The organism is Chloracidobacterium sp., from assembly GCA_016720705.1.
Classification (GTDB): domain Bacteria; phylum Acidobacteriota; class Blastocatellia; order Pyrinomonadales; family Pyrinomonadaceae; genus OLB17.
Map to the genome: position 1 here is coordinate 979,913 of JADKKB010000007.1, position 57,671 is coordinate 1,037,583.

The 57,671-nt window shown below is 52.0% G+C and carries 54 protein-coding genes (2 of these 54 running past the window's edge); 34 read left to right on the forward strand and 20 right to left on the reverse strand.

The features are described 5' to 3' along the window. Positions 1 to 766: the final stretch of a VCBS repeat-containing protein gene (locus tag IPQ00_11640; GenBank protein MBL0241208.1), read on the forward strand. Its footprint begins 1,223 nt before the window's first position; only the last 766 of its 1,989 coding nucleotides appear in the window; its start codon lies beyond the left edge, outside the window; its stop codon occupies positions 764 to 766. Positions 767 to 934: 168 nt separating this feature from the next. On the opposite strand, the gene IPQ00_11645 is transcribed toward IPQ00_11640, so the two are convergent. From IPQ00_11645 to IPQ00_11660, 4 genes are all read right to left on the reverse strand, one after another. Further along, complete coding sequence (locus tag IPQ00_11645) at positions 935 to 2,320, reverse strand: amidophosphoribosyltransferase (protein ID MBL0241209.1); 1,386 nt, start codon at positions 2,318 to 2,320, stop codon at positions 935 to 937. 144 nt (positions 2,321 to 2,464) lie between these two features. Beyond that, positions 2,465 to 3,793 (reverse strand): fumarylacetoacetase, encoded by a 1,329-nt coding sequence (gene fahA, locus IPQ00_11650; GenBank protein MBL0241210.1) that lies wholly within the window; start codon positions 3,791 to 3,793, stop codon positions 2,465 to 2,467. Between the two features lie 224 nt (positions 3,794 to 4,017). Beyond that, positions 4,018 to 4,935 carry a hypothetical protein gene (locus tag IPQ00_11655; GenBank protein MBL0241211.1) on the reverse strand — a complete coding sequence of 306 codons (918 nt, stop codon included), beginning with the start codon at positions 4,933 to 4,935 and terminating at the stop codon, positions 4,018 to 4,020. A gap of 75 nt (positions 4,936 to 5,010) precedes the next feature. Continuing rightward, on the reverse strand, positions 5,011 to 5,910 hold the full coding sequence (locus tag IPQ00_11660) for a hypothetical protein (GenBank protein ID MBL0241212.1): 900 nt from the start codon (positions 5,908 to 5,910) through the stop codon (positions 5,011 to 5,013). A 283-nt stretch (positions 5,911 to 6,193) separates the two neighbouring features. On the opposite strand from IPQ00_11660, the gene ruvC reads away from it, so the two are divergent. Together ruvC and IPQ00_11670 are read left to right on the forward strand one after the other, a co-directional pair. Next, positions 6,194 to 6,703, forward strand: a complete 510-nt coding sequence (gene ruvC / locus IPQ00_11665; GenBank protein ID MBL0241213.1) for a crossover junction endodeoxyribonuclease RuvC — start codon at positions 6,194 to 6,196, stop codon at positions 6,701 to 6,703. A gap of 28 nt (positions 6,704 to 6,731) precedes the next feature. Then, entirely contained in the window at positions 6,732 to 7,499 is a 768-nt protein-coding gene (locus tag IPQ00_11670) for a hypothetical protein (GenBank protein MBL0241214.1), read from the forward strand. Here IPQ00_11670 and IPQ00_11675 read toward each other — a convergent pair whose 3' ends face one another. From IPQ00_11675 to IPQ00_11695, 5 genes are all read right to left on the reverse strand, one after another. Beyond that, the gene (locus tag IPQ00_11675; GenBank protein MBL0241215.1) at positions 7,500 to 8,399 is read right to left on the reverse strand and encodes a pseudouridine-5'-phosphate glycosidase; all 900 of its coding nucleotides are present in this window, start codon (positions 8,397 to 8,399) and stop codon (positions 7,500 to 7,502) included. It abuts the gene before it with no gap. Positions 8,400 to 8,450: 51 nt separating this feature from the next. After that, entirely contained in the window at positions 8,451 to 9,287 is an 837-nt protein-coding gene (gene lepB / locus IPQ00_11680) for a signal peptidase I (GenBank protein MBL0241216.1), read from the reverse strand. A 28-nt stretch (positions 9,288 to 9,315) separates the two neighbouring features. Next, positions 9,316 to 10,032, reverse strand: a complete 717-nt coding sequence (rnc, locus tag IPQ00_11685) for a ribonuclease III (protein ID MBL0241217.1) — start codon at positions 10,030 to 10,032, stop codon at positions 9,316 to 9,318. Positions 10,033 to 10,122: 90 nt separating this feature from the next. Beyond that, positions 10,123 to 11,385, reverse strand: coding sequence for a hypothetical protein (locus tag IPQ00_11690; GenBank protein ID MBL0241218.1), 1,263 nt, complete (start codon positions 11,383 to 11,385; stop codon positions 10,123 to 10,125). A 302-nt stretch (positions 11,386 to 11,687) separates the two neighbouring features. Further along, on the reverse strand, positions 11,688 to 13,313 hold the full coding sequence (locus IPQ00_11695) for a hypothetical protein (protein MBL0241219.1): 1,626 nt from the start codon (positions 13,311 to 13,313) through the stop codon (positions 11,688 to 11,690). A gap of 185 nt (positions 13,314 to 13,498) precedes the next feature. Between IPQ00_11695 and IPQ00_11700 the strand changes: the two genes are divergently transcribed. The 16 genes from IPQ00_11700 (at position 13,499) to IPQ00_11775 (ending at position 28,211) form a co-directional block, all read left to right on the forward strand. After that, the gene (locus IPQ00_11700) at positions 13,499 to 14,998 is read left to right on the forward strand and encodes a HAMP domain-containing protein (protein MBL0241220.1); all 1,500 of its coding nucleotides are present in this window, start codon (positions 13,499 to 13,501) and stop codon (positions 14,996 to 14,998) included. Positions 14,999 to 15,018: 20 nt separating this feature from the next. Further along, the gene (locus tag IPQ00_11705) at positions 15,019 to 16,386 is read left to right on the forward strand and encodes a sigma-54-dependent Fis family transcriptional regulator (protein ID MBL0241221.1); all 1,368 of its coding nucleotides are present in this window, start codon (positions 15,019 to 15,021) and stop codon (positions 16,384 to 16,386) included. Between the two features lie 24 nt (positions 16,387 to 16,410). Next, the gene (locus IPQ00_11710) at positions 16,411 to 17,028 is read left to right on the forward strand and encodes a DUF4126 domain-containing protein (GenBank protein ID MBL0241222.1); all 618 of its coding nucleotides are present in this window, start codon (positions 16,411 to 16,413) and stop codon (positions 17,026 to 17,028) included. Positions 17,029 to 17,041: 13 nt separating this feature from the next. Beyond that, a complete protein-coding gene (locus IPQ00_11715) occupies positions 17,042 to 17,245 on the forward strand; it encodes a hypothetical protein (protein ID MBL0241223.1) in 204 nt (67 codons plus the stop codon). Positions 17,246 to 17,307: 62 nt separating this feature from the next. Continuing rightward, entirely contained in the window at positions 17,308 to 17,976 is a 669-nt protein-coding gene (gene can, locus IPQ00_11720) for a carbonate dehydratase (GenBank protein ID MBL0241224.1), read from the forward strand. A 17-nt stretch (positions 17,977 to 17,993) separates the two neighbouring features. Beyond that, positions 17,994 to 19,952, forward strand: coding sequence for a PEP/pyruvate-binding domain-containing protein (locus IPQ00_11725; protein ID MBL0241225.1), 1,959 nt, complete (start codon positions 17,994 to 17,996; stop codon positions 19,950 to 19,952). Continuing rightward, the gene (locus IPQ00_11730) at positions 19,949 to 20,446 is read left to right on the forward strand and encodes a hypothetical protein (GenBank protein ID MBL0241226.1); all 498 of its coding nucleotides are present in this window, start codon (positions 19,949 to 19,951) and stop codon (positions 20,444 to 20,446) included. The genes IPQ00_11725 and IPQ00_11730 overlap by 4 nt, the downstream gene beginning before the upstream one ends. Positions 20,447 to 20,449: 3 nt before the next feature. Continuing rightward, positions 20,450 to 20,860 (forward strand): hypothetical protein, encoded by a 411-nt coding sequence (locus tag IPQ00_11735; GenBank protein ID MBL0241227.1) that lies wholly within the window; start codon positions 20,450 to 20,452, stop codon positions 20,858 to 20,860. Positions 20,861 to 20,945: 85 nt separating this feature from the next. Then, positions 20,946 to 21,509 (forward strand): elongation factor P, encoded by a 564-nt coding sequence (efp, locus tag IPQ00_11740; protein ID MBL0241228.1) that lies wholly within the window; start codon positions 20,946 to 20,948, stop codon positions 21,507 to 21,509. A 79-nt stretch (positions 21,510 to 21,588) separates the two neighbouring features. Next, positions 21,589 to 22,905, forward strand: a complete 1,317-nt coding sequence (locus IPQ00_11745) for a 3-deoxy-D-manno-octulosonic acid transferase (protein ID MBL0241229.1) — start codon at positions 21,589 to 21,591, stop codon at positions 22,903 to 22,905. Then, complete coding sequence (locus tag IPQ00_11750) at positions 22,902 to 24,095, forward strand: glycosyltransferase (protein MBL0241230.1); 1,194 nt, start codon at positions 22,902 to 22,904, stop codon at positions 24,093 to 24,095. Before IPQ00_11745 ends, IPQ00_11750 begins: the two co-directional genes overlap by 4 nt. A gap of 3 nt (positions 24,096 to 24,098) precedes the next feature. Then, positions 24,099 to 24,581, forward strand: coding sequence for an AtpZ/AtpI family protein (locus IPQ00_11755; protein MBL0241231.1), 483 nt, complete (start codon positions 24,099 to 24,101; stop codon positions 24,579 to 24,581). 72 nt (positions 24,582 to 24,653) lie between these two features. Continuing rightward, positions 24,654 to 25,067, forward strand: coding sequence for an ATP synthase subunit I (locus IPQ00_11760; GenBank protein MBL0241232.1), 414 nt, complete (start codon positions 24,654 to 24,656; stop codon positions 25,065 to 25,067). A gap of 14 nt (positions 25,068 to 25,081) precedes the next feature. Next, entirely contained in the window at positions 25,082 to 25,987 is a 906-nt protein-coding gene (atpB, locus tag IPQ00_11765; GenBank protein MBL0241233.1) for a F0F1 ATP synthase subunit A, read from the forward strand. 226 nt (positions 25,988 to 26,213) lie between these two features. Then, complete coding sequence (locus IPQ00_11770) at positions 26,214 to 26,528, forward strand: ATP synthase F0 subunit C (GenBank protein MBL0241234.1); 315 nt, start codon at positions 26,214 to 26,216, stop codon at positions 26,526 to 26,528. A 147-nt stretch (positions 26,529 to 26,675) separates the two neighbouring features. Next, on the forward strand, positions 26,676 to 28,211 hold the full coding sequence (locus tag IPQ00_11775) for a serine/threonine protein kinase (protein ID MBL0241235.1): 1,536 nt from the start codon (positions 26,676 to 26,678) through the stop codon (positions 28,209 to 28,211). Positions 28,212 to 28,218: 7 nt separating this feature from the next. Here the strand turns inward: IPQ00_11775 and IPQ00_11780 are convergent, their stop codons facing one another. The 7 genes from IPQ00_11780 to IPQ00_11810 form a co-directional block, all read right to left on the reverse strand. Continuing rightward, positions 28,219 to 29,172, reverse strand: coding sequence for a MoxR family ATPase (locus tag IPQ00_11780; protein ID MBL0241236.1), 954 nt, complete (start codon positions 29,170 to 29,172; stop codon positions 28,219 to 28,221). 8 nt (positions 29,173 to 29,180) lie between these two features. Continuing rightward, the gene (locus IPQ00_11785) at positions 29,181 to 29,933 is read right to left on the reverse strand and encodes a sulfite exporter TauE/SafE family protein (protein MBL0241237.1); all 753 of its coding nucleotides are present in this window, start codon (positions 29,931 to 29,933) and stop codon (positions 29,181 to 29,183) included. Continuing rightward, complete coding sequence (locus IPQ00_11790; GenBank protein ID MBL0241238.1) at positions 29,933 to 31,312, reverse strand: DUF4350 domain-containing protein; 1,380 nt, start codon at positions 31,310 to 31,312, stop codon at positions 29,933 to 29,935. The genes IPQ00_11785 and IPQ00_11790 overlap by 1 nt, the downstream gene beginning before the upstream one ends. 9 nt (positions 31,313 to 31,321) lie before the next feature. Then, positions 31,322 to 32,389: a DUF4129 domain-containing protein gene (locus IPQ00_11795; protein ID MBL0241239.1), complete on the reverse strand. Its 1,068-nt coding sequence runs from the start codon at positions 32,387 to 32,389 to the stop codon at positions 31,322 to 31,324. A 1-nt stretch (position 32,390) separates the two neighbouring features. Continuing rightward, on the reverse strand, positions 32,391 to 33,497 hold the full coding sequence (locus IPQ00_11800; protein ID MBL0241240.1) for a hypothetical protein: 1,107 nt from the start codon (positions 33,495 to 33,497) through the stop codon (positions 32,391 to 32,393). Between the two features lie 112 nt (positions 33,498 to 33,609). Further along, complete coding sequence (locus IPQ00_11805) at positions 33,610 to 37,407, reverse strand: carboxypeptidase regulatory-like domain-containing protein (protein ID MBL0241241.1); 3,798 nt, start codon at positions 37,405 to 37,407, stop codon at positions 33,610 to 33,612. 311 nt (positions 37,408 to 37,718) lie between these two features. Then, positions 37,719 to 39,128 carry a sigma-54-dependent Fis family transcriptional regulator gene (locus tag IPQ00_11810; protein ID MBL0241242.1) on the reverse strand — a complete coding sequence of 470 codons (1,410 nt, stop codon included), beginning with the start codon at positions 39,126 to 39,128 and terminating at the stop codon, positions 37,719 to 37,721. A gap of 84 nt (positions 39,129 to 39,212) precedes the next feature. Here IPQ00_11810 and IPQ00_11815 point away from each other — a divergent pair, with 84 nt between their 5' ends. Further along, entirely contained in the window at positions 39,213 to 39,803 is a 591-nt protein-coding gene (locus IPQ00_11815; protein MBL0241243.1) for a methyltransferase domain-containing protein, read from the forward strand. A 95-nt stretch (positions 39,804 to 39,898) separates the two neighbouring features. Continuing rightward, positions 39,899 to 41,692 carry a signal peptide peptidase SppA gene (sppA, locus tag IPQ00_11820; protein MBL0241244.1) on the forward strand — a complete coding sequence of 598 codons (1,794 nt, stop codon included), beginning with the start codon at positions 39,899 to 39,901 and terminating at the stop codon, positions 41,690 to 41,692. Between the two features lie 31 nt (positions 41,693 to 41,723). On the opposite strand, the gene larB is transcribed toward sppA, so the two are convergent. Further along, a complete protein-coding gene (gene larB, locus IPQ00_11825) occupies positions 41,724 to 42,473 on the reverse strand; it encodes a nickel pincer cofactor biosynthesis protein LarB (GenBank protein ID MBL0241245.1) in 750 nt (249 codons plus the stop codon). Positions 42,474 to 42,576: 103 nt separating this feature from the next. On the opposite strand from larB, the gene IPQ00_11830 reads away from it, so the two are divergent. The 8 genes from IPQ00_11830 to IPQ00_11865 all read left to right on the forward strand — a co-directional run bounded on the left by IPQ00_11830 (position 42,577) and on the right by IPQ00_11865 (position 51,616). Next, on the forward strand, positions 42,577 to 43,191 hold the full coding sequence (locus IPQ00_11830; protein ID MBL0241246.1) for a UbiX family flavin prenyltransferase: 615 nt from the start codon (positions 42,577 to 42,579) through the stop codon (positions 43,189 to 43,191). 54 nt (positions 43,192 to 43,245) lie between these two features. Next, a complete protein-coding gene (locus IPQ00_11835) occupies positions 43,246 to 43,995 on the forward strand; it encodes a class I SAM-dependent methyltransferase (protein MBL0241247.1) in 750 nt (249 codons plus the stop codon). A gap of 9 nt (positions 43,996 to 44,004) precedes the next feature. Next, on the forward strand, positions 44,005 to 44,865 hold the full coding sequence (locus IPQ00_11840; protein MBL0241248.1) for an ABC transporter substrate-binding protein: 861 nt from the start codon (positions 44,005 to 44,007) through the stop codon (positions 44,863 to 44,865). 212 nt (positions 44,866 to 45,077) lie between these two features. Further along, the gene (locus IPQ00_11845) at positions 45,078 to 45,776 is read left to right on the forward strand and encodes a peptidoglycan-binding protein (GenBank protein MBL0241249.1); all 699 of its coding nucleotides are present in this window, start codon (positions 45,078 to 45,080) and stop codon (positions 45,774 to 45,776) included. Positions 45,777 to 45,869: 93 nt separating this feature from the next. Then, positions 45,870 to 47,099, forward strand: a complete 1,230-nt coding sequence (locus IPQ00_11850; protein MBL0241250.1) for a sterol desaturase family protein — start codon at positions 45,870 to 45,872, stop codon at positions 47,097 to 47,099. 141 nt (positions 47,100 to 47,240) lie between these two features. Next, complete coding sequence (locus IPQ00_11855; protein ID MBL0241251.1) at positions 47,241 to 47,675, forward strand: DUF4440 domain-containing protein; 435 nt, start codon at positions 47,241 to 47,243, stop codon at positions 47,673 to 47,675. Between the two features lie 21 nt (positions 47,676 to 47,696). Next, positions 47,697 to 49,694 (forward strand): S9 family peptidase, encoded by a 1,998-nt coding sequence (locus IPQ00_11860; GenBank protein ID MBL0241252.1) that lies wholly within the window; start codon positions 47,697 to 47,699, stop codon positions 49,692 to 49,694. 146 nt (positions 49,695 to 49,840) lie between these two features. Then, positions 49,841 to 51,616 carry a hypothetical protein gene (locus IPQ00_11865; protein MBL0241253.1) on the forward strand — a complete coding sequence of 592 codons (1,776 nt, stop codon included), beginning with the start codon at positions 49,841 to 49,843 and terminating at the stop codon, positions 51,614 to 51,616. Between the two features lie 3 nt (positions 51,617 to 51,619). Here the strand turns inward: IPQ00_11865 and IPQ00_11870 are convergent, their stop codons facing one another. Continuing rightward, on the reverse strand, positions 51,620 to 52,447 hold the full coding sequence (locus IPQ00_11870) for a zinc metallopeptidase (protein ID MBL0241254.1): 828 nt from the start codon (positions 52,445 to 52,447) through the stop codon (positions 51,620 to 51,622). 246 nt (positions 52,448 to 52,693) lie between these two features. Between IPQ00_11870 and IPQ00_11875 the strand changes: the two genes are divergently transcribed. After that, positions 52,694 to 52,969, forward strand: a complete 276-nt coding sequence (locus tag IPQ00_11875; protein MBL0241255.1) for an integration host factor subunit beta — start codon at positions 52,694 to 52,696, stop codon at positions 52,967 to 52,969. Between the two features lie 81 nt (positions 52,970 to 53,050). Next, positions 53,051 to 54,079: a site-2 protease family protein gene (locus IPQ00_11880; GenBank protein ID MBL0241256.1), complete on the forward strand. Its 1,029-nt coding sequence runs from the start codon at positions 53,051 to 53,053 to the stop codon at positions 54,077 to 54,079. Here IPQ00_11880 and IPQ00_11885 read toward each other — a convergent pair. Next, complete coding sequence (locus IPQ00_11885; GenBank protein ID MBL0241257.1) at positions 54,072 to 55,049, reverse strand: hypothetical protein; 978 nt, start codon at positions 55,047 to 55,049, stop codon at positions 54,072 to 54,074. The two genes, IPQ00_11880 and IPQ00_11885, sit on opposite strands and share 8 nt — an antisense overlap. Positions 55,050 to 55,231: 182 nt before the next feature. Between IPQ00_11885 and IPQ00_11890 the strand changes: the two genes are divergently transcribed. Genes IPQ00_11890 through IPQ00_11900 form a run of 3 tightly spaced genes read left to right on the forward strand, consistent with a single transcriptional unit; the run spans position 55,232 to position 56,963 of the window. After that, positions 55,232 to 55,438, forward strand: coding sequence for a DNA gyrase inhibitor YacG (locus IPQ00_11890; protein MBL0241258.1), 207 nt, complete (start codon positions 55,232 to 55,234; stop codon positions 55,436 to 55,438). Beyond that, positions 55,435 to 55,698 carry a hypothetical protein gene (locus tag IPQ00_11895; GenBank protein MBL0241259.1) on the forward strand — a complete coding sequence of 88 codons (264 nt, stop codon included), beginning with the start codon at positions 55,435 to 55,437 and terminating at the stop codon, positions 55,696 to 55,698. The genes IPQ00_11890 and IPQ00_11895 overlap by 4 nt, the downstream gene beginning before the upstream one ends. Before the next feature lie 17 nt (positions 55,699 to 55,715). Next, positions 55,716 to 56,963, forward strand: a complete 1,248-nt coding sequence (locus IPQ00_11900) for an MFS transporter (GenBank protein ID MBL0241260.1) — start codon at positions 55,716 to 55,718, stop codon at positions 56,961 to 56,963. A gap of 34 nt (positions 56,964 to 56,997) precedes the next feature. Here IPQ00_11900 and IPQ00_11905 read toward each other — a convergent pair whose 3' ends face one another. Then, on the reverse strand, positions 56,998 to 57,671 hold the 3' end of the coding sequence (locus tag IPQ00_11905; GenBank protein ID MBL0241261.1) for a M48 family metalloprotease. The gene runs 721 nt beyond the window's last position; only the last 674 of its 1,395 coding nucleotides appear in the window; the start codon falls outside the window, past its right edge — the gene reads right to left on this strand; the stop codon is at positions 56,998 to 57,000.

Here is a 57,671-nt window from a genome sequence, read left to right on the forward strand (position 1 = left end):
AGGGGAGTGGTGGTATTCGAAAAGCAGCGACGGGCAGAGTTTTGTAGCTCAGTTTGGGACGGCGACTGACACGATCGTGCCGGGAGATTTTACCGGTGACGGTAAGAGCGACTTTGCGTTTTACCGGCCTTCGACAGGACTGTGGTTTATTTTGCGGAGCGAAGACTTCTCTTTCTATGCGTTCCCACTGGGAAATTCGTCAGACGTTCCCGCTCCGGCCGACTATGATGGTGACGGCAAGACCGATGCTGCCGTCTATCGGCCATCGACCAACACATGGTATATCAACAACTCGACCGGCGGGACTACGATCACAACGTTTGGCAATGTTGGCGACATTCCGGTAGTAGCGGATTATGACGGAGATGGAAAGGCGGATATCGCCATCTTTCGGCCTTCGTCAGGCGAATGGTGGATCCAGCAGAGCGGGGGCACAACGGTCGCGGTCAATTTCGGCATCAGCTCAGACAAATGCGTTCCCGGCGACTACACAGGCGATGGAAAGGCGGATGTTGCTTTCTGGCGTCCCTCGACCGGCGAATGGTTCGTTCTTCGCAGTGAGGACAATAGCTATTTCGCGTTTCCTTTCGGGGTATCGACGGACATCCCAACCCCTGCCGATTACGACGGTGACGGCAAAATGGACGCGGCCGTTTTCCGACCTTCGACCTCTACATGGTATGTCGACCGTTCGACTTCGGGATTATTCATTCAGGAATTCGGCTCTGCAGGTGACATCCCATTGCCGAGTGCATTTATTAGATAGAAAAATTGACTTAGCGGCCGGTCTTGGTTTTCCGCCGTCACACGATCGGCGATTCGGACTCGATTGCGACGAACACTTAACCCTTTAGGCGTCAAATCGGCAGTCTTCGTTATTCGAAAAACCAGTCAACCCAATTACAAAGCAGCTTAATGCGGCGTTACCTCTACATCAAGCGGCCGCACCGTTAGCGATCAAAGTTGGATATTTGCCTGTCCAGCAGGCGGCGCAGGTTGATCCGGGTTCGAGTCCGATGGCCTCAAGCATTCCTTCCAGAGAGAGATACCCGAGGCTATCGGCACCGATATATTCGCGGACCTCATCGACAATCATTTTGGCGGCGATCAGGTCCTGGCGATGAGGCGTGTCGACGCCGTAATAGCATGAATGGGCGGTCGGCGGGCACGAGATCCGCATGTGCACCTCGGCTGCACCGGCCTCACGGACCATTTCGACGATCTTTTTGGATGTCGTACCGCGGACGATCGAATCATCTACCAGGATAACCCGTCGTCCATTGATCAGGTCCTTTATCGGGTTAAGCTTGAGCCGAACTCCGAATGAGCGGATCGACTGCGATGGCTCGATAAACGTCCGCCCGACATAGTGATTGCGAATGATGGCCTGACGAAAATTGATTCCGGATTCAGCCGCAAATCCGATCGCCGCAGCTACGCCGGAGTCGGGCACCGGCACGACGAGGTCGGCGTCGCAGGGCTGTTCGATAGCGAGTTGCTTGCCCATTTTGTGACGTGACTCGTTCACAGACTTGCCGAAGATCGTCGAGTCCGGACGCGAAAAATAGACGTGTTCAAACGTGCAGACGGCGTGGGCCTTAGGCTCGAATGGCTTCGATGAATGTACTCCGTCGGCATCAATGATGAGCATTTCCCCCGGTTCGACCTCTCGGATATATTCGGCATCCATCAGGTCGAACGCACAGGTTTCGGATGCTACACACCAGGCTCCCTGAAATTTGCCCAGCACAAGCGGCCTAAATCCTCGCGGATCGCGAACCGCGATCAATGCACTTGGGGTTAGAAACAATAGGCAATATGCACCCTCGGTATCGCACAGCACGTTTTCGATAGCTTCGATAGCGGTCTTCGCGGGCGTACGGGCGATGCCGTGCAGGATCGTTTCAGTATCTGACGTCGATGAAAAGATCGCTCCGGCGCTCTCTAGTTCGCTTCGCTTCTGATCGGCGAACGGCAGATTTCCGTTATGACAGACTGCTATCTTGCCGTGCTGACAGGTAACGGAGAAAGGTTGCACTTCCTTGATAGTATTTTTGCCGGTCGTCGAGTATCGCGTGTGGCCGATAGCACTCGAGCCCGTGAGCCTTTTGAGTACCTCCGGATTGAGAACATCCGCCACGAGTCCGATCGCCCGGTGCTGGTGCAGGTCTTCGCCCTCCGCCGAGACTATGCCGCACGCCTCTTGACCACGATGCTGCAATGCAAACAAACCGAGTTGCGTTAGTGTCGAAGCCTCTTTATGGCCAAATATGCCAAAAATGCCGCATTCTTCGTGTAATTTATCGAGCACCAGATCCATCTAAATAAATCTTAAAGCATTTTCATTACAGAGGCACAGAGCGAAAGAATTTTTGCCGCAGATAAACCCAGATGACGCGGATAAAGAAACGCCATTAAAAAAATTCTGATCTGCGTTATCTGCGAAAATCTGCGGCTAAACTTCTTAGTCAGCGGGCAGAATCCGTCCGCGGCATTCGCCGAAGCCGATTCTTCTGAAGCCTTCGCGTTCGCAGTAGCCTTTCATTATCACTTCGTCGCCGTCTTCGAGAAAGCGGCGGGTCTCGCCGTTGGGCAGTTCGATCGGTTCGGTTCCTCGCCAGGAGAGTTCGAGCATCGAGCCGCGTTCCGACTTTTCTTTGCCGCTCACGGTTCCCGAAGCGATCAGGTCGCCGGTCTGCAGGTTGCAGCCGTTCGAGGCGTGGTGCGTGAGCATTTGGCCGACGGTCCAGTAGAGATCTTTTGTGTTGGAACGCGAGAGCAGGTGCGGCTCGATGTTTTCGGCACGCATCTTTTCGGTTTGGATATAGACCTCGAGATTGATGTCGAGGCCGCCGTACTTTTGGTTCGCGGCGTCGTTTAGATAATCGAGCGGCTGCGGATCGCCTTCTTCGCGTTCGAAGGCCGGCGTGCGGAATGGAGCGAGTGCCTCCATCGTGACGACGAACGGCGAGATGGTCGTCGCGAAATTCTTCGCCAAAAACGGCCCGAGCGGCTGATATTCCCAAGCCTGTATGTCGCGGGCGGACCAGTCGTTTACCAAGCACATTCCGAAGATATGCTGCTCCGCTTCGCCGATCGCGACCGGCGAGCCCTGCTCATTTCCCTGTCCGACAAAGAATCCTAATTCCATCTCGTAATCGAGATTCTTACACGGCATAAAGACCGGCGGAGCCTCGGCATCGCTACGATTCTGCCCTTGTGGCCGCTTCACATCCGTCCCCGACACCACAATGCTCGACGCCCGCCCGTGATATCCGATCGGCACATATCTATAATTCGGCAGCAAAGGAGCGTCCGGCCGAAACATCGACCCGACATTCGTCGCATGATAGATCGAGCAGTAAAAGTCGGTGTAGTCGCCGATCTCAAACGCGAGTTCGGGCCCCACCCTCCCGATCGGCACAAGGAAGTCCCTTGCGTCCTCGATCGTCTGATCGTCGGCGTCGTCACGCAACACGGCGAAGGCCGAGCTCCTCAGGTCCGCGAGGATCGCGGTTCCATAAACCTCGGCAAGGAATGATAAGTCGCATAAATCGATCTCATCTGCGAGCGAGTCAAATTCATCACCAAGGATGCCCGAGACAATTGCTTGGTAGAGGTCAAAGATCTGATCTCCAATAGCTACGCCCAAATGCGGTGCCTCACTTTCGGCGGAACGCCAGAACATACAAAACGGCAGATTCTGTATCGGAAAGTCCGTATTCGGGTCGTTGGCGGATTCGACCCAGCTTTTTAGGTTCGGGTCGTGGGTTTCGTTTATCTCGTAAGTCATAAGCTGTTAGTTTGCGGTATCTCTTTATTACGGCATTACGGCGTAAATTTGACATATTGCGGCCTAAGTAGGTCAATTTTCCTCCTAAGTTGGGCAATTTTCCTTCTAAGTCGGGCAATTTTCCTTCTAAGTTGGGTAACATTCCTTCTAAGTTGGACAACTTATGGGGTAGTGTTGGTACATTTCCGTTAAATCGCCGTATCGCATGATAAATAGACGCTATTTCAAAGAATTCCTAGGATCTGGAGCTCAGCGATCGGTTCGTCGAATGAGCAGGAGCCGAACGACCGAATGCCGGATCGGCGGAGGCGTTCGATCTGATGAAGATTCAATGTGAACTCGTTTCGCCATTTAATTTCGGTCGGCTCAAATTCAAAGACCTCGTCAAATTCCTCTTCCATTACGGAATCGAGAAAACTGCGGCGGTATGATTCCATCGCAAATCCGGTCATCAGAAAAAGATTTAGAAAGCCGTGCATCGTGCCCTTTACTGAGTTTGCTTCGTAAGTCAGCGGCCGAAAACAACGTATCGGATGATGCAGCCCGGCGGTCGCCTTAAAGGGCACGTTAGCCGCAACACACGCCTCGACAAACCTCACGATCGCGTCCGATCGTGGAAACGCATCGGCCGTGATTCCTCCCGTACGTATCTTGGCACATTGTCCGGCGTCTGAGGCGGCGGCAATTATATCCTCAAAACCAGCTTTCGGAGCGATCTCGTAGAATGCTTTGACACCGGATGGAAGTGCAGCTGAGACGTTTTCGATCTCATAGGCGGTCATCGCCTTGATCTCGAGCGTGTCACAAACCACGCCCGGGCCATTCGCGGCGTTAAAATCTTCGACTTGTCGGATCGCCTCGTACGGATTGTCGCCCGTTACAATACTTAACCGCCACGCGGTCGCGGCGTCGCGGGAGATAAAGTCGCGTGCACTCTCATAAAACTCATCGAGGCGGCCAATGCCTAAGACAAACCGGCCCAGCATCCATCTGTAATTGCTGTTGCGGTAGGTTGCGTAATTAAGCACCGCCTCGCTCATCGAAACCGACGACGGTGGAAATAACCCCGCATAATCGACGGCTCCGGCCATCAAAAGACGGATCGACTCCAAAACTACTTTATCTGGGAAACTGGTCTCCATTTGTTGTTCGACCTTCGAAATCAAATCGTTAGTCGCAGTTTATCGCAGTTCTGAGAACGTCGGCTATCCGCGAACTCATTTTTGATCCGCCGACATTAGCGAGTCCGATTTCCAGATCACCTCACCGCTCAAATGATCGATCTTGGCAACCTTGACATATTTTTCGCGTTCCCAAAAGAGCAGGAGCAACCCGTTGTTACAACAATCGATGATACTGATGACTTTGGCTGAGAGGTCATGCTTGTTGATCTGTTTAACGACTTTACCGCCATTGGCACTTCCCTCGTAAATATCAACCGAACCGTCGGGACGCAGTTGCTCAGGTTCGTACGCGTCATATTTATCGTTTACAGCCCACTTTCGCTGCATTTCCTCGACCGTCTCACTAAGTGCTCGCGTACTTCCGCTGGTGAGATCCGTCGCATACAGTTTCTTATTGACCTGTATGACGACTCTATCTTTTTCAAAATAATATTGAAAGTATTTATCCTTCGCTTCCGCTCCTACGACAGAGTCGGGAATTGTTATCGTCCGCGTCGTGCTTTCACCAACCCTATCAACCAGCAAGGTTGGGAGAGTATTGAAACTCTTAATCGTGCTTGTAGTCTGACGACTACCGGTATTTTTCATCTCTTTTTGGTAATACTGCCGAACCTCTCGAATGATCGTGTTCTTGTCCGTCATTCCAACAAAGCTCGTTTCTCGAGCGTCACTTTGTTGTGAAAAGACGATCTCTTTGTCGGAATCTATCCACTTTGCTCCCGAATACGATATTGACACGATCGAGTTATCTTCTGCACAAGCGAGCGGAAAGCCGGAGGCTGTATCTTTCCAAGTAACCTTTCCGTTCTTCCCGTCTAGTATCAACCGATAACCGTCGCCAGTCGGCCGTGCGGATGCTCGGGACATATCCTCAATTCCATTTAATGCGATCTTAGAACCATCGGGCGTGACGCAGCCGCTGCGAACTATCATCGAACTTCCTGAAGACGGCAGTTTACAGCCTAAGACCGCTAAAGTAAGAACGCCCAGGACTAGTAGGGCCGCGAAAAGATTTGAATCGCACGATTTCATCATCATAGTATCTTACAGAGGACCGTTGCCCGCCCGATTTGAATTATAAATTGGTCGTAAAGATATTAACCTACGGAATTGTAGGCTCAAAATTTGAAACGATCTGTTTGCTCTAGCCGAAGCTTGCTTTTTGCTAAACTTTTGGAGTATCTTGTCTAAATCAACTAGACGATAATTTGAATTAATGCGAGTTTTGGGTATCGATCCGGGCAGCGAAACGCTCGGCTGGGGCGTAGTTGACGGTGTCGGCTCGAAGTATTCGCTTGTCGGATTTGGCACCGTTAAATCGAATACAAAGCAGGCATTTTCCAAAAGGCTGCTGAATATATACGATGCTGTGGCCGATCTGATGGCCGTGCATTCGCCCGATGTGCTCTCAGTCGAGGACACATTTTACGCGGTGAACGTCGGTGTCGCCCTAAAGCTCGGTCAGGTCCGTGGCCTGATGTTGCTGCTAGCCGAGCAACGCGGGCTTGAGATCGCCGAGTATGCTCCGCGACTCGTCAAGCAGACGGTAGTCGGCCACGGCAACGCCGAAAAGCACCAGGTCGGCGAGATGGTCAAACTGCTGCTAAGAATGAAGGCAGTACCGACACCGCACGATGCCGCGGACGCTCTGGCCATAGCGATCACACATTTTCACCACGCCGGTATGCAGAACCGCATCCGGAAGGCTCAGACCGGAAAGAAGTAGCATCCGGCAATTATTTAGGGATAGTGCGATGAAATTCCCATTTCTCAAATTTGCGATTGTTTTGCTCGTCGTTTCTACGATCTCCTCGTCGGCCCAGCGACGGCCTACTACAGCCGCATCCATCAAACGAGCAGCGGCGATCAAACCGGTCGAGGTCGGACAAACGGCAGTCGTCGTCGACGTGACGTTATCGGTCTTGCGCGACCGGCCAAGCCTCTACGGGCAGACTGTTATGCGGGTTGGCCGCGGTCGTAAGGTGCAAATACTCGGTTCGGCCGAGGCCGACGGTGTAAAATTCTACCGGGTTGCGGCGCCGAGCAATTTTGGATGGATCCAGGCCGATGCGGTGTTTGGAAAATTCAGGCCGGGCGACGAAGAGCGCCTTGCCAGAATGGTACAGGCGGCGGACGGCTTTGATCAGTTAGAGATCGCGGTCGAGTTTTTTATGCTTTACCCGACCTCAAAATTTCGGCCGTCGACATTGTTACTCTATGGCGACCTTATCGAGGTCGCTGCCGCCAAACTCTCGAAAGATGCTTCAAGCCGTCTAAAGCGTCCGGAAATGGCAGCTTCGGCAGCACCGATACATAGCTATTATTTGAATTTCAATATGCTTGATCGGTATCGCAAACTGGGTATAGTGTTCGTATTTAATACGGCAACAAGGCAGTACCACTACGACGGCGCAAGTTGGGCCGAGATACTCAACAAATTCCCGACATCCGCCGAGGCCGCCGAAGCAAAAAAACGAATTGACTCACTGAAACAAAAAATGGAAAGAACTCCCGCCAAGTGATCAGATAGCGGCGAGTTCGTTGGCGATCGCTGTAGCGATCTTGGCATTATTCTCAAGCAACGCGATATTGGCAGTAAGCGTCCGTCCGCCGCTTCGCTCCGACATCTGGGAGAGCAGGAAAGGCGTGATCTCTTTCCCAAGGACGCCGCGATCCTCAGCCAACTCAAGTGCGTCCGCAAGTATAGCTTCGAGTTCATCGCGGCCGATCTCAAACTCCGCGGGAATCGGAACTGTCACTAATATCGCGTTTTTCAGGCCTAATTCATCACGGGCAGACGCAACTGCCGCCGCCGCCGCCGCACTGTTTACACGAAGATCCACATCAAGTCCGCTCGAATGTGAATAGAATGCCGGCATTTCGTCGCATCGCCATCCGAGTACCGGTATCCCGTGCGTTTCGAGCCATTCGCGCGTCCGGGGCAAGTCGAGCACTATCTTTGCTCCCGAGCAAACGACCGTGATCGGCGTTTGAGCAAGTTCCGGCAGATCTGCCGACACGTCGGCCTCAAATCCTCTATGCACGCCGCCGATCCCGCCGGTTGCAAACACCTTGATCCCGGCCCGATCAGCGATGAACGCAGTTGTTGCGACCGTCGTCGCACAATCGAGCCTTTCGGCCACAGCGATGGGCAGATCGCGCCGCGAGATCTTTCGAATATCTTTTCGTGTCGCCAGTTGATCGATCTGCGCTCGGTGGAGCCCGACACAAAACTCACCGCCAAACACAGCGATCGTCGCCGGGACCGCTCCGCCATCGCGAACTGCCTCCTCGATCGCGAGGGCGGTATCGAGATTCTGTGGGTATGGCAGTCCGTGTGCTATGACAGTCGATTCGAGGGCAACTACCGGTAAATTCGACTCCAGTGCATTTGATACTTCGGGGCTAAATCTGATTTGCATAATTAGAAATGGCGTCCCGCAGACCGCCGATGTTGTCGATCTGCGATCGAACTACTTTACAAGCTTTCCGATACGGTTAAGTCGAGGATGCGTAATGCAGCCGAGCATATCGCCATTTGACGCGCCGCGGTCACACGACCAGTAAACAAACATTGCTCGACCGACGATCAATCCCCGGGGCACAAAGCCCCAAAATCGACTGTCTTCACTATTATCGCGGCTGTCGCCCATCACGAAAAAGCTGTCAGGCGGAACCTGCATCGGTTTGCCCGGAACGGCAAACTCATACTGCCTAACCGGAAGATGGGCACCGGATTTGACCTCCAGCATCTCATCCTCGGAATAGAAAACGCTGTACTTTGCCTCTGCCGGTGCGTCTTCGAAATCCTTTGTTACCAAGGCGGACTGATTATCTCCCGGCGTAGGCGGATCACCGATCACGCGGCGTTCGGGCAGAGGTTCGCCGTTAATGAAGACCTGATTGTCCTTGAATTCTACTGTCTCACCCGGTAGTCCGATCACTCGTTTGACATAGTTGATCTGATACGGAATGATCCCGCGCGACTTATCGTTCTGCGGCTTGACCTTATTGCCCGGATATTTGAATACGATTATGTCCCCACGTTCGATCTCCCGCTGCGGTAAAAACGGCAGCGAGTTACCGCCGGGTGTAAAGATAAATTTATTGACTAGCAGATAATCGCCGATCAGGATCGTGTTCTGCATTGACCCCGTCGGCACGGTGACCGCTTGCAGAATAAACGTCATCCCAAAGAGAGCCATCACCAGCGTGACGACAAACGACTCAAAATACTCGCGGGCGGTCGATTTAGGCGGGCCGGTCGGTTTTACGACCGTAGCCTTGATATCGGTTTCTTCAGTACTCATAAAAGTGATCTAAAAAGGCGCGAAGCCGCTATTTCTCAGTTTCGGCTTTAAGTATAGCAAGAGCGGCTTCCGCCGCCATCATTTCAGCGGCCTTGATCGAAATTCCTTCACCTTGTGCTTTTCCGCCGGCCCAAACCGCCTCGACAAAAAATCTACGGTCGTGAGGCGGGCCTTCGGCATTGATCAACTCATACGTTGGAGCCTGATGTCGCCTGGCCTGCAACGTTTCCTGCAGCATCGACTTAAAATCCAACGAACCCTTGGGCGATGCCATTCGAAATTGATCAGCAAAGACGCGTTTGATAAAAAATCTGGCAGCGATATATCCGCTGTCAAAAAAAACCGCCCCGATCACGGCTTCGAGTGTGTTCGCGAGAAGGGCTGCTTTTTTTCGGCCGCCGGTCTTTTCTTCGCCGCGTCCAAACCGTACATACTCGCCAAGTTTCAGCCCGTCAGCGATCGACGCTAGCGTGGCGGTGCTGACGAGGCGATGTTTCATCAACGTCAGATCACCTTCGCTCAGTGTCGGATGACTCAAAAACAATTCTTCGGCAACCACTAGCCCAAGCACCGAATCACCGACAAACTCGAGCGATTCGTTGACTATCGCGCGAACCGCCGCCTCATCCTGATGTTGCAGGTTTTCAAACGCCCACGACCGATGAGTCACCGAACGCTCGAGCAGTGTTAGATCCTGAAACTTGTGGCCGATTAAATTTTCAAGTTTCGCGATGCTGGCAGACATTGAGCCTAATTCTAAGAATATTAGAGCCAAAAAGAAAGTCGGACACCCATTTACAGGTGTCCGACTCGATTATTTCGATCACTTTGTTGATTAACGTGTGCCTTTTTTCTTAACTACGGGCTTTACTGCGGAGGTGGCGTTCGTGCCCTTGGCGCCGCTTTCGTTTGCAGCCATCGAGGGCTTGGCACTAACTGCCGGTTTAGCGACCGGCTTAGCATCTGTGTTTGTAACCGTCGTCGACGTCGTGGCTGTGGGCGTCGGTTCGGCATCGACGACCGGCGTCACGGCGGTTGACGGATTGGGGATCGGCTTTGCGATCGCTGCATCGACCCAAGCTTTTACGCCATCCTTCTTGTCAAAGCGTGCCTCATACAATGCCTCGATGGTCTTCATCTTGATATCTTTGTAGGCCTTAGCCGCCGGTGTGTTCGGAGCGGTATTCCAAGCCCGTGCGTATGCATCCATCGCACGCTCAAGAGTACCGTTTAGGATGCCGATCTTATTGTTCATTGCATCCACCTTCGTCTTGATCACATCGGGTGCGTCCGAGTCCTTGATATCCGCACGCATAGCTTTGATCTCAGCCTCAAGCTTGGCGGCTTCGTCAAAGTAGAACGAACCCATCGCATCATACGTGTTTGCATTCGTCTTGGTATCCGATGCGGCCTGTGTCGCTTTGTAAAGGTACGGAGCGGCCTCCTTCTTGACCTTCTTATCAAATGTCAGGATGTAGCCGATCGAAAGGTTCATCCAGGCAACGGCATTTTCCTTATTGCCATAGTCAAAAGGAACTATTCCGAATGAACTGAATGTTTTGCCCGATTCAATGTCGGCGATCGCCATCTTCGCAAAGCGGATCGTTTCGTCATTCCATTTGGTCACCGCTGTCGCCTTGGCTGTTTCGTCATAACCGATCGATCCAAGCACAAGTACTACCGGGCGATATTTGTCAGCATCTTCTGCGAGCAGCTCTTTGCCGCTCTTGTACACTTCGTCCCAATTACTGGCCTTGATCGCGGCGTTGAACCGATTGGCGATCTCAGCCTCGCGGGCCGCCTTCTCAACTTTTGCCAAATTGGCTTCCATCTTAGGCAATGTGGTTTTCAGGTACTCCGAGAGTTCCTTCGCCGATTCGCAAGCTCCGTATTTTTCGAGAAACTGTTTACCGGTCGAGATCGCGTCCTTGCGTCCTGGTATGTCTTTCTTCGGGTAAAGTTCACGGAAACTATCGCCAAGCTTTGTTTGGCCTTCGGCGTCGCCGCACGCGTCCTGCGCGAAGTTCGCTACAGCTCCAAGGGCGATGATGGCTACCAAAAACAATGCCACACTGGTTGATCTAATAATCGTTTTCATTTAAGTACTTCCTCCGCCGGATATCGCTCCGGATGCTCTCAAATTCGATCTGCCGTCACCGAGTTATCGCCCTCGGTTTGGCGTGAAATCAGATGATGTGTCCGAAAAATTAGTTGCTAAATTTTCGCAATAAAAATTCGGCCCCATCACTCTTGACCGCTTTATACTTTGTGGAATAGAAAAACTAAATAATCCTTTAAGCGCCGCGTATGTGTCAAGCCAAAAGCAAACGCCGCCGACAAAAAAACGTCAAGGCGGCGAGTGCTATCCCTTTAGTCAATGCGTATAAATAGAACCACCAACTATTGCGGCAGTTGGACGATCCTTTCGCGCTTTTTCTTTGTCGGGTCAGTTTCGGGCGTTATCACGACCGTTGGAAATATCGGCCGAGAATCGACGGTCTTTTGAACCCGCCCTTTCTGAACCGGTACCGACGTCTGTCGCGGTGCGCTCGGAACGAGAATGATGTCCCGGCCGTTCATATTGGTCGTTTCCATTCCCGTCGAACCGGCAACCGAGTCGTCTTCATCCTCTTCTGAAACGTCAACCCGAGCAGTTGCTGTATTTACAGGCGTTCGCGGTGCAATATTGAACTCCGTCTGAGCCAGATTGCGGTCGGTGCGGATGATGTTTCGGCTGAGTGCCTGGTATACCTTTCCGGCAACCGATGCAGCATACTTGCCGCGTTCGGCGGGACCGCGGGTGATCACGGCAACTGCATATTTAGGTGACTCGATCGGTGCGACGGATGCGAAAAGTCCGACCCACGAGCCCTTGTCGATACACGAACCCGTCTTGCCGGCAACGCCGAGACCGGCGTCAACGCCGCGGTGTGCCGTACCATATTCTGCCGCTCCCATCATCCCCGGTATCACGCGGCGGACGTTTTGCTGTGGAAGATCGACATTTCCCTTAAAGAAAGTTTGGAATTTTGTCTGTTCAATTGCGTTTCGCGGGACTCGCGGCAAAACTCGGTGGCCGCCGTTCGTAATTGCCGAAACCATCACTGCCAATTGAAGGGTCGAAACTTCGAAATCGTCTCCGTGCGAATAGATCCGAGCGTTGTTGTTACCGTACGGCAGTCTGCCGGGAGCCTCGCCATCGAGGTTGATTCCGGTCGCTTCGCCGAGACCGAGACGCTTGGCGTATTCGATCACCTTCGGGCTGCCCATCTGAACTCCCGCACGCTGAAAATAGGCATTATCCGAAAATGCTATCGCGTCATCGAGTTTACGGCGGGTCGAGACGTTACGAACGGAACCGTCCTGTTTGTCTATGACGTTCTCATTTAGTGCCGCTACACCGGTCACGAGCTTAACCGTCGAACACGGCCTGATCGTCGATCGTATCGCCCAATTCTGATTGACTATCGTAAGAACCTTGCCCGTTTGAGCTTCCATAACGACGACTGAACCAGCTCTTCCGCCAAGAGCATCGATCGCTGCTCGTCGGATATTGAGGTCTTCGCCTTCGGTATTATCATTGGAGATATTTGCGATTGTTTCGGTACGCAATCCGCGTTCAAATGCGACTCGGCGTTGGCGAGCTTCGCGGGCGGCCTGTTCGCGGCGGCGTTGCTCGGCGATCGCGGCCTGACGACGTTCCTGATCGCGGCGGCGGCGTTCGGCAACTTCCTTTTTAGATTCTACTGACTTGTTTGAGCCTTTCTTGGATCTGGTGTCGGCGACGGTATCTTTTCCCTTTTTCTTATCGTTTTTGTCGGCCTTGCTCGTTTTAGAAGCATCCTTTGACTTCTTGTCGGTCTTCTTAGCAGTAGCCGATTTTTTGTCCGGCACTTTTGCGGATGCGGCTTTTTTTGATTGGGCAGCCTTTTTTTGCGCGTTTACCGTTTCGTTCGCAAAAACGAAAACGGCTAAGAGGGTTAATACCGCAGCGATGCGGAGCTTGTAGGGAAACATTGACTTCATGCCTTACCTCAGATCTTAGATTTCGCCGTTGAATTGATATTTGGGGAACCTGTCCGAATGCACCGAGTAAAACTAGATCGAACAGGAATTTGCGTTCAAACCAACGATGACTATAACATTCAAGCGATGGGCACGCAAGCTCTATTAATGGTAACCATAAGCTCAGCTTACCGCATATCCAAAAAATGGGATTTTTAAACACATTCCGTGGGCGACTACTTTTGATCCTCGCGTTACTACTCGTAGCGACGCTCGGCGTGCAATATTACCTCAATCTGCGCACGCAGCAGGACAATAGCGTACTCCGCGAGGCTCAGGAACAATCGATCGTCGCCGGCATCGCTCTCGGGTTTACGAGTATGACGTCACGGGACTTTCGGGTTCAGGACCTGATCTCGCAGCCCGACCAAACATTTTTGGATGAGGACGCTAAAAAGCGCATCCGCGACATCATCATCATCGATAACGATTGGCAGATCACCGACAGCCTTAACCCTGACCTGCTACCCTCAACGAACGACGATGATGTCGTTGTCTATAAACAACTCAGCGACCTCACCGACCTGCCGCCGCTTATGGAAGGTGCCCGTTTGGGCGACGACATTAAACACTTCCCTAACCGCCGGGAAGCTGACGATACCGGAGCTTACGACGAAGCTCACGCGATCCCGATCGAGACTAGCAAGGGACGCTGGTATGTGATGGTCTTGCTGAACAGTGACCGTAAGGAAACGGCGTGGCGAGCGGCCCGTCCGCTGATCTTCAACCTTGGCGTGCTGCTAGTTTCGTCGTTTATCACTCTATTGTTGGTGTGGCGATTTGCACGCCCGATCGCCGATCTCTCCAACGCAGCACGCCGTGTAGCCGAGGGCGACCTCGACGTTCGCGTGCCCGATTCGACCCGCAATGACGAAATGGGCCGCCTCGCCTCGCGGTTTAACGAGATGACTGCCGAGCTTGCGAAAAAGCGTGAGATCGAAGCTCAGCTTCAACAAGCCGAAAAATCGGCCGTCGTCGGCAGACTCGGGTCCGCCATCGCTCACGAGATACGCAACCCACTCAATTACATCAATTTGACGCTCGATCATCTTCGTTCAAAATACGCTCCGGACGACGAAGAAAAGCGTGTAAAATTTGAAAAATTGACTTCTCAGCTTAAGGTCGAGGTCGCCCGGATCAATCAACAGATCTCAGATTTTCTAAATTATTCACGTCCTGCGACTGCCAACCTCAGGCCGGTCGATGCCCGCGAAGTGATCGAAGATTCGCTGAGGCTGGTCGAGGCTCAGGCCTCAGACAGCAATATAAAGATCGGCATAGTCGAGCACGAGGACGTTCCGCTAATATTGGGCGACCCGGAATTTTTGCGGTCGGTATTTAACAATCTTTTCATTAACGCAGTCCAAGCTGTTGGCAATGATGGCGGTCAGATAAGCACCAAGATATCTCCGGACAATGATATGGTTCGCATCGAAGTCACGGATTCGGGTAGCGGCATCCCGGCCGAAAACCTCTCAAAGATATTCGAGCCGTATTTTTCGACCAAGGAGACCGGCACTGGCCTCGGCCTTGCGATCGTTCAAAAGATCATCGACATTCACAGCGGAACGATCGAGGTCGAAACGCCGGAGGGCGGAGGAACGAAATTTACGGTAAGATTACCGATGGTAGCAAGAGTAGCCTGACCGCTGCTGCAAAATGAACTATGGCAAGAAAATCGATCCTCGTCGTCGATGACGAGAAAAATCAGAGAGAGATCCTGGAAACGATACTGTCGGGCGAGGGCTACGATGTTACGACGGCAAGTTCGGGCGAAGCCGCGATAAAATTTGTCGAAACACGGCGGTTCGACCTAGTTCTGACCGATCTGCAAATGACCGGAATGAGCGGATTGGACCTGCTTAGAGAGCTCACCAATTTCGACAAATCTATAATCGTCATCCTACTTACCGCTCACGGTACCGTCGACTCGGCGGTGGATGCATTGAGGCTCGGAGCTTTTGAATATCTTCAAAAGCCGTACGACTCAGAAAAGTTGCTGGAAACCGTTTCGCGGGCATTGAAAAAATTGTCGACACTTGACGCCGAGATCGTGTCGGTTTCGCCGGAGATGGACAAGGTCAAAAAGCTGATCCTAAAGATCGCCAAATCCAATTCGACTGTTCTGATCCGGGGCGAGAGTGGTACCGGCAAGGAGTTGATCGCTCGTTCGATGCACACCAACAGTTTGCGTTCCAGCGAAGTTTTCCAGGCGGTCAACTGTGCGGCAATCAATGAGAACCTACTTGAATCGGAGCTTTTCGGCCACGAAAAAGGTTCGTTCACCGGTGCCGTCGCCGAGAAGAAAGGACTGTTTGAGATCGCCCACAACGGCACACTCTTTCTGGACGAAATAGGTGAACTCGATATCGCGCTGCAAGCCAAGATCTTGCGAGCACTGCAAGAAAAGCAGATCAGACGTGTCGGCGGGATCCGCGATATCGATGTGGATGTGCGGGTCGTCGCAGCGACCAATCGCGACCTGCTCCATATGGTCGAAGAAAAACGCTTTCGCGAAGACCTTTATTATCGCCTAAACGTACTATCGATCGAGTTGCCGGCGCTTCGCGAACGTCGAACGGATATTCCCGTACTGATCGAATACTTTCTCAAAAAACACACTCGAGGCACGAGCCGAAAGGTCAGTTTTAGTGCCGAAGCCCGCCGATCGCTGGACAACTATTCATATCCCGGCAACGTCCGCCAACTCGAGTCCGCGATCGAACGGGCGATACTACTGTGTGAGAACGATACGATCACAAATGACGATCTTCCGCCCGAGATGTTCTCCGATCGCGGCGGCCATCGATCAACGTCAGCGTCAGGCGAACCATTTGTTCTTCCGGCAGAAGGCGTCAACTGGGAGGACGTCGAACGTAGCCTGATAATGCAGGCAATGGAACGAACGGACAATAATATCACCAAGTCTGCTAAGTTACTGGGTTTGACCTTTAGGACGCTACAATACAGATTGGAGAAATTTGGCGCTAAAAAGGACGAAGACGCGGGAACAGGGGACGACGAAAATTCGTAAAAGACTCTCAGAAGGAGATACGTGATGGAATGGTTCTCAACATTAAGTTTGGCACTCGGTTCTGCTTGGACGTCCGGCATTAATCTGTATGCGACCGTATCGGTGCTCGGACTTTTGCAAAAATTTGGTTCGACAAAACTGCCGGGCGGCCTTGATGTGCTCGATAATTGGTGGATCATCGGTTTTGCCGGCGGTCTGTATCTGGTCGAGTTTTTTGCGGACAAGATACCCTACGTCGATAGCGTCTGGGACGTTGTGCACACTTTCATACGCGTACCGGCCGGAGTGATCGTCGCCTACGCGGCGACTAATCAACTCGATGCAAGTGTCTATATACCTGCAGCTTTGGTCGGCGGCGGACTTGCTCTAGCCTCACACGGCACAAAGGCCGCGGCGCGGATCGGAGCTAATTTATCGCCCGAACCGATATCAAATTGGACACTGTCGCTGGTCGAAGATGGGGTCGCCTTTACGGGCATTCTGCTCGCGGTTTTTGCACCGTTTGCGATCGCGGCGGTACTTGTGGTCTTTATTCTCTTATTCTTGTGGTTCTTCCCTAAAGTGGTCAGATTATTTTTGCGTATGTTCCGCGCGGTTGGTGCGTATTTTTCCGGTAGGGGATTCGATTCTGTTGCCAGATAGTTAATTGTTGAAAATGGAAGCATTTCTGATCGCATTGGGCGTCGTACTTATTGGCTTGTCGGCGTATTTTTATTTCGGTTCGATGCCTGACGCATCATTTGTGTCCGGAGTGGTGGGCATTTGTTCGTTTTTTATCAGTTACAGATTTCGGCTTAAGGCACGCATCGCCTCGCCGTCCGATCCTGAACACAACGGACCGGCCGAAGCAGACGACTGACTTTCTTGTACAAATTTTGCGATAGTTCGACAAACCGATAAGATAGTCGTCGGAGAATATTTGTGAGTAACATTGATCAACTCTTAGAAAACAACCGTCAATGGTCCGAGCAGATCCGTGCGATAGATCCGCGCTTTTTCTCCGATCTGGCCGATCAGCAGAGCCCTAAATATCTTTGGATCGGATGTTCGGATAGCCGCGTCTCAGCGAACACAATTGTTGGTCTGGCTCCGGGCGAAATTTTTGTCCATCGTAACATTGCGAATTTAGTGGTACACACCGATATGAATTGTCTGTCGGTAATGCAATTTGCTGTTGAGATCCTCAAGGTCGAACACATCATTGTATGCGGCCACTATGGATGCGGAGGTGTTGGGGCAGCAATGGAGTCCAAACGTCACGGACTTATCGACCATTGGCTACGACACATTCAGGACACTGCCAACCTGCACTTTGAACTACTTAACGCCATACCCGACGCCCGTGAAAAATTTGACAGGCTCTGCGAACTGAATGTGGTCGAGCAGGTACTTAACGTAAGTGAGACCACTATTGTGAGAGACGCTTGGAATCGCGGCCAGGACATTACAGTTCACGGCTGGATTTACGGTCTGAAAGACGGACTGATCCGTGACCGCGGCATTTCAGTCGAGGGCGAAGATCAGGTTCAGGCACTTCGCGACCGTTTTTCACTGACAAATAGAAGAAGTGCTTTAGCTGTCGAAATATAGCCGGCACATCTAGACATATGACTTCACTCAAATCGGCGTTTTTTGCCGCGACACTTATAATTCTGTTTTCGGCATTCGGTTTGAACGCTCAGATGTCTCGCAAACCAACGCCGACGCGTGAACCCGCCGGTGCGATGTCGAAGAAACCTGATTCGGTCAAGAATTCGCTTCAGAAAATTGGCACGCAGAAGGAGTTCGATTCGATCGCCCGTGTGTACCATCAAGGTACGCCCTATGCGATGCCGCACACGATGTTTGTCATCGACCGCCGTGCAAAAAACAAGATCTACTACGTCAATTCGCAAAAATATCGCTTTCACAAGGACTTTCTCCTCGCCAATTATCTTGTGCCGCGAGGTGCAGACGTTTTTAAGCCGATCTACTTAGAAGAAGATCGCCGGTTCATCGTCGGAACCATCGCGTGGCAAAAACCGGTCGAGCGTTTTACTTGGGAGCTTTGGGAGGGCGATCTAGCCTCTGCAGAAATCATAAAGTCGGCAAATGAGACCATCAATCGTACGTTTTTTCAGAAGGTCGCATATAAACCAAATTCGATCCGGCAGGAAGATGTCACCGCCGATTCCGGCCTCGAACGTATTTTACAAAGTGACCTCAACAAAAATCAGGAGTACCTAGCCCTAAATACCGGAAAGGCTATCGGACGCGTCCATATCATCGATAAGCTCGACGATACCGTCGAGATCGGCGACAACGAAATACTTGTTTTGAAGGAGTTGCCGATATCGCTGCCGCCGGTCCGCGGTGTGATCGTTGCCAAACCGTCGTCACCGCTCTCGCATATAAACATCCTTGCAAAGGGCTGGAATATTCCTAATGTTTACATTAAGGATGCTGACAAGATGTTTCGTGAGTTGGACACTTATTGGATCGAGTTTGATGCTTCGCTTACCAATTTTACGTTTAAGCCTGCCACTAAGGAGATACTCGACAAGGCAAAGGCACCGGATGAGCAGATCCCGCCGGCTGACCTAAAAACCAAAAAGCTCGCCGGACTGCGCGAAATGCGTAAGAAAGACAGTGTGATATATGGCTCGAAATCTGCAAATCTCGGTGAAATGCTTAATTCACGACTCACGGGCGTGATCGTTCCGGATGGATTTACCGTGCCATTCTATTGGTATGACAAATTTATCAAGGATAACGGCATTGATGAGACGATAGAAGAACTCTTGGACGATAACGACTTTGTACACAATCCGAGAGTTCGGAGGCAAAAACTCGAGCAGTTGCGGACGACGATCCAGAATGCCAAATTTGACGACTCGCTTCGGGCTGAGATCGTACAAAAATGGAAGATTCAATTAGGCGGCAAACCGGTATTTGTTCGCAGTTCGTCAAACTCCGAGGATCTGCCGAATTTCAGCGGTGCCGGGCTTTATTCGAGCGTGCCGAATGTTCGCGAAGACGAAAAACTGGTTGAGGCAGTCAAAAAGGTCTGGGCTTCATTATGGAAATTTGACGCCTACGAGGCGCGCGTCCGCAATTATGTAAGCCAAACGGATGTTTATATGTCAGCATTGATCCAGATCGGGGTCGATATGGACAAAGGTGGAGTGATGATCTCCAAGGACCCGTTTGATACGAAGAGTAAGAATTCGGTCTATATAAGCGCCGTTTGCGGCCATAATTCGAAGGTTGTGGACAACACCGGAATTCCCGAACAGATATTATTTAATCCTCGTTCGAATTCGGTAATAGTTATGACCCTTTCGGATCAGACGAATGCTCTTAGATTTGACCTCGACGGAGATCTGAAAGAAACCGCTGATAAATGTGCCGGGCCGAACAAACGCGTTCTCACAGATGCCCAGGCCCGCGAACTCGCCAAGGCCGCAATTATGATCCGCGGCATTTTTGGCGGAAAGAAAGAACAGGACATCGAATGGGGTATAATGAACGGACGGCTTTATATAGTCCAGGCAAGGCCCTTTATAGACAAAACTAATCCATTATGAAGTATTTAATCACACTCTCTTTTGCTGTCGGCTCGTTCGGTTGCGCAGCGTCACCTCAACCCGTTCAGCAAAACTCTAATATACCGCGGACCGAGCGCTCGCAAACCGTTATCGCTCATTCGACCGACAATCAAGCCCCACCGACAACCACCGGTGATAAATCTAAATGGTCGCAGGGCGGCGACCCGATCGATACAAAGTCCCTCGACGATGCCGTCAAAGCCGCAGAAAAGGCCCTCGCCGGTAAAGCTAATGATCCGGCCGCCAAAAAGGCTCTGGCGGATACTTATCTAAAGCGTGGCGTCGCACTGACCGAGGCCCGCCAATATGCATCGGCACTTGGAGATTATCGGCGGACGATCAAATATGACCCCGAGAATACGGAAGCTAAGGAATGGATCGATAAGATCATAATGATCTACGACGGGATGAACAAATCGTACCCGAAGGAAGGCGAAGAACCGCCGCCGCTCCCATTCACCAAGGCCAAATAGTTTATGAGTGCACCAACAATTAAACTCGCCCTGTTGACCGTCACGATGGTCGCGGTGACCTTGATGTGCACCGGCGAATCCTCAGCCCAAAGCGTTAGTCGCATAAGATTTGCCCGCGGAGCGGTGAGAGCGGTAGCTGTCGGCTCACTGAACGGGTACAAAGATAGACGAACTTTTGTGATCAAAGTGCGCTCCGGGCAAACGATGACCACGGCACAGGTCGGCGGACTGCCGATCACCGTCACTATCATTAAACCGGACGGTGAGGAGTACGATGCGGATATGGATCTGTCGTGCCACAATCGCCACGAGGTGACGCCGACCGAGGCCGGCGACTACCGTTTGGTCGTGACCGAGTGCACGAAAGCTGATCGTTGGCGTGGCAAGTTTAAGTTAGCTGTAACCGTTCGCTAGACAAATCGGCAGACAGAAAATAAACTTACGTCTTCGCTGCTGATCGGTGCAGTGGCCGATCAAAAAAGGAGTTTTTCAGCTATCTATGGCAATTTCAGCAAATGATATAAGAAAAGGGATGGTCATCCTGCACGAGGGTAGTCCCGTCAAAGTAATGGAGTTTCACCACCATACGCCCGGCAATCTGAGGGCTATGGTTCAGGCTCGGCTTCGTAATCTGCTTACAGGAAACTCGTTCGAATACCGCTTTCGTTCAAACGACACACTCGAAAAGATCACGCTGGAGCAGCATAAGATGGAATATCTTTACTCTGACGGATCGCATCATCATTTTATGAACACGGAAAGCTACGAACAAGTAGCTCTGACCGAAGAAGAATTGAGTGATGCCGCCCAATGGCTAATGCCCGGTCTCAAGATCGAAGTCGAGTTTTATAATGGCACACCGATCGGCGTGGCATTACCGGCAACAATGGATCTTACAGTCAGCAGGACTGATCCGCCGCTTAAAGGCGCGACCGCCTCGAATTCGAATAAACCGGCTACGCTCGAGAACGGAGTCACACTTTCCGTTCCGCCGTTTATTGTCGAAGGCGAAAAGATCCGTGTCAATCCAACGGAAGCACGGTACATGGAACGCGTAAAATAGCTTTCCTGTCCAATACTATAATGCCGGAGTCCGAACTTTTTGTATAAGGCAGCGGACTCCGGTTTCTGATATCTGGACAATGTTTTTCCTCTACAGCATCATTTTGACGATCGCCTTCGTGGTGCTGCTTCCGCGATTTATCTTCGATGCCATTTTTAACGGCAAATACGCTTCAGGGTTAACTCAGCGGCTCGGATTTCTGCCGGCATTTATCCAAGATGGCCGTCCGGTAATTTGGGTACATTGTGTTTCCGTGGGCGAAACTAACGCTGCACGACCGCTGATCCAACGATTGAAGAGCGATCTTGCACCATTTCGCCTGATCGTTTCCACCACGACACGAACGGGACAGCAACTTGCACGACAAGTCTTTGCTGAGCACGCTGAAGTTATTTTTTATTTTCCGTTCGATTGGAAATTCAGTGTTCGTCGTGCCCTGCGCAGATTCGCACCTTCGTCGGTGTTATTGCTCGAGACTGAACTTTGGTTCAATTTTCTGCGTGAGGCTAACAAGAGCGGAGCAAAGGTCGCGATCGTAAACGGCAGATTGTCAGAACGCTCATATAAGCGTTTCGGCTATCTCAAGAATTTTATGCGGAGAGTTCTCTCGTATCCGGATCTTGCATTAATGCAGTCTAATCTGGACGCCAAGCGGCTAATGGCTCTCGGGATGCGTGCGACAAAGCTCAAGGTGACCGGCAATATGAAATTCGACCAGACGGTCGATGATGATGGGGTGTTGGCAACCGAATTTCGCACCCGATTCGGAATTTCAGGCGACGTGCCGCTGATCGTTGCCGCCAGTACACACGATCCGGAGGAAAAGTGGCTACTCGAGGCTTTCAAACGGGTTTGGAAATCCGCCGCCGGAACATTGCCGCGGCTCCTCATCGCTCCCAGGCACCCCGAGAGATTTCGTTCAGTCGTCGATTTGATCAAAGGTTCGGGATTCGGTTGGGCACGTAGATCTGAAACTGCCTCAAGCCGGGACCTTAATGCGGAAGTGATCATCCTGGACAGCATTGGCGAGTTGCGGTCCGCATTATCGCTGGCGGATATAGTATTTGTCGGCGGCAGCCTGATCCCGCACGGCGGTCAGAGCATACTCGAGCCCGCCGCCGCCGGAAAGGCTATAATCACAGGTCCGCACACTTCGAATTTTAAGGTTGTTGTCGACGAGTTCTTAAAGCAAGACGCTCTGATCCAATTGTCTCCGTCCGCCGACAGTGAAATAGTCGATCAGCTTGCCGCCGCCATTTCTCAACTGCTCGATGACCCCGAACGTCGGCGGGTATTTGCCGACAATGCCGCAAAGGTGATGGCAACAAATCGCGGAGCAACGCAGAAGACGGTCGAGTACCTCAGAGAACTAATTGACGATCAGGGTGGGAAATGACCTACGTTTTCATTATTTTAGCTTCTGTCCTGATCTATTTCAGCGTCAAATCACTTCACGGCGGTTTCGAGTATCTGCAATTCTTTCGGCGTTCACTCGCCGATCGTTCTGATCAATTTACCCCTTTCGCGTCGGTCATCGCACCGTGCCGCGGCATCGATCAAGGGATGTCTGACAATCTGCTGGCATTGCTGACCCAGGATTATCCGGACTACGAGGTTATATACGTCGTTGATGACGCGGATGATGAGGCCGTTCCTTTGATCGAGCGTGCTGCCGCCGAATTTGCCAATACCAAACTCGTCGTCGCACCCCGGGCGGTCGGATCGAGCCAAAAGGTCGAAAATCTACGCGAAGCTGTAACGCACGTTCGTGACGATTCGCACGTATTTGTGTTTGTCGATTCTGATTCCCGCCCGTCCAAGTCGTGGTTGAGTAATCTTATTGCCCCGCTTTCTGACCCGAATATCGGAGCAGCGACCGGATATCGCTGGTTCATTTCGCCAAATCCGACGTTTGCCTCTGAACTCCGCTCAGTGTGGAACGCTTCCGTGGCTTCGAATCTCGGGCCGGACACCGCAAAAAATTTCTGTTGGGGCGGAGCGATGGCCATTGCCCGTTCGACATTTGAACGCGTCGGAATGCTCGAGAAATGGAAAGGTACACTCTCAGACGATTTCACAGTCACTCGAGGAATGCGTGATGCCAAACTGCCGATCGTCTTCGTCCCCGAGGCATTATCAGCCTCAGTTGAAAACTGCACTTTACGCGAAATGGTAGAGTTTACGACGCGCCAGATGAAGATCACGCGCGTTTATGACGCCCCACTTTGGACGTTATCATTTATCGGATCCGGATTATTCTGCTTGGTAATGTCGGCAGCACTATTGATCGCCATCCTTTCATCACTCAATGACGCGATCGTGTGGTTCAGTATTGCCACTTTGGCGATCGTCTCGATATGCAGCGTCGGGAAAGCGTGGCTTCGGCTAAATGCTGTAAAGCTAGTGCTCACGGAATATCAAGTAGAGCTTGACCGCCAGTTCTTAAGTCAGATCACGCTCTGGGCGTTGACGCCTATTATATTTTTTTATAATTCGGTGGCAGCTCTTTTTTCCAGACGTTTGCTTTGGCGCGGAACTCAGTACATATTGAAATCACACCGTGAAACTGTCATCATAGCCGATTAGAGAATGGACGAAACTAATAAAAATGCAAGCGGGTCCGAAAACATCGATGACGCCGATCTCAATGAATGGCTCAATGATTGGCCGATCGACGCGGCAGACCCCGACCATCTCGACTCTGCGGTCGACACCGCTCTGGGCGGGGGAGAATTAGATGGAGTTTCGACGCCGGCGGCCGAACCGCCATTTGAAACACCATTTTTACCGATCGAATACACTCCCATCAGCCAGGATGAAACGATCCGCCGCACCGGACTTGCTTGGTCCGCCGGTATAGTGTTTTTTGCGTCGATCGCGTTCACGCTTTTTCTGGGTTGGCTCGCTGACCTCGTCTTAGGAAGTTCGCCTTGGGGATTGGTGGGCGGGATCGTTCTTGGGTCGATTATTGGCTTTATCCAGTTTTTTAGACTCACTTCGCAGATTTTCGGTTCCGGGAACTCAAAACCGGTAATAAAATCCCTGCTTTCGCACGATGATGACGACAATTAACCCCTTGACCCGACGAGCTCGTCTCGTGATGTTGAATTTTCCGCAATATCTTTGTAAAATGTAGGTTTTGTGATGGTCGACGACCTTGATCCTTTGACATCCGAACAACCCTTGCCGCCTGAGCTGTCTCAGCGGAGGATATTGTTCATAATGGGCGCGGTCGTGTCGGCCGGAACAATAGTCGGTTCGATCTTTGTATCAGGCAAATTTGGGGCAGCCGCGTTCTTAGGCGGAGTAGCGTCGATCCTCAATTTTTTTTGGCAAAGGGGTTCGACTAAGGCACTTTTTGATTCGACTGCGGGCGGAGAACGACCGTTATTATTGGCGATCAGATATTTGTTACGATACGTCGTTCTTGGTGCCTTTGTAGCATTTTTCTATTTCACCGGATTGTTACCGGTCACAGGGATAATTCTCGGGCTTGCGTCATTTGCGCTTGCCGTGGTCGTTGAGGGCCTTTTAAGTATTTTTTATAGTTCTAATTAGCGGGAATATTTGCGATGTTTTTATTTTCAGAAGGCGGCGGACACCATACGCCATTGATCGTCGAGTTTATCAACCACTACGTGGGCGAGCCGGTCTATCATTTCCAAATGGCATACACGCGGCCGATCTGGGTGGCGTTTTTCAATAAATTTGGCACGACACCGGAAAAGGTCTTTGCCTCAGAATATTCGCCTCAGACCGCGATTCCGTGGTACACGGTAATGTTTGTGATCGCGTGCATACTGACCGTTGTTGCCGTCAGGCTACTCAAAGGCCGACTCTCGGACGATGACCCCAAACCCGGCCAGTTGACGCTTGAGGCCGGCTATCTTGCGATCAAGGGCCTGGTGGTCAGCGTGATCGGTGAACACGGATTCAAGTACTTTCCGGTTGTGGCCACATTCGCCATTCTGATCTTGGTCTCCAATCTAATGGGGCAATTCCCGTTGTTTATGTCACCGACCGCATCGGTCAACGTGACGTTTGCTCTGGGCATATCGTCGTTTGTCTATTACAACTACGTCGGCATTGCAGAAAATGGAATTTGGGGACACCTCGGCCATCTGGCCGGCCCTAGACTGCCGATCCTATTGACGCTGGTCATTACGCCGCTTATATTCGCGATCGAGCTGATCAGTAATTTGATCAGGCCGTTTACACTCGGTGTACGACTTTTTGCGAATATGTTTTCCGACGAAAAGGTATTTCTCGAGATCACAAATCTTGCACCGCCGATTACGCACTTTGTTCTGCCGTTGGTTTTAACAATGCTCGGCGTGTTCGTTGCTTTTGTGCAGGCATTTGTGTTCACACTTTTGTCGACGATCTATCTCAGCGAAGTTTCGCACGCTCATCACGATGAACACGAAGATGAGCCCGGCGTTGAAGCTCACGGCGAAGCCGTTGTAGCACACGCGTAACGATTTGAGGGCCGCACAATACGGCCTCAGCAGACCGAAGACCTCGTTATTCGGACATTTGAAAACTTGCGTTTTATAGCAACTATGCCCGCACGCATCAGGAGCCTTGGACTCTAATGAGTATAAAATCCATGTGCATACCGGAAGTGAGGCGAACTTATACCCCGCAAGCAGGTTTTTAAGTGCGAATGCCGGTGTCTTCTATTTAACAAAACAGGAGATAAAGATGAACAAACTTAAATATTTATTTTTCGCAACGCTCGCGTTGGCTCTGACGGCTATCCCGGCTATGGCTCAGGCCGCTGCTGCTGACAACGAGTCGACCGTGCTCACTGCCAAGGCTCTCGGCGGCGGTATCGGATTCGGCTTGGCCGCCGGTATGGCAGCTATCGCACAGGGTATCGTCGGTTCGCGTGCCGCGGAGGGTGCTGCCCGCAATCCTGGTGCAGCCGGAACTGTTCAGACGATGATGATCATCGCGTTGGCTCTTATTGAGTCACTCGTGCTGTTCGCTCTGCTTATCGTCTTCGTTAAGCTCTAGATCGAACTATGTTTACCACATCTACGGGCGAGGTCCGATCGGGCCTCGCCCGTATTTTGTTTGGTTAAGCATTGTGGTAAAACAATATGGGAGCGTTCGAGGCAAGAAATATGCAACTTGCCGTAAGTAAATCCGTTCTAATATCTGATGATTAGCGATTTTATTGGAAAGATCATTGCGGGCAAATTTCGTATCGATTCGTTGGTTCGCGAAACCGAGGTCGGCGACTTTTATCGAGGCACAAATCTGACGACCGGCGTACCGGCTACGATCAAGATACTGGCCCCGGCAATGGCGATCGACCAGAGATATATTGACCGATTTATGCGAGACGAAAAAGCGGCGGCGGCCGTTTCGCATCCGAATATCCTGAACAATCTCGAGATCGGGCTCGACGAGCACGGAACACCTCATTCGGTCTACGAAGGCATGGACGGTGGCCTGCTTTCGGCATTGATCCGGGAAAAGGGCCAGTTGCCCGTCACTGACGCGATAACTATCGCTAAACAAGTAGCGTCGGCATTATCTGCCGCCCACGCCGCCGGATTGGTCCATAGCGGGCTCAATCCTGACAAAGTATTCATTGATTCGGACGTGAGCATCTTTGCAAAGGTGTTTGATTTTGGCTCACGCACTCACGCACGCAATTCGATGTCAGCGGTCGGTTACCTTTCGCCCGAGCAATGTGTCACGCCACCGTCGTTTGACCAAAGGTCTGACATTTATTCGTTAGGCGTTATGTTGTACGAAATGCTCGCGGGCGAGCGGCCGTATAACGGGAGTACTCCGGCCGAGACCATTGCAAAGCAATCCGCCGAACCGCCGGCGCCTTTGGCTGCGTTCAGACAGGACCTTCACCCTCAGATCGAGCCTGTGATACTGAGTTCGATGTCACGAAACCCCGAACTCCGTTATCAATCGATGGCAGATCTTGAGGAGGATCTCGCAAGGATCGGCAGCGAGATAGGTGCGGACATTCCAACTGTGACAGCGGCTCATACAGCACCGCCCGTTGCGGTAGTCGGTCGGAATAAGTGGCAGACGGCGGCTCTGGCGATCACCGGCGTGGCGATACTCGCGGCCGCGTTGATCTATGTGACCTCCGTGAGACAAACAAACCCGACGGCCAGCCTGGCGCCGGATGCTAACAGTTTGCCGGTGCAGCCGATCAATCCGGCAACCGGAGCTCAAGAGGACGCACTTACAAAGCTAGGCGACTTTGGCGATGCATCACTTGTGCCAAATGGTTCGATGGAATTACCGGGAACGATTCCGGGGGGCGATGGATTTAACGCCTGGGGTAACAGCGGAATGCCGCCTGCCGGCGCACCGCTTTCGGGTTCCGTTGTACCCGGTCCGCCCGTTGGCGGTCCGCAGCCACCGCAATATATTCCACCCGGCGGTCAGACCGTAACGGTCGACCCGAACGGCGGTAGTGTTTTTATGCCGAACGAAGGCGGCGTGATACTCGTGCCCGTGCCAAAATCTGATGAGCCGGCACCGACCCCGACTCCGAAGGCACCTGCGGCGAATACCGCCGTGAAACCGACGCAACCTGAGCCAAAGGCCTCGCCGGCGGTAATCCCGTCGGGCGTGAAGCCTGAAACACTGGCACCCGCACAAAAGCCGGCGGCGAGACCTGCCAAAAAAGCCCCGCCCGCCAAGAAGACGAACGAGGATTAAGAATTGATCATCTCGGCACTTCGACAGATTTAATTATATCAGTGATAACGATGTCGGCAGACGAACCGTCTAGCTCGGCCTCCGCACGGAGTGCGAGCCGGTGACGGAGTACCGGCAAAGCAACGTCCCGGACGTCGTCCGGGGTGGCAAAGTCACGGCCGCGAATGGCCGCCAATGCTTTTGAGCAAAGCAACAGAGCGATCGATGCACGCGGACTCGCCCCATAGAGTATCGACCCGTGATTTCGAGTTTTGCGAACAATCTCGACAATATACTTTTGAACACTCGCTTCCGTACGCATATTGCGGACCTCCATTCGGCAGTGTTGCAACGCCGAAGGGTCGCCAAGCGGAAGTATTTCCATGCGCTCGAAATGCCTCGAATTAAACCCGGCATCCCAACGTGCTACGATCTCGGACTCTTCGGCCTGTTCGGGATAGTCGATCAATATTTTGAGCAAAAAGCGATCGAGTTGGGCTTCGGGCAGCGGATATGTACCTTCGTATTCGATCGGATTTTCGGTCGCCAGAACGGTGAAAATAGGTGAGAGCGGATGCCGGTCACCGTCGATCGTAGTTTGCCTTTCCTCCATCGCCTCGAGCAAAGCCGCTTGGGTCTTTGGCGGTGTCCGGTTGATCTCGTCCGCGAGGAGGATATCGGTAAAAATCGGGCCTTGCCGCAGACTGAATTCGGACGTCTGCATATTAAACACATTTGTGCCTGTGATATCGGACGGCATCAGATCCGGCGTGAACTGGATACGCGAATAGCCCGCGCCGACTGCGGCGGCGAGAGTTTTGATTATAAGCGTCTTGGCCGTTCCCGGCACGCCCTCGATCAGAGCGTGGCCCTCAGCGAGAAATGCGACGAGGATCTGTTCGATAACGTCGTCCTGCCCGACGATCGTTTTGCGCAATTCGTTAACTATGTGGGCAACTGTTGATGGTGTGTAAGTAAGCATCGTAAAAGTCAAAAATAATCGTAGAGTATCTTAATCGCCAATAACAAGACCGTGAAGAGAAAAATACGTTTTAGCCAGACGTCGCTCATTTTTGTCGTATAGTATGCACCGACGTAAGCCCCGACAAACATCGTCACTCCGAGTATGAGCCCAAGTTTATAATCCACTAAACCTTGCCACATAAATACGGCCGTGGCAATCGTTGACGAAACCACGTTGATCAGTTTGGTCGCAGCGATCGATTGGGAAAATGTCATCCCAAAAAATGCCACAAGTACGGCAGTTAGCATCGTCACATAACCCCCGCTGAAGAGACCGCCGTAAACTCCCAAAATGAACGTAAGGACAAATGTGACCGCGAGCGACTTGCCGGTCACGGACGACTGCGGATCGACGCCGGAGTCACGCTTGACCAAAATAAAGATCGAAACTGCGATCATAGCGACCGAAACTATTAGCTTCAGCCCTTGATCGGTAATATAGCCGACCAGTATCGCTCCCAATGCCGAACTTGCTAGCGTTATCAATAATAATGGTGAGATCCGCCTGACGTCGATGGTACGGTTCCTCAAAAACGGGATGGTGCCGCCAACGGACATAAAGACCAGCGCGAACATATTGGTTGCCACCGCGATCCTCGCCGGGACGCCAAATTGAAACATCACCGGCACCGCTATCAGGGAATTGCTGCCGGTGACAACGCCGACCGCACTTGTCAGCAGATAGATGATGACCAGCAATATCAGATCGATGTTCGGCATCACTTTTCAACTGGCTCCTTTCGCAGGCCGAGTTTGTACTCGAGCTTACGGATCGACCGGACGCAGTCCAGAACCTCATTATTGTTCGTCGGTTTGCCGGCCGAAATCTCTTCGCACTTAAATAGCAATTTTTCAATTTCAGTGCGATCGATCGAGGATCTTTCTGCGATCGCCGCGGCAAGATCGCCGTGTGTCGCTGAATAGAGATCCATTCCCAAAAGCCTTACCGATCGGCGGCGAAAGTCACTGTAAATATTTTCGATCGCGAGGTCTAATGCCCGGGTTCGCCGCTGCAGTTCGGCCATCGCACCGACATATTCAAGTTTTGATAAACGATCCGGTTCGGCATATGGGACGGGGCGACCAAATCGTCTGCTGCGCGAATAGAATATCGCACCGACCAACACCAGGCACTGGAAAAAAATTGCGACGATCGGAGTTCCGGCAAAAAACTCTAACAGGCGATTATTATTGGAGCCAAACCCGTGATGATACTCATCGATGGCGATCAGCCCACCGCCGCTTTCCGCTATGTTGACGGCTAATTTAGCATTGTCGGCGATTCCGATCCCGCCATTTGCGACGATGTACGGATCAGCGAGAATGACGATCTTTCCGGCCCCATACGGCATCTCGGTCAAGACATTGCTCCCACCGGAAATGAGTTGGACGACCGGTCCGGCTGACGACGGCTCGTCGGTATCCTCTTCGGAGGCAACGTCCTTTGGGTCCTGCTCAAATGGCGGCTTCGGGCTGAAGGTCGGTGACTGAGTTTTGATCTTTTCCGATGGTGTAGCCGACGTGGAGATCGCTTCTAATTCTATCGCGGACGCAAATTGCGAAAACTGGACGGCATTCACGCCCAGTGTCAGCCGACTTGGTTGGACTGGTTTCGCGGCGGCCGTGGACGCGGTCATCTTAGCCTGATCGGATGGGTCGGTATCAAGTATCGCGATCAAGTTCTGCGGTACGACCGCGACTTTCCATTTCGCAGTCGTCGTGACCAGTCTCTCGACCGGTTCACGGTCGATCATCACAAGCCGGCCGCCCTCAGCCACCCATCGCAAGAGTCCGGTGACCTCCTGGTCGGCAAAGTCACGGCGACGCGGACCTATTATGACAAACGTCGTCGGCGCATCTACCTTGCGGGCGACGAGATCATCGGCCGGAGTCTGCCAGCGGATGACCTTTCGGCCGGTCTCGGTGAGTAAGGTATAGAATGCCTGCGTACCGGTCGGGCCGGGGTTGTAAGAGGAGCGATTCGGGGCGGCTTCGCTTTCCGGAGCTTGCTGCTTTTGTGTATACGACGCGGCATTTAGGCCGACGAGGATCGCAGCAGCTAGTATGAAAACCGTGATAATGAACAGTTTCTGTTTCACTCGTAACGTCTAGACTTCGCTTACCGTCTTTTGGTATTGCTCTCGAAATTCTTCCCACTCTCGTTGGTCCGCCGTTTGCGAACCGTACCAATGCCGCTCAAAGCTCGCCGTGATCCGCTTCATATTTTCAAAAAGTCGGTTCTTTTTACGAATATCCGAGAGGTAATCGCGGTTGGTCTTGTGGCGTGCAAGACCGATCACCTTTCGATCCGCCAGATCGCATAATAGTGCGACATAGCCCTTACGAATAGCTAGGCGCAACTCACCGTCGCGGGCAAATCTCTCCGCTTCAGCGAAAAGGTCGGCGGCCGACTGATCCGCCGATACGCGTTCACCGAGGATGATGCGATCGTCAGTCGATTTACGTTTTCGGCGGCCAAACCGTGGAGCGAAAAACGGCAGAAATCGATAAAGTAGAAATCCCAGCACCACCGCCAGAACGCCGTAGAGCAGGATCTGCAAGATGGTTGCAAACGAACCGACATCGGACGGTGCGTTAGGACTGATCTCGACCTCCGGAAACATCTTTGCCAACCATTCAAGAAATTCGCGACGCCATTTCTGAAACAGGCTCTCGCCTTCATCCTTTGGTTTTTGATATTCCTGACGCCTTAGGATCTCTGCTATCTTTTGCTTCTCGTCGTCTTTGGTGGTTGATCCGGAAGTTGCATTGGTCAAGTCGGTGACGGCGGCCTCGACCCCGAGCAAACGGTCCGCGACCCTCTGGACTATCTCATCTCGATTCGCAATATTTGCTTCGTTCAAGTAAAGATCGAGGTCATCGTGCAGCCAACTGTTGTTGGTTTCGACGGCACCGGCCCCGACTTCGATGGTCTCCGTGCGCGGTATCGTTCGCCGTACCGAACTCACTCGCTCAAGCACCATAGCCCTGAATTCGTCGTCCGTATAATCGACCTTACTGAGCGTCAATATTGATTCACGAGCGGTTACCAGACGCGTCCTGTAATCGCTTAGAGACGCTCCGAACACTTCGGCCGTCAGCGTTATCAGAATCAGAAAAATTGCCGCGGGAACAGCATTTTTAGTCGTCAGTCTTTGTCGGCACGACAATTTCATTCTATTGATCAAGACCGAGCATCGAATTTCGCTTTGCTGCCGGTGCGGCATTTGCCGTGACGTTGGCCGAACCGATCGCCGGTTGCAGGGGATTAGAATACGTTCGCGGCACCGCCGGGATCTCACCGAGATGGCGGGCAGCCATCAACTCGATATCGTAGCCTTCGGACCGTACGCGCTCATCGACGTAGAGCAGGCACAAGCCCGCGGTCCACACCGGAGACAACAAAATGAAACTGATCTGCCAGATCATATTGTATGCGATCTCGTACCACGCCGGGATCACCGTGGCATCAAACGCCATCAATTCAACTCCGGCACCCCACGCATACCAGGCCAGCGGCACGTATAGGATCGCCAGTGCCGAATACGTGGCCACCGTTGTGAAAATAAAAAGGGCCATCAGACGCTTAACACTGCCGCTCGCAAGCGTCGCACTTCGGCCGACTGCCGCGAAGACACCTTGCCCCTCAACCAGCATCACCTGCGGCACGTATGCAAATCGCGATGCTATCAAAAAAAACAGCCAAAGTGCTAAATATATCAGCCCCCCACCGACAAAGACCGAAATTATAAACGCGACCAACGGTATCGACGCCATCGCCGCAACGACAACGAGAATAGCAATCGTCGCAATAATCAGTCCAAAATAAAAAAGAATAAAACCGATGGTTCCAAGGGTAAAGGTAATGCCGGTCGACGCGGCAAGCAGACCGGCGAAACGACTCGCGGTATTTCGATACGTTTCCTTAAATGAGATCGGCTCGGCAAACAGCAGATGCCGCACAAAATTGCGTGAAGCACCACCCATTACAACCAGTGTCACGATCGTCTCAACTAGCCAAATGACGGCACCCCCAAACCCATTGAAAAGAAAGTAAGTGACTTGTTCGTCCGACCCAGCCGATGTGCCCGGCGAAAACAGAGCTCTGCCGAGAAGAGTCCAGACAACCGAAAACAATGCCCCAACCAGCACCGGCGGCGTCGCGATCATTACAAATGTGCCAAAATTGTTGCGATAAAACCGAACCGCACGGTCGATGAGATCGCCCGCTCCCATAGGAGTCAGCGATAGATGTCCTTCGGCTGATGGTTGCGATTTCGCCATACTCTGCGCGGTGACTAGAGTATACCCAAATTACAGATGGCGGTGCCAAATCTAAATAAAAAAGTCTGCCGAACCTAGGTTCGGCAGACTGCAAATTGGCATAATGCCCAAATTAGAATTCAAAGCGTGCTGCAAACTGCATCGTACGCGGACCGTACTCACCCGTGATCTGTCCAAAGGACGAGCTGTTGATATTCGGCAGCGTCGTATTTTGAACAAAGTTCACGTTGTTCAGCAAGTTGAATGCCTCGGCACGGATCTGAACACGGATCGATTCGGTGAATCGGATGTTCTTCAACAATGCGGCATTGACGTTAAGGTACTTCGGACCATTTACAATTGCTCGGCCAATATTGCCGGTCTGACCCGGATTAACATTGGAGAACACTTGTCCTGCAAACGAAGTTCCAAAGCCGTTTGAGGCTGCACCCTGTGCACTGATGATCGAAGGATTGATCCAGTAGATGTTATTGTTCAGTTCGAACGTACCCATCAACGCACGGATCTCATCGTTGGTCAACGACGAGTACGGTGTCTGACGAGCCGAACGTCCACTGCGGTTATACGTTCCGCGGGTATCAACGAAAGTGATCGGAGCACCCGAGGTCCACTGCATCAAGCCTGACACTTCCCAACCGCCGAAGACCTTGTCAGCGATTCCACCCTTATTGATGAACATTTTACCCTTGCCGAACGGCATCTGGTAAACACCATTAAAGTTGAAAACGTGAGTTTGATCATAATCAGCACGGCTATTGTCGAGTTCCTTACGATTGTTATCCAGATACGGTTCAAACAGAGCCTGCGACGTGCCGACGGCATTCGTCAAGTTCTTTGAGAACGTGTAATTAGCCTGGAAGTAAAGACCGCTCGTAAAACGGCGGCGGATCTCGAGCTGAAGCGAGTTGTAACGATAGTTCGCATCGTTAAGCATCACATCGATAGCACCGGCAGCCGGATTCGGCAGGAGCCTGACAAACGGCACCAAGGTCGGATTTGCCGACGACGGGTGGTTGTTCAAGTTAGTCGTATTGTTAATGTACGACAATGCCAGATCAGCTGGTGTTCCGTTCTGAAGGTTGGAGTTAAAGGTGGCCAAAGCAAGGCCGCCCGTTCCAACGCCCAGTCGTCCGGCACTACCGGCACCCGACTGGAAGATAGTCAGAGCCTGGCAACCTGCAATTGCGCAGAAAGCATTTCCTGTCAGTGCAAAGTTGGCACGAGCTCGTTCAAAATCAGCAAAGAAACCGTTGTTCATAATATCGACTTGATTGATATCGATACCTCGAACAAGGTTGCCGCTGCGGCTACCAACGTAACGAGCCTCAAAGGCAGTGTTGCCAAAGAATTCACGCTGGAAACCAAAGCTGTACTGATCCACGCGCGGCGACTTCAATTCCGGATCGATCGCGAAGACCGTACCGAAGAAGTTGCCGACACCGACTGCATTGTTCTGCAACCAGGTTCGCGGGGGGGTAATGAACGTCGGCGGAGCAACCGTCGGGATCGCCGTCGACACACGTCCGTTGAGGTTCAGCAGCGAAACTGCGGTACGAGCCAAGCCCGGATTACCGACAGCGGCGTTGTTGATCGAGGTGATGATCGAGTCATTACCATAGATCTGGCTATAACCACCACGGAGTACCGATTTGCCGGCTCCGCCAAACAGGAACTTACCTAAGCCCTTTTCATAACTCGGCGACCACGAAATACCTAGATTCGGGGCTAAGTTATTGTAGTCGGTCTTGTAGTACGCATTCTTGCGTCCTGAGTTTGTACCAACGACACCGGATGTGCCGCTCAGGCTCAACAGCGAAGAGTTCATATTTGCCGCGTCCGGGATGAGCGGCTCGAGTGCGAGTCCGTTGTTAATGCGAAGGCCCGGGAACAACTCGTAACGCATACCCAACGAGAGCGTAAGGTTGCGGGTCACTGCCCAGCGATCCGAGAGATACACTGCGTGATTCTCATTACGGAACGGTTGGTATTGACGAACGCCAGCCTCGAATCCGCGGCTGACATCCGCAATGTTAAATGATTGTGCGACTGAGTTAAACACGCCGCCAAAGAGGGCCAGCATTCCGTTGGACGAACCAAGTTGTCCGGTACTGATACCGCCAAGTCCGGCGAAGTTGGTGGTTGCCAGAGCGACTCCCGTATTCGTGTTGCTTAAGCTGACCGTCGGAACGATCGCAGCATCATTGTACGCATTTACGCGGAAGATCTGAGCCTGTCCGCCAAAGCGGATCGTGTGGCTTTTCCAGATGTAGTCCGCATTGCTCTGGAAGTTAAATGCCTTAGTGTTACGGCCCTGTGAAAGGAACGTATTTTCAGGATTGGTCACCAGAGGCAGCGCAAAGTAATACGCCGGTGTGGCGTCGGTCTTGTCGAACGGGACTTCGCTGGTAAATATACCGCCGCGAAATTCGTTGACAAAATTCGAGCTGAATACGTGTCTCCACGCCAGGGTCAACTGCTTGTTGACCGACAACTGGTTTACCTGCGGAATCACCGTGAATGCCGTTGTATCAGCATCCGGACGGAGGTTCGATTCCTTATTGTAGTTGTAAACACCGAGGATCGAATCGTTTTCCGAAAGGTCCACGTCGAAACGCGACGAGTACTGGTCACGCGTCTGGTCCGAACGTCGGAGGAAACGGTATCCGGCAGTATTTAGGCCGTCGCCGCCGGTAAAGTTACTAGATGCCGGCAAAAGGCTGATGACGCGTGACTGGATGATCGGATCAACCACCGCGGGGATCGTCAGGAAGTTACCGCCGAACGAACGCGCGAACGTTAAAATGTTCGGGATCGTGCAGACACTACCGACCGTCTGCGATGCACAATAGGGCGAAATATCCGTGCCATTTGTACGATTCCAGCTGAATGCTCCATTACGGGCACCCGGTGTCAGGATCGTTCTGGAAGCAGCAGTGCTAAGCGGATCACGAATACCCTCATAAGCAAAAAAGAAATATCCGCGATCCTTGAAGAAAACCGGAGTTCCTTCGCCAAATCCGGGAACCGGCATCGGTCCGCTGATCTTGCCGCCAAACTGGTTACGGTTTCGAAATGAAGGCTTTTTCGCGACAGTCATATTTGACGTCCCGTCAGCATTGCGGCTGCGGTTGTTAAAAAAGCTGTTTGCGGCAAATGCCGAATTTCGATTGTACGCAAATAATGCACCGTGGAAATCCTTGGTGCCGCGCGGTGTCACGAGACGGATCTGAGCACCACCTGAGCCCTGATCTGCCTCAGAGTTTGTGGTTGTGATCGTAAACTCAGCGGTGTCATCCACCGACGGACGGCCAGGGGCAAAGTCCGTTGCGTTCGAACGAATGTACGTATCCTGAATATTGATACCGTCACGGGTAATATTCGTGAACGTGGTACGCATTCCGTTGATCGTTGTGTTTGCGGCTGAGTTACTGGCAACACCGGCCTGCAGTGTCGTAAGCGACAGCGGGCTACGCGTGAGTAGCGGCAGCGAAAGGATCTGCTGCGGACTGATCGTGTTGCTGACCTGTGCCGTATTTGCCGTGATCACATCGGCGCCGGCGGTAACAGTTACCGTCTCTTCGATGGCACCGACTTCGAGCGCCGGGCTCAGCGAGTAATCGCGGCCGACGTCGATCTTAACTGAACTTGCAACGTAGGCCTTAAACCCCGCTGAAGTTACCTTAACTGTGTATGTTCCGAATTCGAGTTGCGGGAACGAATATGCTCCCTCACCGTTCGAAACTGTTGTCTGGCTTTTTCCAGTCGCAACGTCGGTCGCCGTTATTGTGGCTCCCGGCAGAACTCCGTCAGGACCTGAAACGGTTCCTGAGAGGCGTCCTGTTGTCGTTTGCGACATCGCAATTGACGTTGCGAGAATTACCAGGAAAAATCCTAGAATGAATCTCTTCATTGTGCTCCTCCAAAAAGTGAAAATTAAACTATGACAATCTCTATGCGACAAATGTGGCACTAGTATCAACGGTTAGTAGTCAAATACCGTGCCATACGGTTTTTGCCCTTAAAGCGATGCAAACATTAGGGTTTTGAATTGGATTTTTAGCGGATGTTATAGGGTAATGTACTTTTCTTCAAAATCTCGTAGTTTGTACAAGATCGGCCCAACAATTTGTTTCTGGCAAAAGCACGAATGATGTATAACGTCTTAGCATATTACGAGCCAGCATTGATCAGATTCACTTATGTTTCGGCGATATGGGATCGCTATGTCCTGGTCGGAATATGGTGGGTCTTGATCTTAGAATTAAGTGTCGTTGCATTCAACCCCAGAAGTCGAGCGGCCCGCGACTGGTGTCCGCCGGTCTGGTCAAGTGCACGTCTGATGAGGTCGATCTCAAACTTTTTGATCTCATCATAAAAGTTGACTCCGCGGGCGATATCTATCTCGCCGGAACTCCCCTCTGTCCGCTTGATCATATCCAGAGCACGTGCCGGGTCGCTAACCTCCGGACGGAGGCAATCGACCGTCACGTCATCGGTTTGTGCAATTACCACGGCCCGTTCAATAATATTCTCGAGTTCGCGCACGTTGCCCGGATAGTAATAATTCTCTAACAGAGAGAGTACCTCAGGCGAAAGTTGCTCGGATATTTGGCGGGCATTTTCCTCCGAATATTTCCGAATAAAATGCTGAGCGAGAGGCAAAATGTCTTCGCGGCGGTCCCGCAACGCCGGCAGTTCGATAGGAACGACCGATAATCGGTAGTAGAGGTCCTCGCGAAATGTTCCGTTCTTGACTGCTTCCTTTAGATCTATATTGGTTGCGGCGATTATCCGGACGTCGACCTTTAAGGGTGCCGTGTCGCCAAGTGGCGTAAATTCACGTTCCTGTATGACACGCAGAAGTTTGACCTGTAGTTCCGGGCGCAGATCGCCGATCTCGTCCAGAAAGATCGATCCGCCGTCTGCGACCTCAAAAAGACCTTTTTTGGCCGCCACCGCACCGGTAAAGGCTCCGCGAGTATGCCCAAAAAGCTCCGATTCGAGCAGTTCTGAGGGAATATTGGAGCAATTGACGGCGACAAATGGTTCATCGGCGCGCGGGCTGGCTTCGTGTATCGCCTTCGCGACAAGTTCTTTTCCGGTTCCGCTCTCGCCAGTTATAAGGACCGTAGAACGAGCCGGTGCGACCCGATCCACAAGGCGGAACACGACCTCCATCACATCCGAGCGACCAATAAACCCCTCGCGCTTGACTGACCGCGACATTGCCTGACGCAGCGATTTACGCTCCTCTTCGTTTCGGCGGCCCCGGATCCCTTTCGCGATCAAGGCAAGTATCTGTTCGTTTTGAAACGGCTTCCGGATCACGCCCGCCGCACCCTTCTCCCAGGCGGAGATCGCCGTATCGAACGTCGCGTAGGCAGTAACCATAAGGACAGCGGCCTCACTGTCGATCCGCACCAGATGTTCGAGGGCCGTCAGCCCACCCATCCCCGGCATCGAAACGTCCATCAAAACCAGATCGTACGGACGGTGTTCGTACAACTCGATCGCCTGTTCGCCGGTTTTGGCAAGATCGACCTTATAGCCTGCACCCGAGAGGATCGTCTCAAGTACATCACGCATTATTTCTTCGTCGTCACAAACGAGTATCGAACCTTTCTTACCCATAAACTTTCAATATAGCCTAATGCGGTCGTTCACGTCCATTTTGTCACCTTTTCCAATAGTCGCAGTTGGTGTAGATTAGTCTAAATGAAGCCCATCGACGACAAGTTTGCGGCCTATTACGATCGCCTAATTAGGCCGTTCGAAAGGCTCTACCTGGCCAACGCCCGTCGGGAAACTATCGCGGAACTTCCGCAAAACGGTACATTGCTCGAAGTCGGCGCGGGCACGGGAGCCAACTTTGAGCATTATCCACCGTGCGAACTGGCGATCGCCAGCGAACTTTCGTCCGGGATGCTCCATTACGCACGAGAAAAGACAGCGACCATACTGCTTACCCAGGCCGACGCCCAACGTCTGCCGTTTCCGCCAAATCAGTTCGATGCCGCGTTCGCAACCTTGGTTTTCTGTTCGATCCCCGATCCGGTGATGGCGTTTCGCGAACTGATACGGGTCGTTAAGCCGGGCGGCCGTGTCGTATTGTTCGAACACGTGCGTCCACCGGGTATACTTGGTAATGCCTTTGACCTTTTTACACGCTTGACCGTTAAGATGATCGACGATAATTTCAATCGGCGGACTGCAGAGACGGCCGAGATGTCCGGCCTAAAAATTGTCGAGGTTAGATCTAAGGCGTTAGGAATCTTTAACCTGATCGTTTCGCAGGTCGAAAAGTGAATCGGCCCTTCAGAACCTTCGAGTGCACTTCTCCGTATAATCATACTCGCGGGATAAATTGTAATTTGCCCGTAATTTAGTTTTCATATCAACCTATGGCAACGTCAAAAACTGCAAAATTTCTCCTGATCGGCGGCGGACTTTTATTTGTCGTCCTGATCATCGGCATTATTGCGATCGCCCTGTTCGCTGACACAATGGGGCGCCCGTCGGTACCGGATAACAGCGTACTGGTACTCAGCGTCTCGGGCGCATTGCCGGACTACGTTCCTGAAGACCAGTTGACCAAGGCCCTCGGCATCGGTCAACAGCAGTCATTTACTAGCCTTATGACCCAGATCCGCAAGGCAAAGGTCGACAATCGTATCGGCGGAGTGCTTTTAGATATCAATTTTCCCGGCATCGGCTGGGGCAAGGCCGATGAGCTCAGAGATGCGATAACGGACCTTAGGGGATCCGGTAAGCCTGTTTACGCCTATTTGGAGATCGGGACCAACCGCGAATACTACATTGCCACGGCCGCGGAAAAGATATTTGTCGCACCGCCCGGGGATCTATACATTAATGGGTTTGCCGCCGAAGCGATGTTTTACAAGGGGTCATTGGACAAGCTCGGTGTCGAGGCGGACGTAATACAGATCGGGCCCAAATATAAAAATGCGCCCGACGCATATACGCGAAAGGAGATGTCCGATGGCCAACGCGAAGTCATAAACGCCCTTCTCGATGAGTACTTTACGCGATTTACTACGGCTATTGCCGAAACCAGGAAAAAGTCCGTCGATGATGTGAAAGCCTTGGTCGACAATGCCCCGTACACCGCAACGCAGGCAAAAACTCAGGGCTTGATCGACGACGCAATATACCGTGAGCAAGTGGACGAACAGTTTAAGACACGTCTAGGCTACAAATCCGACGATAAATTACGAACTATCCGCGGCAGCCAATACCGTGACATCCCGTCTGACTCGCTCGGTCTGAATAAGGGCGAGCGTGTAGCGGTGATATACGCGTCCGGTGCGATCAACGTCGGGCGTTCGAGCAGTGGCCCGATCAATGGCGAGATGGTCGGATCCGACACTATCGTCACCGCGGTCAATGACGCGGCCAATGACAAATCTATCAAGGCGATCGTACTTCGCGTGGATTCGCCCGGCGGATCCGCACTGGCGTCCGACCTAATGTGGTACGCACTCGAAAACGCTAAAGCCAAAAAGCCGGTAGTTGTATCGATGGGCGATGTCGCCGCCTCCGGCGGATATTATATCGCCTGCAATGCCAACAAGATCGTGGCTCAGCCTTCGACAGTGACGGGGTCGATCGGCGTATTTATGGGCAAGCCGGTGGTTAAGGGACTTTACGATTGGCTTGGCGTCACCAACGAATATGTTATGCGCGGTAAAAACGCAGGACTATTCCGCGAGACCGAAAAATGGACGCCCGAGGAGAGAGCTAAGATGGTCGATCAAACCAATAGCATCTACTTCGACAACTTTATTCCCAAAGTTGCAAAGGGCCGGAACAAAACGGTCGAGGATGCCAATACACTCGGCCAGGGACGCGTTTGGACTGGAACTCAGGCTAAACAGAGCGGTCTGATCGATGAATTTGGCGGACTTGAAAAGGCGATCGAGATCGCGAAACAACTTGCAAACCTACCGGCGGACAAGGATGTAAAACGAGTCATCTTTCCCGAACCCAGGCCTTTCCTTGAAACGCTCTTTGGCGGCGATGCGTCTGCCCAAACGCGTGAAGAGCAGACTCGAGCGGCCATACTGGAGGCTTTGCCCGCAGATGTCAGGCGATCATTCCGCTACGCCTCGCTCTTTGACCGGATGCAAAAGGGCGAAGCAATGCTGTTGATGCCCTTTGAACTCGAGATCAAGTAGGCGATCTATCGGACGAACCGGCGGGGTGGGTCTATGCTTTTCGATTTATCAGCGAAGCAGTAAATCCCGCCCCGAATCCGTTATCGATATTTACGACCGTTACATTTGATGAGCACGAATTGAGCATTCCCAACAGCGCGGCTATTCCGCCAAATGATGCTCCGTATCCGACGCTCGTCGGCACCCCGATCACCGGTACACTTACCAACCCGCCGACGACCGATGGCAAAGCTCCCTCCATCCCGGCAGCGACGATCACGACTCTGGCATTTTGCAGTACCTCACGCTGTGAGATGATACGATGAATTCCGGCGACGCCCGCATCCCAGATGCGAACGACCCGATTGCCCATCGCCTCGGCCGTCAACGCGGCCTCCTCGGCCACAGGGATATCGCTTGTTCCCGCGGTGACGATGGCGATCTCGCCGATGCCGCGCTCCGTGTCGTCACGCAAAACCCTAATGATGCCAGCCGCGGCGTGCCATTCAGCGTCTGCTGCAACGTTCCGAACGTCACCAAAAACCGAAGCATTTGTCCGTGTGATCAGCACATTCGGCGAGCGTTCGATCAGCTTTTCGAAGATGCCGACGATCTGCTCGTTGGTCTTGCCCTGACCAAATATCACCTCGGGAAAACCCTGCCGCGATGCTCTGTTATGATCGATCTTTGCATAGCCGACATCTTCGTATGCGAGCCCTTTCAATCGTTCGGCCGCCGCATCGTTTGTGAGTTCATTTGCCGCAAACGCATCGAGAACCTTTTTTATATCTTGTATATTCATCCGTAACTAGAATCTACCTTATCCGATCGCCCGAATAAAATGTCAGCCGTCCAAAAGGCGACGGCCTTTCAAAAACTGATCGACAGGATTAATATCAAGCTATATGGAACTCACCGTCGCGATCACAGGTGCATCCGGCACTATCTACGCCAAGAGAACGCTACAGTTACTCGCCGAAAGCGGCGTTGTCGAGACGGTTAATCTCATAATGTCCGGCACTGCGGCCACTGTCGCCCAGGTTGAGTTGGGCGTGAATCTACGCGATCCCAACACGTCAAAGATCAATTCGTGGCTAGGACTCGGTAGCAATTCGAAATTGATACGCTACTGGCGGCTCGATAATTTTGCGGCGAAGCCCTCGTCGGGCTCTAACAAGCAGGCGGGGATGATCATCGTCCCGTGCTCAATGGGTACTCTTGGTGCAATTGCTTCAGGTGCGGGAACCAATTTGATACACAGAGCGGCAGATGTTTGCCTCAAGGAAGGCCGGAAACTGATCGTAGTGCCGCGGGAAACGCCCTTTAACGAAATTCACTTGGAAAATATGTTGCGGCTTTCGAGAGCGGGAGCCCGTATTATGCCCGCCAGTCCCGGCTTTTATCACCGCCCCAGATCCATCGACGACCTGGTCGAGCATCTCTGTTATCGGATTCTCGATCAGTTCGATATTCCTCATTCGAAAAAGAACGAATGGACAGGTGAAGAGGTAAGTGAATGATCAAATTTGACGTCAAGGCGGGAGAAACTGAATAATTTTGTTGTAGGTGCCCAGATGACAGATACCATCGAGCGATTTTCGAACCGCGTCGAAAACTACATAAAATACCGACCCGGTTATCCGCCGTCGGTAGTTGCGTTTTTGACAGAAAAGTATGGACTGGCCGCGTCTCACGTCGTCGTTGATATTGGGTGCGGCACCGGCATTTCGTCTGTACAATTTTTAGCCAATGGTAATCGTGTGATAGGTGTCGAACCGAACTCGGTGATGCGTTCGGCGGCAATTCAGCTTAATGCGGGGTACCCGCTCTTCACTTGCCTCGACGGGACGTCAGGTGACACGACGCTGCCTGACGCGTCCGCGGATCTGATTGTTGCCGCCCAGGCATTTCACTGGTTCGAACCGGATGCTGCCCGAGAGGAATTTAAGAGAATCCTCAAGCGGAACGGGCACGTGGTTTTGATCTGGAATGAACGCCAACTTGATACAACCCCATTTCTAATAGAGTACGAGGCCCTGCTATTGAGGTACGCGACTGATTATGGCCGTGTTCGCCACGACCATTTGGATACGGCAAAATTGACTGGCTTTTTTGGCAAGAGCTTTGATTCGGCAACATTCCCAAACTTGCAGATCTTCGATTTTGACGGACTCAAGGGCCGAATGCTGTCGTCGTCATATATGCCATCTGAGCCATCTCCGATTTTTACGCATATGATCGAAGATCTCAGGTCACTATTTGCCAAACACGCCGAAAACGGTAGAATTGAAGTTTTGTATGACACAAATGTGTTCATATCCTGAAATTGATTTATGACAGTTACATCCGACGCCACTCCCGAACTTCGTACGATCACGGTCGCCCATTCGCCTGACTCTGATGATGCATTTATGTTTTACGGGCTCGCGACCAACAAACTCGAGACCGAAGGGCTTAAGTTCGAACACACACTCAGGGACATCCAGAGGCTTAACGAAGACGCCAAGAATGGCGTGTTTGACGTGACGGCCATCTCCTTTCACGCGTATGCGTACGTATCCGACAAATACGCTCTGCTACCGCACGGAGCGAGTATCGGGGACAAATATGGGCCGATCCTGGTTGCCAAAGAGCCTCGCAGTGCTGACGATATCAGCAAAATGAAGATCGCCGTCCCAGGTGAACTGACGAGTGCATTTTTGGCCTTGCGCATCTACAATCCTGACTTTGAATATATCGTTGTTCCCTTTGACGAGATCATCGAAGCTGTCCAAAAAGGTGACGCTGATGCGGGTCTGCTTATTCACGAAGGCCAGCTATTCTATCACCAAAAGGGACTTTACAAGGTGCTCGACCTTGGCGAATGGTGGTATGAAAAGACCGGATTGCCCTTGCCGATGGGCGGCAATGTCATTCGCCGTGACCTCGGCGAGGACCTTATGAAACAGGTCTCTAAATATCTTCATCAGAGCATTGTCTATTCGATGGAGAACCGCGAAGATGCTCTCGCTTACGCAATGCAGTTTGCCCGCGATATGCAGCCCGAACTCGCCGACCGGTTTGTGGCAATGTGGGTCAATGACCTAACGCTGGACTATGGTGACCGTGGCCGCGAAGCCGTAAAGCTTCTTCTCAAAATGGGTTATGAAAAAGGCATTATCCCGCATCTGGTCGATGTGGAATTTGTAAGTTAGGCACATCGTTTTACCGATTACTTAACAGAGCAGTTTGCGACCGGCGTTCAGCCGGTCGTTTTCGTTTGAATCCTGCAAAACGCTTGACAGATGGGCAAAATAGTCCGATACTGCTTTGCGCTATTAGTCACACTTTACATTCACGGTTAGTATTACCGAAGGTGGCCCTAAGCCCTCTGAGCAATACCACCGGATCAAAACAGGAGATATCTATGCTTAAAAAGTTTCTGTTACTGGCAACCGCACTGCTCGTTTTTTCCGGTGCCGCATTAGGCCAGGGCACCACGGGTACGACCACTGCCGCATCTACTGAAAAGCCTGCCAAGCCCGCGGCGTTCCGGGCGACCAAGGATCAGATCAAGCAGGGTCAACAGATCCTCATCAACGGAAAGCTCTATTCCGGCGAAGCGACCGGCGTGTATGGGGATTCACGGCCGGCGATCAAGTCGTATCAAAAGGCGAACGGCCTAGACGAAAACGGTAAATTTGACAAGGCAACGCTCGAGAAAATGGGTATCGCGTTGACCGACAAGCAAAAGGGCATCGCAACCACAGAAACGACCAAGTCCAAAACCACCGGCTCATCGACGACCGGAGCGACCAATGCAAAGGCCACATCTACCGGTGACGGCCCGAAGCGGCCTGCTCCGTTTCAGGCGAATAAGGATCAGATAACTGCGTTGCAAAATAAACTCAAAGATGCAAAGCTCTTTACCGGCGAAGCCAACGGCGAACGCAGTGACGCACTGAAAGACGCGATCAAGAAATACCAGGAAGCCAATGACCTGAACGCGACCGGCGGTGTAAATGCCGCGACTCTGGGTAAGTTGGGAATTGCTCTTACCGACAAACAGAAAGAACAAGTTGCCGCTCAAGCAGCGTACGACGCCGCTAAAGCCCCCAAGAATTAATGGCTTTGGAGCCTGATGATCGTCGGGCCGCCACTATTGGCGGCCTTTTTCTTTAGACGGTCAATTGGCCAAATGTCTTAATCGATACAGAGGATGCAGGAAGCCAATATCTACACATATCTGACGCCGATCGCACTATTCTTTGTGCTGATCGAGGTCGGATTATGTTTGGCATACCGACGAGACTACATTCATTTTCCTGAGGCAGTTGCAAACTTCGGCACCGCCCTCGCCAATCAAACCGTGAATGTACTTGTTGCCGCCGGTGTTTATGTCATTTACGGATGCCTTTGGGAAAATTACCGGCTTTTTACGATCGAGCTCAATTGGTGGACATTCATTCTGCTTCTGCTCGGCGTCGATTTCATCTTTTATTGGGTGCACCGTTGGGGGCACGCGATCAACATACTGTGGGCTGCTCACTCGCCTCATCATTCGGCCGAGGAAATGAACTTTATGGTCGCCTTGCGAGCCAGCGTGACCCAGCGGTTTAGTTCATTTCTGTTCTTCTGGCCACTCGCTCTCATAGGTTTTCAACCGCTCCACATCTATATGATGAGTGGTATTCATCTGTTCATCGCATTTCTCCATCACACTGAATTTATCGGTAAACTCGGCTGGTTTGAAAAGTATTTCACAACGCCGTCGCACCATCGCGTCCATCACGGGGTCAATTTTCCATACCTCGACAAGAATTTTGGCGAATTTCTGATCATTTGGGACAAGATATTCGGATCGTTTGCCGAGGAAAACGAAAAGGTCGTTTACGGCATCTATAATCATCCGCAAAGCTGGAACCCGATCAATATTAACTTTCACTATTTCATCGTCCTTTGGCGCGACGCAGTTGCGGCCCCATTCCTTTGGGACAAGATCCGCGTTTGGTTTATGCCCGCCGGATGGCGTCCACGGGGTTTGCCGGACAAACCGATGATCGAGATCACCACGCAAAATCAGATCAAATACCGTCCTCTGATGTTCGACAAGTCACGCGTGTATATACTGCTCCAACTCGCGGTCGGTGTCTTTCTAATGCTCGGCGTCATCTCAAACCTACTTAAATGGACCACTGAACAGCGTTGGCTTGGTGCGATATTGCTATGGTGGCACGTTATTAATTGGAGCGGCGTTCTCGAGGCTCGGCCTTGGCTGTGGATCTCTGAAAATTTGCGGATTTTGGTCACAGCTTTTGCCGTAATCTCCTTTAACGCCTTGTATCAACCGTCCGGTTTTCTTTTTGTCGTGATAGCCATATCGGCATTCTCCTTTATTTGGACAAATCTTTACTTTCGCCCCGGCAGCCCGAAACTCGAAATAGCCTAATAGTAGTCTAGGTCACAGATGAACGCGGAGGAATATATCTAAGTTTTTGGCCTTATCGTGCTTTTGAACCTGCTCCATCAGCATCTAAAGTTTCTCTCGCAAACCTTGATTCGATAAGCTGTTTGCCCCATTATCAACATTATGAGAACCGCGACCCTATCCTTTCTATTTCTGCTTATCATCTCAGCAACTCTATTCGCTCAGGCAGACAAATCCGCGACCGCGATCCGAAAGGTGATGGATGATCAGGCGGCGGCCTGGAACAAGGGCGACCTCGATGCCTTTATGTCGATCGGATATTGGAGATCTGATAAGCTCACATTCGTGTCGGGCACCAAGATCACGCGGGGTTGGCAACAGACACTTGATAATTACAAAAAGGGTTACGATTCGCGGTCCAAAATGGGCGTTTTGACCTTTTCCGATCTCGAGATCACGATGCTCGGCAAAAATGCGGCAGTCGTTTTGGGCAACTGGTCGCTGGCCCGCGAAAAGGACAATCCTAACGGCAAATTCACACTCACTTTCCGCAAGTTCAAAGAAGGTTGGCGGATCATAATGGACCACACTTCCTAATTCCGTGCAAAGGTGGCAAAAATGAAAATCAGAATATTATCGTTGGCGTTTATCTTATTGTTTGCCGTTGCGGCATATTCCCAGCCGTATTCGATCCAGCAATACCTGAATATCAGATCCGCCGCTGCACCGACGATGTCACCCGATGGACGTGAGATGGCGTATATCACAAATGTAACCGGCACAAGCCAGGTCTGGGCGATGCTCTTGCCATCCGGAAAACCTCGGCAGCTAACCAATTACGATGACAACGTCAGCTTTGTTAAATGGCTCGGCGACGGTAGCGGCATAATCTTTGGCAAGGCGAAGGGCGGCGATGAGAATACTCAGTTTTATTGGATGAAGCCCGACGGCACCGGTGTCAAGGCACTGACCGACTCACCGACCGTCCGGCATAATTTCGGTGAGGTATCCAATGACGGCCGTGTTATTTATTACGCATCGAATAGACGCAACCGCACATTTTTTGACGTTTATTCGATGGATATCCAAACGGGTGTTGAAAATTTATTATTTCAGCACGACGGTAACAATAACATCGCGGCGGTCAACAATGACGGTTCGAAGATTATCGTTTCGCGAGACCGTATCGAATTAAGCCTAGATAACGATCTATATCTAATCAACACGAAGACCGGAAAAGAACAACTTTTGACGCCGCATAAAGGCTCCACACAGTACGGCGGAGTAAGTTTTTTGCCCGACGGCAAATCGCTCGTGCTCGGATCTAACGAAGGCCGCGAATTCTTCACACTTGCCAATCTACGGCTCAAAAATGCCGCCAATTCTGGCGATTGGAGCGATGCGAATCGTGAACTTAGATTTATCGATGGAGTGACGAATGACGTGTCAGGTATCACCATGGCCGATTCGCCGAGCAGTATCGCGTTCGCCACAAACCGCGAAGGTTTTTCGGAACTATGGCTCCAACCGATCGAAACGGACGGAAAACCGCTCATCACATTCTTTACCGGCAAACTGCAAAAGATAATGTTGCCGGGTCAGGGCGTGGTCAGTGGTATGACCATCGATCGCGGAGAGTCGAAACTTGCATTTTCGTTCAGCTCATCAAAAAGCAGTGGCGAAATATGGATCTACGATCTAAAATATAAAACCCTAAAACAGGCGACCAACAGCGATCAGGCAGGAATCGACCCTAAATCGTTTGTCGCTCCGGAACTCATCAAGTACACGTCATTTGACGGGCGTGAGATACCCGCTTGGTATTACCCACCGCAGGGTGTCGAATATCGTCGGAAGAAAAACAATTCGGGTCGCGTATTCGCCTTTTCCAAGGTAATCGGTGTTGTCGGCAGTCAGCGACTCTCCGCTTACAAGGTTCCTGTGATCGTCTCGGTCCACGGCGGCCCCGAAGGACAGGAGCGTCCCGGTTTTAATCCGCTTTATCAGTACTATCTCTCAAGGGGTTACGCCGTGTTGGCGACCAATGTGCGCGGTTCGACCGGTTACGGAAAAACCTATACTCACCTCGACGACGTCGAGAAACGGGAAGATTCTGTCAAGGATCTTGCCTTTGCGGCCGAATGGCTTAAGGCCAAGGGCGGTGCCGACCCGAAACGTATCGCGGTGATGGGCGGCAGTTACGGCGGATATATGACGATGGCCGCGATAACCCTTTACCCCGAACTCTGGGCCGCAGCGGTCAATACCGTCGGCATCGTCAATTGGGAAACATTTTTAACCAACACGTCGGGCTATCGCCGGCGTCAGCGTGAGGTCGAATACGGTCGACTTGACCGCGATATCGAATTTCTAAGACGGGTCTCGCCGATCAAAAAGATCGATCGCATAAAAGCTCCGCTCTTTGTCATCCACGGCAAAAATGATCCGAGAGTGCCCTATACCGAAGCCGAACAGGTCGTCAAAGCACTAAAAGCCCGCGGCGCCGTTGTCGAGTACAAACTATACGACGACGAAGGCCACGGCATCTCCAAACTCAAGAACCGCCTCGACCTGTACCCGATGGTCGCTGACTTTCTCGACAAGCATTTGAAATAGCTTTCAAACTTGGCTGCACCGAAATACCCGATCGTTCCGCCAAGCGGTGCGATCGGGCGATTTTGCGGCGACAAAGGCGGGCTCGAAGGACATTGGCAAACCCGACCGATCATGGATACAATTAAGCTCGATTTTAGACAATTTATATGGAAATATATTTTCAGCTTGTTCGTGACGCGGCGGCGCTAAAAACTGCCTGCGAAGAGCTTCAGAATGCTAAATTCTTAGGCTTTGACGTCGAGACGACCAACCTTGACCCGTACAAAGGCGACCTCAGGCTGGTGCAGTTGAGCGATGGTACTAATACAAAGGTTATCGACCTCAAGCCCTTTGCCGAACGCGGCGACCTTCGCACGTCCGACGAACTTGCTCCGCTGCGGGCACTTTTGGCCTCGACAAGGCAGACCAAGATCGCCCACAACGCGAAATTTGACACGAAATGGGTCCGCCATCATCTGGACGCGGAGGTCGGTGGGGTCTATGACACATATCTCGCTAGTATCCTGATATCGGCCGGTGAGGGTGAACGCCGACACGGCCTGGCCGATGTTGTACAGTACTTTCTCGGGCGAACGCTCGATAAGAGCGAACAGGTCAGCGATTGGGCGGCGGCCGAGTTGAGTCATTCACAGGTCGAATACGCCGCTAAGGACGCGGCTATTATGCCCGAAATTCGTGAAAAGCTTGAGGAACGCATCGTCTCTGACGGACTGACCGACGTGCTGAATCTAGAAAACGAGTGTGTAATGCCGATCGCCCAAATGGAACTGAACGGTTTTTACCTCGATCGGGAACGATGGCGGGAGCAGCTCGACAAGGTTCGTGCTAAACAGAAGCGGACAGGCGACCAATTGCAGGATCTGCTCGCCGCGGGTGTTGCTCAGGCTTCGCTCTTCGGTCGTACGGAGATCAATCTCGACTCACAGGCTCAGGTCACCGATGCCCTTTTGAATCTCGGCGTGCCGGTGCCTAGTACAACGCGGGCGTGGGAATTGCAGCCGCTTGCCGAGAAATATCCCGTCGTAGCCAAATTGCTCGAATATCGCAGTGTCGCCAAGGCGGCACAGAGCTTTGGCGAGAATATACTCGAATTTATCGAACCGAAGACCGGCCGGATACACGCTGATTTTCGCCAGATCGGAGCCCCGACCGGGAGATTTTCGTGCTCGAACCCAAATTTGCAGCAGATACCGCACGAGGCCGAATACCGTCGTTGCTTTCGTGGACCTGAGGGACGCAAACTCGTCATCGCCGACTATTCACAAATCGAACTGCGGATATTAGCTGATTTTTCTGACGACAAGCAGTTTATCGGTGCATTTGAATCAGGGCAAGATTTCCACTCGGCCACGGCGGCACAGGTCTTTGGCATCAAGGCTGAGGAAGTTACGCCGGATCAGCGTTCGTTTGCCAAACGGCTCAATTTCGGCGTGGTTTACGGCATCGGCTCAGCACGTTTTGCGATGATGACCGGTCTCACGCAGTCTGAGGCTGAAAGCACGCTTCGCAAATACTTCGCGACCTATCCGAGGATGGATGAATGGCTTAGGGCACAGGCCAAAAACGTGATGACCGAGCGACAAACGCGGACGAAGAGCGGGCGATTAGCCAAATTCACATTTGATGAAAATGATCGTTCAAGCCTCGGAGCAGCTCAGCGGTACGCCAAGAATATGCCCATCCAAGGCACGTCGGCCGATATCTTAAAGCGGGCTTTGCGACTTTTGCACGACGACCTTCGCGGGACCACTGCCAAGCTTGTAAATATCGTCCACGACGAGATAATCGTCGAATGTGACGCGGCGGAATCGGACGTGATCGTCACAAAACTAGAATCGGCGATGCTCCGTGCGGGGAGCGACTATATCAAAAAGGTTCCGGTCAAGGTTGACGCCCATATTGCGGACGAATGGACAAAATAGCGATCACCGAATGGTCGAGCATTGCCGCAAATCACCCGATTTTATTCCGATCGCGAAGTACTGCGCCCGCTGTGCCGCTGATCCATGTGTAAACGAATCGGGTACGACGTAGCCTTGGGTTCGTTTCTGGATCATATCATCGCCGACGGCCTGTGCTGCTCGGATCGCCTCTTCGATATCGCCGGTTTCGAGCCGGTTTTGCTTAGCGGCATAGTTCGCCCAGATGCCGGCATAGCAATCGGCCTGGAGTTCGAGGGCGACCGAGAGCCGATTATTATTACCGGCCTGTTGCACCTTGTCCATCGTGCCGGTCAGATTTTGAATATGGTGGCCAAACTCGTGAGCAATGACATATGCTTGGGCAAAGTCGCCGGGAGCTTTGAATTCGCGGCGGAGCTCGTCAAAAAAGGCAAAGTCGAGGTACAGCTTATAATCGCCCGGACAATAGAAAGGACCGGTCGCCGCCGACGCGTAGCCGCAAGCTGACGACACTTGTCCGGTGAAAAGAACGAGTTTTGGATCCTGATATCGGACCCTTGCCTGTTGCGGCAATATCTGTTTCCAGGCGTCCTCGAGACTGCCCATAATTGCCCCGACAAACTGGCGGTTATCGTCCTGTCCAACGGGCTTGTTAGCGGCCACGCCGGGGTCAGCAACACCGCCTTGATTCGGCGCATTTTGTAACAGTTGACTAGGGTCGCCGCCGCACAAATAGATCGCGATCGCCAGGACCAAAACCCCTAAACTACCACCGCCGAGGGCGACTGTGCGACCGCCCATACCGCGGCGATCTTCGATATTTGTGCTCTGACGCTGATCTCTCCAACGCATAAGTTTCTACCCTCTCGGTCAAGTTGACCACACTATTGTGTCGCCTAATTTTAGCATTTTACGCAACGCACACGAAATTTGAGGGAATCGGCAAAGACGATGCGGCTCGCGGCTTCTGAATTTGCGTAACATCTGATCGAATGACAGTACATAAATCTTGACAGAAGTAGATTTAGAGGATTATGATGCAACTGCGTTTTAGTTTCGGTTGACTCTCCCCGGGTTTCCAAAATTTAGGAGGAAATAATGATCAAACTAGACATTGTAAATTTGGTTGCCGACCGAACCGGAGTACCGAAGCAGAAGGCTGAGCAGGTCGTCGATTCGCTGTTCGAAGCAATGAAAGAGGCTCTCGCCAATGGCAAGCGCATCGAGCTACGCGGTTTTGGCGTTTTTGTCGTTAAAGACCGCAAACGGGGAGTCGGCCGTAACCCGCGAACGGGTACCGAGGTGCCCATCCCTGAGGGCAAGACGATCCGTTTTAAGCCAGGCAAAGAGCTTTCGGCTAAGGCCGTCAGCTAACGGCCAAACATAGATATTTAGAATTTTAGGGTCGTAGAAAAACCGGGCCGCACGCCCGCTCTCCGCGACCTATATTTGTGAATGACCGAAGAAGATAGTTTTGAATCACCGGCCTTAGTGGAACGCACAGCAATGCGCCCGACAGCCCGAACTTGGGTCAAGCACTTAATTCTGCTGCTGATCACTCTCTGCACCGCAACGATCGCCGGCGTGCTTTATCCTTTTGGAAGCAGTGCAAATTTTATCGCGGGCGACCCGCAGACGGCGGGCGAGGCGTGGACGTTTTTTCAGACGTTACCGGTCGCATACGCGGTAATGATCTACAAGACGGTCACCGACCTTTTCGTCGTTGACGGCCTGCTGTTTGAGGGATTGAGCTTTTCAGTATCGCTTTTGTTCATCCTAATCTCGCACGAGATGGGTCACTATATCGCGTGTCGGATCTATAAGGTCGATGCGACATTGCCGTACTTTCTTCCGACGCCGCCGATGATCGGCCCGGCCGGCACGTTTGGGGCATTTATCAAGATAATGTCGCCGATGCCGTCAAGAAGGGCCGTGTTTGATATCGGCGTCGCAGGGCCGATAGCCGGATTTATTGCATTAATTCCCGTTGCATTGATCGGTCTCGCGACTATGAAGGTCGCCTCGCCGGCGCAAATAGCGTTTTCGACCGGCGGACTGACGTTCTCGGACCCACTCCTGTTTAGGTTTCTGGCGTTTCTATTTGGTATCGATCTGAAATTTGGAATAGGTAATTCGTTTTATTTTGCGGCCTGGATCGGCTTACTGGTAACGGCGCTCAATCTAATACCGTCAGGCCAACTCGACGGCGGACACGCCATTTATGCCGCCTTGGGCAAAAGGGTCCATTTCTGGACCGGCCGCATCGCTTTCGCTGCAATGGCAACGCTGTCTGTCCTTGGGATGTATCTCTACAGCAGCCCAAGCGGATTTCTATTCGCTATCATACTCGCCGTTATGATGCGGGTAAAACATCCGGAGCCCTTTGATTTAACCCCGCTCGATACAAAACGTAAGGTGATCGCGATCTTGACGCTATTGATCTTTGCCCTGTGCTTTGTGCCGTTTCCGATACAAATCAATTAGCGGCCGGGAGCAGGCCTTTGACCTCCCGGACGAGATCCTCGACGTCTTCCTGGCCGTCAAGAGCGATCATAAAGAAATCGTAACTTGTCTTAAAGCAGACCATTCCATTACCGAAGAACCAAACGCCTTCGAGCAGTGGGTTGCCGCCGATTATCGAGCCAATAGGAAAACCTGTAATATTTTTGGGGTTGAGGACATTCGTGAGCATAACAGCACCGGAGGCGAACGAAAACGCTCCGAGGAGCGGTGCTCCGATCCGGCGGGCAATGTCCCGCTCGAACTTGATACGCTCCGCATCGGCCTCAGACAGATGGCCTTTTGCTATCAACTCTTCACGACGAGAGAGGTAACCGTCAAACTCATCGGCGAGCTTTTTGACCGACCAGGTCGGAATCGACGAATTGAGCAGCCAATGTGAACTGATGCCGGTAAAGACGACCCCGAGTCCTGCCCCGATCGCCATCGAGACGCCGGTCGCGGCCGCACGCACCGGATCGTCCTTAGCCCAATCCGCTGCCTTCTGAAGTGATCGCAGGGCCGAATCGATAGTTCCGCTCAGGCTAGCCCCAAAACCGACAACCTTTGTCACTCGCTTAGCGTTGGTCTCGACCGTATCTCGTGCATCGTCAAAGATATCGCCGGCCTTTCCGGCAACATCTACGACGACCCCACCGGCTTTTTCACTGACTCCGACCGCTACATCGCGCACGGGTTCGCTCACATTCCACGCGGTCTTGGCGGTGTCTGTTGCCGCACTGATGACGTCCTCAGCGACCCTCACGGCCTGCCTGCCGACCTCGGACTTCTCAGCTTCGGTCTTTAGGCGTTCGGTTCCTTTTTGTGCGGTCTCGACGACCACGCGAGCACCATCTTCGATCTTTTCCTTCAGGCCGAGTTGGGCATCGATCTCCTCTAGCTTTTCAGTCGCTCGTTTCTGCCAACGGTCAAATCTTTCTTTGTATTCGCTCATAATTCTATTTTTTCATCCCTGATCGCGGATATTTTGAATACGACAGCCGCTTGTCAATTGTTCGGTCTCTCACTAGATTGATAATACAACGATATTTGCGGTTTGAGGTCAGATTTTTGTCGACGCGGACGTTTTCGACGTTCACCGCGTTTATGCTAATCTTTGGGTCTGGAACAAAGACAATGCCAATAGTTAAGTGTCCGCATTGCGGTAAAGAGGTAGAGTTTACAGGTAACGAATTTCGGCCGTTTTGCTCCGAAAGATGTAAAATGCTCGACTTTGGAGCGTGGGCGGATGGGGAATATTCCTTGCCGACTGAAACGTCCGAGTTAAGCGAAGAGGACATCGATCAGATCGAGGCGGCCAACAACGATAGGAGCCGACGATGATATTTCCTGCCTTATTTTTTGACGTTGCCCCGTCTGCCGGCGGCATCGCGGTCTTTGCCGCTGTTGCATTCTTTTTTGTATTAGCATCCGTCGCGTTCTTTGCCTTTAAGATGCTGAGAAGGTCGGTCAAGATGGCATTTCGAGTGGTAGTAGCCATAATTATTCTTTTGATCGGGGTCGCCGGCAGTCTGACTTTTTGGTGGCTTGGGTCGCGTGCTCCGGCACGCCCCGAACGCCCTGCCCGAATACAGCCCAAATAGCTTCTAATTTCTAATAAATGGCGAGTCCCGATGAAGGCGAAAAGCAACCGCGATGGAAACGGTATTTTCAACTACCGCGAAATGTACTTGCGTTGAGCTTTGTCGCCCTCCTAAACGACACGTCGAGCGAGATCATCTACCCACTGCTTCCCGCCTTTCTTGCCCTGACACTGGGCGCCTCACCTTTTGCGATCGGCCTTATCGAGGGATTTGCGGAATCTTTAGCAAGCATATTAAAGCTATTTTCAGGATACTTGAGTGATCGGTTGAACACTCGTAAATGGCCCGTTTTTGCCGGATACACACTTGCTGCAATAATGCGGCCGCTGCTCGCACTCGTAACGACTTGGCCACAAGTGCTCGTCGTGAGAATGGGCGATCGCGTCGGCAAGGGTATTCGCGGAGCACCGCGGGACGCACTTCTCGCGGCAAGCGTCGAACCGTCCGAACGCGGATTTGCGTTTGGATTCAATCGTGCCGCTGATCATTTTGGTGCGATACTGGGCCCGATCGTCGCATACCTATTGATGTCGTATTTTGCTGCGGACCCGATGAACCCGTCGGCCGTGGAGTTTCAGAGTGTCTTTTGGTTTGCTTCGCTCCCTGTCGTTTTCGGACTATTTGTTGTTTTCTTTTTTGTTCGGGATGATACTGCCACGGTCGTGGCAAACGGATCGCAGGTTAGATTGTCTCTACGCGGATTTGACCCGAATTTTAAGCGATTTCTGTTCATCATAGCGGTATTCACACTTTCAAACTCGACCGATGCGTTTCTTTTACTACGTGCAGAGCAGGCCGGAATTTCGCCGGCAGTGCTTCCACTAGTCTGGATGACGTTGCATTTCAGTAAGGTCGGTTTTTCCCTGATCGGCGGCGAGCTCTCCGATCGCATCGGCCGGAAGAAACTGATCTTTGCGGGTTGGTTGGTATATGCACTCGTTTATTTGGGATTTGCGTTTGCCGATACACCTTGGCACGCTTGGGTCCTGTTTATCGTTTACGGAGTGTATTTTGGCTTTACTGAGGGTGTTGAGAAAGCGATGGTTGCCGATATGGTTGGCGCGGAGAAGCGTGGAACCGCCTTCGGCCTTTATAATCTTGCGTTCGGCATAACTGTGTTTCCGGCGTCACTGATATTTGGGCTGATCTGGAATAATTTCGGAGCGCCAAATGCATTTATTTTCAGCTCATTCATTTCTTTGATCGCAGCATTGATGCTGTTCACGGTCCGCCCGCGGGAGCTTAAAATGGCCGAGTCGGTATAATTACCGCTCGGCCGCTGATCGATCGGAGGCTCAACTATTCGCTCAAGCGAAGTGAACCAAGGATATTGCGAAATGCATTATCATAACGTACGGCTTCGGCCTCAGGCACAACGGTCACCAGATAGAACAGCTCTCCGCTACTGAGTTGCGTCGTGTAAACCGTTACGACCTCATTCCGATTCGTTACCGGCGACCGACCGGCGAGCACGGTCGAGTATCCCTGGCGGCCCGCCACATAGGCTCGTTGAAAATTATTACGCTGACGCAAATATGCATTGGCCTGGAGTATGCCGTTGACATACTCCTGAGTGCCGTTATTCAAGTTCGCATTCTGGCTTTTGAATGTACCTAGCATAACTCCGTGCGTTATTCCCTGGTCGCCGAAGGCTCCGTCAGGAGCAAATTGAACCGCGTTTTCTGACGGAAACTCGCGCCAATTCGACGGCACGTTCATCCGAACCCAATTTCCACCCGAATACGACCTGACCCGCGTCGATGGATATGCGATGTTGGCCGAGTATTTTCCACTTGCGGTCGGATTGCTCGTTGTCTGCGAGCGTTTCTGGATCTCGGCCATCGTCATCGCCTTTGGCATTGCCCTGAGTCGTGCCTGCACCCTTTCAAAGTCACGAGTCAGCTTGGTCGGATTTGACGAAACATCTAGGAATGTTGCCTCTTTATTGATCTTTTCGAAGCGATTGCCCGGAT

Excerpts from the sequence above, each read along its gene's own strand:
- IPQ00_11880 (MBL0241256.1), top strand. The coding sequence starts at position 53,051 with ATGACCGAAGAAGATAGTTTTGAATCACCGGCCTTAGTGGAACGCACA.
- IPQ00_11700 (MBL0241220.1), top strand. The coding sequence starts at position 13,499 with ATGGGATTTTTAAACACATTCCGTGGGCGACTACTTTTGATCCTCGCG.
- IPQ00_11850 (MBL0241250.1), top strand. The coding sequence starts at position 45,870 with ATGCAGGAAGCCAATATCTACACATATCTGACGCCGATCGCACTATTC.
- IPQ00_11745 (MBL0241229.1), top strand. The coding sequence starts at position 21,589 with ATGTTTTTCCTCTACAGCATCATTTTGACGATCGCCTTCGTGGTGCTG.
- IPQ00_11730 (MBL0241226.1), top strand. The coding sequence starts at position 19,949 with ATGAAGTATTTAATCACACTCTCTTTTGCTGTCGGCTCGTTCGGTTGC.
- IPQ00_11660 (MBL0241212.1), bottom strand. The coding sequence starts at position 5,910 with ATGATAGTTCGCAGCGGCTGCGTCACGCCCGATGGTTCTAAGATCGCA.
- IPQ00_11785 (MBL0241237.1), bottom strand. The coding sequence starts at position 29,933 with ATGCCGAACATCGATCTGATATTGCTGGTCATCATCTATCTGCTGACA.
- IPQ00_11670 (MBL0241214.1), top strand. The coding sequence starts at position 6,732 with ATGAAATTCCCATTTCTCAAATTTGCGATTGTTTTGCTCGTCGTTTCT.
- IPQ00_11795 (MBL0241239.1), bottom strand. The coding sequence starts at position 32,389 with ATGAAATTGTCGTGCCGACAAAGACTGACGACTAAAAATGCTGTTCCC.
- IPQ00_11675 (MBL0241215.1), bottom strand. The coding sequence starts at position 8,399 with ATGCAAATCAGATTTAGCCCCGAAGTATCAAATGCACTGGAGTCGAAT.
- IPQ00_11875 (MBL0241255.1), top strand. The coding sequence starts at position 52,694 with ATGATCAAACTAGACATTGTAAATTTGGTTGCCGACCGAACCGGAGTA.
- IPQ00_11890 (MBL0241258.1), top strand. The coding sequence starts at position 55,232 with ATGCCAATAGTTAAGTGTCCGCATTGCGGTAAAGAGGTAGAGTTTACA.
- IPQ00_11805 (MBL0241241.1), bottom strand. The coding sequence starts at position 37,407 with ATGAAGAGATTCATTCTAGGATTTTTCCTGGTAATTCTCGCAACGTCA.
- IPQ00_11870 (MBL0241254.1), bottom strand. The coding sequence starts at position 52,447 with ATGCGTTGGAGAGATCAGCGTCAGAGCACAAATATCGAAGATCGCCGC.
- IPQ00_11655 (MBL0241211.1), bottom strand. The coding sequence starts at position 4,935 with ATGGAGACCAGTTTCCCAGATAAAGTAGTTTTGGAGTCGATCCGTCTT.
- IPQ00_11710 (MBL0241222.1), top strand. The coding sequence starts at position 16,411 with ATGGAATGGTTCTCAACATTAAGTTTGGCACTCGGTTCTGCTTGGACG.
- IPQ00_11755 (MBL0241231.1), top strand. The coding sequence starts at position 24,099 with ATGGACGAAACTAATAAAAATGCAAGCGGGTCCGAAAACATCGATGAC.
- IPQ00_11885 (MBL0241257.1), bottom strand. The coding sequence starts at position 55,049 with ATGAGCGAATACAAAGAAAGATTTGACCGTTGGCAGAAACGAGCGACT.
- IPQ00_11800 (MBL0241240.1), bottom strand. The coding sequence starts at position 33,497 with ATGGCGAAATCGCAACCATCAGCCGAAGGACATCTATCGCTGACTCCT.
- IPQ00_11690 (MBL0241218.1), bottom strand. The coding sequence starts at position 11,385 with ATGAAAACGATTATTAGATCAACCAGTGTGGCATTGTTTTTGGTAGCC.
- IPQ00_11900 (MBL0241260.1), top strand. The coding sequence starts at position 55,716 with ATGGCGAGTCCCGATGAAGGCGAAAAGCAACCGCGATGGAAACGGTAT.
- IPQ00_11770 (MBL0241234.1), top strand. The coding sequence starts at position 26,214 with ATGAACAAACTTAAATATTTATTTTTCGCAACGCTCGCGTTGGCTCTG.
- atpB (MBL0241233.1), top strand. The coding sequence starts at position 25,082 with ATGTTTTTATTTTCAGAAGGCGGCGGACACCATACGCCATTGATCGTC.
- IPQ00_11810 (MBL0241242.1), bottom strand. The coding sequence starts at position 39,128 with ATGGGTAAGAAAGGTTCGATACTCGTTTGTGACGACGAAGAAATAATG.
- lepB (MBL0241216.1), bottom strand. The coding sequence starts at position 9,287 with ATGAGTACTGAAGAAACCGATATCAAGGCTACGGTCGTAAAACCGACC.
- IPQ00_11860 (MBL0241252.1), top strand. The coding sequence starts at position 47,697 with ATGAAAATCAGAATATTATCGTTGGCGTTTATCTTATTGTTTGCCGTT.
- ruvC (MBL0241213.1), top strand. The coding sequence starts at position 6,194 with ATGCGAGTTTTGGGTATCGATCCGGGCAGCGAAACGCTCGGCTGGGGC.
- IPQ00_11735 (MBL0241227.1), top strand. The coding sequence starts at position 20,450 with ATGAGTGCACCAACAATTAAACTCGCCCTGTTGACCGTCACGATGGTC.
- efp (MBL0241228.1), top strand. The coding sequence starts at position 20,946 with ATGGCAATTTCAGCAAATGATATAAGAAAAGGGATGGTCATCCTGCAC.
- IPQ00_11760 (MBL0241232.1), top strand. The coding sequence starts at position 24,654 with ATGGTCGACGACCTTGATCCTTTGACATCCGAACAACCCTTGCCGCCT.
- sppA (MBL0241244.1), top strand. The coding sequence starts at position 39,899 with ATGGCAACGTCAAAAACTGCAAAATTTCTCCTGATCGGCGGCGGACTT.
- IPQ00_11855 (MBL0241251.1), top strand. The coding sequence starts at position 47,241 with ATGAGAACCGCGACCCTATCCTTTCTATTTCTGCTTATCATCTCAGCA.
- rnc (MBL0241217.1), bottom strand. The coding sequence starts at position 10,032 with ATGTCTGCCAGCATCGCGAAACTTGAAAATTTAATCGGCCACAAGTTT.
- IPQ00_11895 (MBL0241259.1), top strand. The coding sequence starts at position 55,435 with ATGATATTTCCTGCCTTATTTTTTGACGTTGCCCCGTCTGCCGGCGGC.
- IPQ00_11830 (MBL0241246.1), top strand. The coding sequence starts at position 42,577 with ATGGAACTCACCGTCGCGATCACAGGTGCATCCGGCACTATCTACGCC.
- IPQ00_11695 (MBL0241219.1), bottom strand. The coding sequence starts at position 13,313 with ATGAAGTCAATGTTTCCCTACAAGCTCCGCATCGCTGCGGTATTAACC.
- IPQ00_11750 (MBL0241230.1), top strand. The coding sequence starts at position 22,902 with ATGACCTACGTTTTCATTATTTTAGCTTCTGTCCTGATCTATTTCAGC.
- IPQ00_11775 (MBL0241235.1), top strand. The coding sequence starts at position 26,676 with ATGATTAGCGATTTTATTGGAAAGATCATTGCGGGCAAATTTCGTATC.
- IPQ00_11815 (MBL0241243.1), top strand. The coding sequence starts at position 39,213 with ATGAAGCCCATCGACGACAAGTTTGCGGCCTATTACGATCGCCTAATT.
- larB (MBL0241245.1), bottom strand. The coding sequence starts at position 42,473 with ATGAATATACAAGATATAAAAAAGGTTCTCGATGCGTTTGCGGCAAAT.
- IPQ00_11865 (MBL0241253.1), top strand. The coding sequence starts at position 49,841 with ATGGAAATATATTTTCAGCTTGTTCGTGACGCGGCGGCGCTAAAAACT.
- IPQ00_11840 (MBL0241248.1), top strand. The coding sequence starts at position 44,005 with ATGACAGTTACATCCGACGCCACTCCCGAACTTCGTACGATCACGGTC.
- IPQ00_11835 (MBL0241247.1), top strand. The coding sequence starts at position 43,246 with ATGACAGATACCATCGAGCGATTTTCGAACCGCGTCGAAAACTACATA.
- IPQ00_11705 (MBL0241221.1), top strand. The coding sequence starts at position 15,019 with ATGGCAAGAAAATCGATCCTCGTCGTCGATGACGAGAAAAATCAGAGA.
- IPQ00_11845 (MBL0241249.1), top strand. The coding sequence starts at position 45,078 with ATGCTTAAAAAGTTTCTGTTACTGGCAACCGCACTGCTCGTTTTTTCC.
- IPQ00_11780 (MBL0241236.1), bottom strand. The coding sequence starts at position 29,172 with ATGCTTACTTACACACCATCAACAGTTGCCCACATAGTTAACGAATTG.
- IPQ00_11645 (MBL0241209.1), bottom strand. The coding sequence starts at position 2,320 with ATGGATCTGGTGCTCGATAAATTACACGAAGAATGCGGCATTTTTGGC.
- fahA (MBL0241210.1), bottom strand. The coding sequence starts at position 3,793 with ATGACTTACGAGATAAACGAAACCCACGACCCGAACCTAAAAAGCTGG.
- IPQ00_11725 (MBL0241225.1), top strand. The coding sequence starts at position 17,994 with ATGACTTCACTCAAATCGGCGTTTTTTGCCGCGACACTTATAATTCTG.
- IPQ00_11715 (MBL0241223.1), top strand. The coding sequence starts at position 17,042 with ATGGAAGCATTTCTGATCGCATTGGGCGTCGTACTTATTGGCTTGTCG.